Origin of the sequence: Eggerthella sp. 1_3_56FAA, assembly GCF_000185625.1 — a bacterium.
In the GTDB taxonomy this organism is placed as follows: Bacteria; Actinomycetota; Coriobacteriia; order Coriobacteriales; family Eggerthellaceae; genus Eggerthella; species Eggerthella lenta.
Window position 1 is genome coordinate 928,459 of sequence record NZ_GL622579.1, and the last position, 46,801, is coordinate 975,259.

Below are 46,801 nucleotides of genomic sequence, written 5' to 3' on the forward strand. Positions count from 1 at the left end.
CCATGCCGCCGAGCGCGCCGCCGCCGAAGCCGAGCGGATCGCCCGGAAGGCCGAGCGCGCCGCCTACGACGCCAAGCAGGCCCGCAAGCGCGCCGTGTTGAAGGCGCTGCGCGACCAGGAGCGCAGCGAGGGGTAGGCGTGCTTGCATTCTACCGTCGAACCAAGTATACTTCCAAGTATAGTGATAGCCTGTTCGACGGAAGGAGCGACGATGCCCCAGCTTTCCCTGTATTTGGACGATCCCATGATGGAAGGCTTGCGCCAGGACGCCTCGCGCGAGGGGAAGACGCTCTCGAAGTTCGTGGCGGGCGTGCTCAAGGACCACGCTGAGAACAACCGTTGGCCGCACGGGTTCTTCAACCTGTACGGCGCTTGCGAGGACGGCGTGCTGGTCGAGCCGCCAGACGAGCCTTTCGATCTCGATCCCATTCCCGCTCTGGAGCTGGCGTAGCGATGTACCTGCTCGATAGCTGCATCTGCATCGACTTCTTGCGAGGACGGTTGCCTTACGCCTACGATCTTATGCGAAACAGCGACCCGCGCCTGTTCAAAATTCCAGCCATCGTGGAAGGCGAGCTGCTCGTCGGCGTGGAGAAAAGCTCTCGACCGGAGAAGGCGCGCTGGCTCGTCGACGAATTCACGCTCCCCTTCGACGTGCTGCCATTCGACTCCGATTGCGCGCGCGAATACGGCCGGATTCGCGCGCTTCTTGAGCGGAGCGGGAAGAAGATCGGCCACAACGATCTCTTCATCGCCGCAACCGCGCTCGCAAACAACGCCGTCCTCGTAACGAACAACATGGACGAGTTCAAGCGCGTGCCGGGATTGTCCCTGGAATGCTGGTACGAGATGAAGTGGGAAGGATAAGCGCCCATCGGCGGGCAACAAGGCCTATAATAGGCAGTTCGCACCGCCGATCTCACAAAGCACGAAGGAAGCACGCATGAAAACCTCTGATTTCGATTACGACCTGCCCCCTGAGCTCATCGCGCAGGAGCCAGCCGCCGAGCGGGACGGCTGCCGCCTGCTCGTGATGAACCGAGTCACCGGCGAGGTCGAGGATCGCGTCTTCCGCGACATCGTCGACTACCTAACCCCGAACGACCTGCTCGTGGCGAACGAGACGCGCGTCATGCCCGCCCGCCTGCTGGGCGCGAAGCGCGGCACGGGCGGAGCGGCCGAGGTGTTCCTGCTGCGCCAGCACGGCACGCCGACGGAGAACCGAAGCGCGTTGTGGGAAGTGCTCGTGCGTCCCGGCAAGCGCCTGAAGCCGGGCACGGGCGCCGTCGTCGACTTCGTCGACGCCGTAGGCGAGGTGGCGCTGTCGGCCGAGATCGTCGACTGGCTGCCCGACGCCCAGAAAGGCGAGCGCCTCGCGCGCCTGACCACGCCGCTGCCCTCCCTCGACGAAGCGCTGCACGCCGTGGGCCACACGCCGCTGCCGCCCTACATCAAGGACTACGCCGGCGACGAGGAGCTGTACCAGACGGTGTACTCCCGCCGCGAGAGCTCGGCCGCCGCGCCCACTGCGGGCCTGCACTTCACTCCCGCGCTCATCGAGCGTCTGCGCGAGCAGGGCGTGCGCTGGGAGACCGTCGAGCTCGAAGTGGGCCTCGACACGTTCCGCATCGTGGACGAGGACGACCCGACGCAGCACGCCATCCACACCGAGTACTACACGGTGCCCGAGCGCACGGTGGAGGCTATCGCCGAGACGCGCGAGCGCGGCGGGCGCGTCGTCGCCGTAGGCACGACGAGCGTGCGAAGCCTGGAAAGCGCCTGGGACGACGGGACGGGAGCAGTCACGCCGCGTGATCGCGAGACGACGTCGCTCTACCTCTTGCCCGGCTCGCAATTCCACGTGGTGGACGCCCTCATCACGAACTTCCACGTGCCCCGCTCCACGCTCATGATGCTCGTGTCCGCGTTCTCCACGCGCGAGCACATCATGGCCGCCTACCGCCATGCCATCGAGGAGCGCTACCGCATGCTCTCCTTCGGCGACGCCATGTTCATCTGCTAGGTACGGCCCAGCCGCCGTTCCGAAGCTGCGCATTCGCCCGAAACACACGCTCCAGCAGGTTGTAACGTGCGTTTCGAGCGAATGCGCGCAGCTCGAGCAGACATCCCGAGCGCAAAAAAATGGCCCCGCGTTTGCGGGGCCATTTCAGCATTCTATAGTTAGTCTGCTTATGCCTTCGTCACGTTGCTTGCCTGAAGCTTGCCATTCTGACCGGTCGTGACGTCGAACTGCACCGCAGCACCTTCGTCAAGCGTCTTGAAGCCGTCCATCTTGATCTCGGAGAAATGCACGAAGAGATCTTCGCCATCCTTCTGAGAGATGAAGCCGTAGCCCTTTTCCGGGTTGAACCACTTAACAGTACCTTCCGCCATTTTAAATCCTCTTTCCTCTCCTCGTCCCCGAGGAGGTAACACTGTGTGCTGCATGGCCGCAACACTCGCCCTCACCTCGAGGGCACATGCTTACTATACGCTATGCGACACCGAAAAAGCTCGGGATTCTCTTTTTCGTCCTTATTTTACCGATCCGTTGCATGAGGGTTATCGACCGCGCTTATCGGTCGGAGTCGAGAGGCGCTTCTATCACAGCCGACGGGATGACGGGCTCGGTGCCGTAGCCCAGCACGTCCATGGTGGAATCGGCCTCCTGCGCAAGCTCCGCGTCGGCCTCGTCCAGCAGCAGCGCCAGCTCTTCGGGCGTATCGGGCAGGTCGAGGTCGTAGGCGACGGCCAGTGCGCGCGCCTGCTCGGCGCGCAGGGCGGCCAGCTCGTGCTCGCCGGCCTCTCCCAGGTAGCCCGAAGCCAGCAGCAAGCTGCGCGCGATGTACTCGGACACGCGCGGGTCGACCCCCGACACCTGCATGACGCTCGCAATGGACTCCGGCGACAGCGACAACAGCGTGGCACCGTCGATATCGGTGGCGTCGCCCACGGCGCGCTCCAACATGTTGGCGGCGTCGCGCGGGTCGCGATCCTCCACCGCCCGCGACCAGCTGCGACGGATGGCTTCCGCGAACTGCAGCAAGATGCGCATGAGATAATCCTGTTCGAGCATGCGAGCTCCTTTCAAAGGCCCGGGCAAGCCCGGGCACCGAGGTTACGAGGATGACGGGACCTTGATTCCCAAGTGGTCGTAGGCCCGCTCGGTGCAGATGCGGCCCTTCGGCGTGCGCACGAGCAGGCCCTGCTGCATGAGGTAGGGCTCGTACACGTCCTCGAGCGTATCGGTGTCTTCCGACAGCGCCGACGCGAGCGTGGTCAGACCCACGGGCCGCCCGCCGAACTGCACGGCCAAGAGCTCGAGGATGCGATTGTCCACCGCGTCCAAACCGAGCGCGTCCACCTCGAAGAAGCTGAGCGCCTGAGCGGCCACGTCCTCGTCGATGACGCCGTCGCCGCGCACCTGCGCCCAGTCGCGCACGCGCTTGAGCAGCCGGTTCGCCAAGCGCGGCGTGCCGCGGCTGCGGCGTGCGATCTCGAGCGCGCCGTCTTCCTCGATAGCGACGTCCAGGATGGACGCCGAGCGGCGCACGATGGAGGCCAGCTCCTCGGGCGAATAGTACTGCAAGCGGAACGCGATGCCGAAGCGGTCGCGCAAGGGGCCCGTCAACAGCCCGGTGCGCGTCGTGGCGCCGACGAGCGTGAAGCGCGGCAGGTCGAGGCGGATGGAGCGCGCCGCCGGTCCCTTCCCCACCACGATGTCGAGAGCGAAGTCCTCGAGCGCGGGGTAGAGCACCTCCTCCACCATGCGGTTCAAGCGATGGATCTCGTCGATGAACAGCACGTCGCCCTCTTCGAGGTTCGTGAGGATGGCCGCGAGATCGCCCGTGCGCTCGATGGCGGGGCCGCTCGTCGTCTTGATGTTCGCGCCCAGCTCGTTGGCCACGACGGCCGCGAGCGTGGTCTTGCCGAGGCCCGGAGGCCCCGAGAACAGGATGTGGTCCACCACGTCGCCGCGCGCCTGCGCGGCCCCGATGAGAATGGCGAGCGACTCCTTGATCTTCGTCTGGCCCAGGTAGTCGCCCAGGCGCTTGGGGCGCAGGCTGCGGTCGAGCGCGAGGTCGTCCTCGGTGAGCGCAGGCGTCACGGCGCGCGAGCGAGCGTCGACGAGCGAGTCGTCGCTTCGCCCCGCGCCCGCTTCGAACACGAGCCCTTCTATTTCAATGCCGTTGTCAGCCATAGCCGCCTATCCGTCCCGACGGCGCGCGCAGCGCCGCCCGGCTTCGCCTAGTTCGTCCCTAATCGCTTCAGCGCATATTGTAGCAGCACGCTTTCGGCCGCGCCTTCGGGAGCGCCCTTGAGCGCGACGTCGGCCTCCTCGGACGTGAAGCCCATCGACAGCAGCGCCTCCCGCGTGCCCGCGAGGTTCGCCGCCGACGCGACCGCGGGCGCCGCCTCGTCGAACAGGCCCGCCAGGCCTTCGTCGAACGAACCCTTCAGCTCGAGGATGATGCGCGAGGCCGTCTTCTTGCCCACGCCGGGAATGCGCTGCACCGCGGCCACGTCCTGCGCCTGCACGGCGGCCACGAGGCCCGCGGGCGAGAACGCCGACAGCGCGGCGAGCGCCACCTTCGGCCCCACGCCGCCCACGCCGATGAGCCGCTCGAACAGCGCTTTCTCTTCCAGCGTAAGGAAGCCGAACAACGACAGTCCGTCGTCGCGCACCTGGAGGAACGTATGCACCTCCACCGCCGCGCCCGCCTCGGGCAGCTTCGACAGACTGGCCTGGGACATGCCCACGGCGTAGCCCACGCCGTTCACCTCGATGAAGGCGGTCGTGGCCGTCTTGGCCGCCAGCACCCCTTTGAGAAACGCGATCATAGCCTGTCCTTTCCAGCGGAAGCACCGCACGCGAGAATGCCGCGATCGGGAACGTCGTAGGCAGCGCACGCCGCGCCCGTGCGGCGCGCAAAGCCCTCGTGGGTGGTGTAGCAGATGGCGGCCGCCAGCGCGTCGGCGGCGTGGTCGGGCCGCGGGACGTCCTCGAGCGCCAGCAGCTGGCGCACCATGTACTGCACCTGGTCCTTCTCGGCCGAACCCGTGCCCACCACCGCCAGCTTGATCTGGCTGGGCGAGAACTCGAGCACCTCGAGATCGCGCTCGGCGCAGGCCACGAGCGCCGCGCCGCGTGCCTGCCCCGTGGCGAACGCGCTCTGCACGTTCACGCCGAACCACACCGTCTCGATGCCCACGCACGCCGGTTCGAACCGCGCGATCACCGCGGCCATCTGCTCGTGGATCTTCCGCAGGCGCTGGGCCAGCGGCAGGTCCTTCGCTGTGGACACGCAGCCGTACGCCGTGCACGCGAGGCGCGGACCGCACTGCTCGACGATGCCCCAACCCGTGTTGGCCAGGCCGGGATCGATGCCTAGGATGGTTCGTTCGGTGCGCGTCATCGGTTCCTTCTCGTCGTCGCGCGGGGCATGTTGCAGCGGCCGCGTTTCGGTTGCAAACGTTTGTTCGTTCACATCCTAGCACAAAGCCTCGGAGTCAGCCCTCGGAAGACGCGCTTTTTCACAGCCTCGTCAGAGGCCGACGGCGGAAGCGGCGCGGCACGATCAGCCGATGGGCCATTTCACACCGGTTTCGCGCCAATCGTCCCAGTTCATCGCATCGCCCTCGATCTCCCACTGAATGATGGACGTGTACACGTGCTCGGGACCCACCACCGACGAGGCGTTGTAGTAGCGGGTGCGCGGAGCGTCGGGCACGTCAAACACGCTCATCCCGCCGTATGCGGAGGCATCGCCCCCGGCGGCTTCGAGCAGCGTAGCCGCGAGATCGACGTGCCCCGTAGGCACCGAAGAGCGCTTCACGGGCTCGTCCGAGCCGTCCGGCTGCGTCGAAGGCTTCACCAGCATGATGGGGCTTGTCGGACGCACTATGTCTTCAGCGATGTACCACTCGCCATGGTCAGCGGTCACCACGATGGTGGCTTCGTCGTACAAGCCCAGCCGCTTAAGCTCCTCAAGGTACTCGCTCACGATATGGAGGGAGCCGAGCCCTTGCTCGATGGCGCCGGTTCCGCCCTCCACCGTCTCGGCATTGCGGTTCAACGTGTACGGCGGATGGGGACCTGCCAGGTGTATGACGCGGAAGCTCCCCTTCCCATCGAGGTCGGCGGCGCTCAGTCCCTGCTCTTTGAGAGTAGCGTAGTAGCGCGCGTCGTCCATGGTCCACAGCGCGTTCACGGCGCTCTCGGCGCCGCTTCCCAGCGCGGCGCTGTTCACCTCGTCGGTGTAGAACCAGAACGGCGGCTTCAGCGCCCAAGGCAGATCGCGGTACAGCGAACACTTCACCAGCATCGCAACCGCCGACGGATAGTCCAGCCGGTTCTCGCGAAGCTTGATGTTCTCCACCCGATCGGACAGGGAGCCGATGGCATCGTTGATGTCGGTGGCATACAAGCACGTCTCGTATCCCTGCGCGTTGATGTCGTCGATCAGGCCATGCTGCTCGTACCAGTCGATGATCAACGACGTGGAGAAGCCCTTGTCGTCCTCGTCGAGAGCGTGCCCCGTCAGAATCGAGGCCATGGCGTAGCGCGTGGGGATCATCGAGCCTGTGGAGTTGTCGAACCAGGTGAACCCGGTGAACTCGTCGAGGCAGCCGGGCTCTTCCTCCAGGCCCTCCTCCAAAAACAGCGTGTCGTACGTATCAAGTACGAACATGATTATGTTGCCGTTCGACGAAACCTCCGAGACGCCGTCGGTGGTGACGGAGTGCCTCGCCGCGACAGGGGGTAGGCCGTCGGGCGCCGGCGCGGTGAGCAGGACTCCCAGGCTCACCGATTGCGCGACGACGCCCACCAGGCACAGCGCGGCGGCCGTGCCCTTGAACGCCAGCGACTTCCTCAGCGACAGGAACACCGCCGACCCGATGAGGACGATCCACACGACGGCGCTCACCACGGTGGCCGTGGTGTAGTCGTCCCAAACCACCTGCGTGCCGTCGGCTGCGGGAAGCGATCCGTTCAGGAACAGGGCCTGCACAAAGCCGGCCACGCCCACGGCCGCCACAACCGCGAAGCACACGTTGAACGCCCTTCCCCGCAACAGCGACAACGCTAAGGCCAGCACGACAGTGCCCGCGAGCCCGACGACGGCGAAGGGAACCCAGACGTCCGTCACCGTGAAAAGCAGGCTGTTAACGCTGCTGGCGACGATTTCCAGCGGAGCCACCACTGCGAAAGTGTAGACCAGCATCAGCGAAGCCACCAGCGAGAACAGGAAGCGCGCACGCCAGCACAGCGTCTCAGGCTTGTTCGACGCTTGCTTGGCCTTCATCCTGCGCGCTTCCGATTCCGCCCTATCGAGGCGGTCTCGGTAATCGAACGCAAGCGGATCGAGCGCGTGTACCGCGCCTTCAACCTGTTTTCCCTCGTTCTCGTCGATGCGCAGAATATGCAGAAGATGTCTGCGCATGCGGCGCCAAACGACGCCGAGCACAGCCGAAAGCGCCACCGCGACGCCCGCCAGCGCCTGTATGGTGTAGGTCATGACCGAAGGGTCGACGTAGGCGTAGGCCGGCGAGGCGAAACCCAGCGTCAAAACCAGAGCGATGACAAGGGGGAACGCGACGTCGGACGCCACAAGGCCGATGCGCGCAGCGAAGCGCGGCAGGCTGCTATCCCGCATGACGCACCTCCTCGTCGATCCAGCCGGCTACGCCAGCCCTATCCAGCCGGGATGCTCCGGACGCCTCGACGGCCCGGTCGCCCTGCTTCGCCAGCATGCGGTCAAGCAGATATGCGCCGGCGATCTCGCCCCCGCGACCCTTATGGTAGATCATGCGCGAACGCACCTCCTCGATACGGTTCCGCCAGGCTTCGGGGCGGGCAACCATGTCCTCCACGACATCGCCCAACCGCGGCAGCTCCTCCATGGCCAGCGACGCGCCGATTTGATTGCGGATGGCCAGATCGGCGGGCTCGATGCCCAGCTCTTCCCAATCGGGGTTGGTCACCTTCATGGGCGTGTCCACGAACACGCACGGCTTCATCGTGGTGAAGGAGAACTCGCAGGCGATGGAGGACCAGTCGGTGACCAGCACGTCGGCATCGTAGACCGAATCGGACGTGCTGAAGTCCTGCTCGAAGTAGATGTCGTCGCGCGACCACGACGCGTAGCGCTGCTGCAGCGACTCCCACCGGGCGTGATAGCGCTTGGTGTACTCGGGATGCGGACGCACGATCACGCTGAACCCGCGTCCCAGCAAGGGCTCGAGCACCTCGTCGGCGCACAGGTCGAGCAGGCAGTCCTCCTGCCACGACGGAGCGACGAGCACGACGGGACGACGCGACCCGGCGCCCTCGGCAGCTTTCGCGGCCTTGCGCGACTCGTAGGCCGCGATCTGCCGATCGAGCAGGTCGTAGCCGCATTCCACGAGATTGCGACGAGGGATATCCCGCATCTCCCCGGCCCGTTCGAGCTCCGCCTTCTGATGCGGGCCCACGCACAGAACGGTGTCGTAGTGGTCGAAAGCCTCCTTCGTGCACACCAAGTGCGTGGACGTCATATGATGGAACGCGTACACGTACTCGATGTCTTTGCGAATATACGAACGCTTGATGTAGAAATTCTCCAGATCGTCCAGCGTCATCACGGCAACGTCGCAATCGAGTTTCATCATGAGCGTGATCAGGCGCTTGTCGCCGATGTAGTACGGCATGAGGCGGGGATTTGCCTCATGCAGCTTGAACACCTGGTCGTTGGGATCGCTGGTAACGTAGTGAACGCACGCATCGGAGTTCGCCAGCAGCCATTCGACGGCGCCCTGAAAGTACTTGTAGAAGCCGCTGCGCTCGGAGTAGAACACGATATGCTTGCCGACCACGCTCATGAAGCGCCTGTAGTCCTCCTTCTCGCGCTTCGCCAGCGGATCGCGCTTGTACCAAGGCGTTTTACGCGCCGTGAAAGCGTTGAGCTCGTCCAGCTCCACACGACTTGCAGCGAGTTCGGCATAGTCGATATACTTCGCTGGCCGCATGATCAGGTTGCACAGGGCCTGTACAACGATGGCCATCAGGTTCGAGCATATCCAGTAGAAGGCCATGCCGGCGGCCACGTACACGCCCAGGACGAGGGACAACACGATGGACAGCCCGTTGGTGGTGTTCTTCTCCATCTTCGACTGCTCGCGCTGCAGCGGGTTGATCCTGTTCTGCGCGAAGCCCATCACCACCGCGGACAAACCGGCCAGAAGCGGCATGATCCAAGAAAGCCCTCCGTCTTCAATCGGCACCATGCCCAAGAACTCGGTTCCCGGAGCGCCGTGGTCGGTGATGCCGTGAATCACTTCCACCAGCCCGAACAGCACGAGAATCTGCGCCGCCAACGGAATGAGCGACAGCAGAGGATGATAGTGGTGCTTCTTGTTCAGCAAGGTCTGCTTCTCGCCGATGGTTTCGGCGTCGCCGAAGTACTTCACTTTGATGCGGTTGAGCTCCGGCATGATCTTGACCATGACGATGCTGTTCCACTGGCACCAAAGCGACAGCGGCATGAGAACGATCTTGATGATCACGGTGAACAGCAAAATAGCCATCCACCAGCTTCCTGTCAGATCGTAGCAAGGCTGAACGATGTACGAGAAAAGACGAGCGAGTGCTTCTAGCATATCCGTAATCCTGAATCCCCTTCGCGCGAAAAGCGCGGCAATTGATAATCAAGCAAGCAACCAGCTATTATACACAACGGCGGCAGCGAAGAACGGGAGACCGCAGGCTGGGCAGGCGAGACTCGGAGCCCACGGTCGCATGCCGCGCCGTTGTCGCTCGAAAGCCGCGGAATCGAGGCCGAAAACGCGGCTTTCGAGCGACAAGGCGTCGGCGATACCGGACGCTCCGGCGCTTACGCCCTTCGTCCAACCCCGCATGAGAAAGCCGCCGCAAGCTTCGTGCTTGCGGCGGCTTCGCGTTCGCTTGGTTTCGAGAGAGCCTATTCGTCCAGAGCTTCTGCAATCTCGTCAGTGATATCCATGACGTGGTAGACGTTCTGGAGGTCTTCCAGCTCTTCGAGGCGGTCGACAAGGCGCATGACCTTCTTCGCATCGGACACGCTCACCGTCGCGGGCGTAGTGGGCACCATGGTCATTTCGGCGCCCTTCGTGACGACGTCGGCTTCCTCGAGCGCCTTCTTCACGGCCATGAGATCGGTGGGCGACGTGTAGACGATCCACTCGTCCTCGGCGTCCTCGTAATCGTCGCCGCCGGCCTCGGCCACAGCGAGCATGAACTCTTCCTCGTCGGCGGCGGCGCCGTTCGGCTTCACGGGGTTCTTCTTGTCGCCGGTCTCGACCTCTTTGGGAACCATGATCTGGCCTTTGCGCTCGAACTGGAACGCAACGGAGCCGGACGTGCCCAGGTTGCCGCCCGCATGGCTGAAGGCCGCGCGCACGTCGGCGGCGGTGCGGTTGCGGTTGTCGGTCAGAGCCTCGCACAGCACGGCGACGCCGGCCGGACCGTAGCCCTCGTACACGACGGTCTCGTAGTTAGCGGAGTCCTTGCCGGAGCCGAACGCCTTGTCGATGGCGACTTTGATCTTATCTTTCGGCAGGGAGTAGCCCTTGGCCTTTTCGATGGCGGCCGCAAGCGATGCGTTGTTGTCGGGATTCGGGTCGCCGCCTTCTTTCGCAGCCACCGTGATGTTGCGCGACAGCTTGGAGAACAAGGCCGAGCGCTTCGCATCCTGCGCCGCCTTGCGATGTTTCGTTGTAGCCCACTTTGAATGCCCAGACATATACGTCCCTTCCAACATAGCAATACCAGCCGATTATTCTAGCACACCTGTCAAATCCCCGATAACCCTTCGCACGGTCTTCAAAAACCAGAACGACAGGTTTCGAGAAGAACACGGGACGGATGCGAGTCGGTAAGCAAGCGAACAAGCCGGTCCCTTGTCCGTACAATGCTGAGGTCGAGGATCTTACAAAGGGCGGATCCTCCCTATCATCGTGCGTATGGAAGGAGCACTGCCATGAAGGGAAACCAAGAACTTGTCGACGCGCTGAACGGTCTGCTTGCCAGCGAGCTGACCTCCATCAACCAGTACATGGTACATGCCGAGATGGCCGAGGACTGGGGCTACACCCGCCTGAGCGAGAATTTCAAGAAGCGCTCGATCACCGAGATGAAGCATGCCGAGCGCCTCATCGAGCGCATCCTGTTCCTGGAGGGCACGCCCATCGTATCCCACCTCAACGACATGCACATCGGCGCGGAGATCCCCCAGCAGGTGAACAACGACCACGCCTTGGAGCTCGATGCGATCAGGCAGTACAACGAGGCCATCGTGCTGGCCGGCCAGGTGCTGGACTATGCCACGCGCGACATCCTCGAAGCCATCCTTCGCGACGAGGACACGCACCTCGACGAGCTGGAAGAGCTGCAGGATCAGATCGAGCAGATGACGCTGCCCACCTTCCTTTCCACGCAGAACTAGCACCGAACGGCGACGCGAGGACGAAGCGGGTTCGCACTTTACCGAGATAAAGCGCGAACCCGCTGAACGGTGGTTGACAACGGGTTGCGACCTGCGCACTATAGGAGGATGCAGCAAGAAACGGCGACGAGCCGCGCGTCATCGGTGACGTCTGCCATCCTCGAAGGAGACCTCATGCGCAACATCCACTGCCTCAACAACATCTCGGCGTACGGCACCGACCTGCTCACCGACGACTACCAGCTCGTCGACGACCTCACCCAGGCGGAAGGCGTGCTCGTCCGCAGTGCCGCCCTGCACGACACCGCGTTCCCCGAAAGCCTCCAGGCCATTGCCCGCGCGGGCGCCGGCGTGAACAACATCCCGCTCGACCGTTGCGCCGAAGAGGGCATCGTGGTGTTCAACACCCCCGGCGCGAACGCGAACGCCGTGAAGGAGATCGTGGTGTGCGGCCTCATGTTGGGCAGCCGCGACATCGCCGGCGGCATCGCCTGGTGCCGCCACAACGCCGCCGACGAGAACATCGCGAAAGCCGCCGAGAAGGCGAAGAAGGCGTTCGCCGGACGCGAGGTGAAGGGCAAGAAGCTGGGTGTCATAGGCCTGGGCGCCATCGGGGCGGAAGTCGCCAACATCGCCATCGATCTGGGCATGGACGTGTACGGGTACGATCCGTACGTGTCGGTGGGCGCAGCATGGCGCATCTCGAGCGCCGTCCATCACGTGACGAACCTCGACGACATTTTCCGCACCTGCGACTACATGACCATCCACGTGCCGGCCATGGAGGGCACTATCGGCATGATCGACGAACGCGCCTGCTCGCTCATGAAAGACGGCGCCGTGTTCCTGAACTTCTCGCGCGACACGCTCGTGGACAACGCTGCCATGGCCGCCGCGCTGGACTCCGGCAAGGTGCATGCCTACATCACCGACTTCGCCACGCCCGAGGTCATGAAGATGGAGCGCGCCATCGTGCTGCCCCACCTGGGCGCCTCTACCGCCGAGGCCGAGGACAACTGCGCGATGATGGCCGTGCGGGAGCTCATGGACTACCTGGAGAACGGCAATATCGCGAACTCCGTGAACTACCCCGCCTGCGACATGGGTCCCGTGCCCGACGGCCTGCGCCGCGTGGCCGTGCTGCACGCGAACGTCCCGAACGCCATCGCTCGCATCACGAACGTGTTCGGCGATGCCGGCGTGAACATCGAGAACATGATGAACAAGGCCCGCGGCGAGAAAGCCTACACGATGCTCGACCTGGACGCCGGCACTCCGGGGCATCCCGATGACGCCATCGAGCGCCTGAGCGCCATCGAGGGCGTCCGCCGCGTCCGCGTGGTGAAGTAACGACTCCAAGGCGATACGGCACGTCAAAGAAGGCGCCGCAGTTCGCTTTTCGCACCCTCCTCCAACAAAAAAGGCGCCCCCGCGATTGCAGGGGCGCCGAGGCAGCACGTGGAAACGTCGCTTACGCGAACAGCTCGATGGTGTCGCCTTCCTTGAGCGTGACCATGGCCTTCTTCCAGGTGCGGGTCTTGCCCAGCTGGTAGCGAACGCGCTTCGGCTTCGGCTTCACGTTGAGCGTGTTCACCTTGACCACCGTCACATCGAAGATGGCTTCGATGGCCTGGCGGATCTCAACCTTGTTGGCGTCCTTGGCCACCTCGAAGGTAAAGGTGTTGCCCTCCATCTGGTCGTAGCTGTGCTCCGTGATGACGGGGCGGATGATGACCTCGCGGGGATCCTTCATTATGCAAGCACCTCCTCGATGCGCTTCAGGGCGTCGGCCGTGAACACGAGAGCCTTGTTGTCGATCAGCTCGTAGGTGTTCGCCGCGGACACGGGCAGGATGTTCACCGTGGGGATGTTGCGGAACGACAGATAGGTGTTCACGTCCTCGTCGTCGATGACGAGGGTGGTGCGACGCTCCAAGCCGAGGGCCTTGAGCGCGGCCACAGCCGCCTTCGTCGAGGGCTTCTCGAAGTTGAACGCGTCGACCACGAACAGCTCGCCGTCGGCCAGCTTGGCGGACAGCGCGGAGCGCATGGCCAGCTTGACCTCCTTGTTGTTCACGCGGAACGCGTAGGAACGCGGATGCGGGCCGAACACGGTACCGCCGCCGGCCCACTGAGGGGCGCGGATGGTGCCCTGACGGGCACGGCCGGTGCCCTTCTGGCGCCACGGCTTCTTGCCGCCGCCGCGCACCTGGCCGCGCGTCTTCGTGTCATGCGTGCCCTGGCGCCAAGACGCGCGCTGCGCGCGCACGACCTGGTGCATGACGGGCACGTTCGGCTCGATGCCGAACACGGAAGCGGCGAGGTCGGCGGTGCCGGCCTTCTTCCCGCTCGCGTCTTTGATCTCGATAGTCGTCATGATATACAAGCTCCTTATAGGTTACTTCAACTACGCCATGCGGACGCGAACGACGCCGTTCTTGCCGCCGGGGATGGCGCCCTTGACGAGGATGAGGTTCTGCTCCTCGTCGATGCGGACGACTTCCAGGTTCTTCACGGTCACGGTGTCGACGCCCATGTGGCCCGGGAGCTTGAGCCCCTTGAACACGCGGGACGGCGTGGCGCACTGGCCCACCGAACCGGGAGCGCGATGGAAGTGCGCGCCGTGGCCGCCCGGGCCGCCGCGGAAGCCGTAGCGCTTCATGACGCCGGCGAAGCCCTTGCCCTTGGACGTGCCGGTCACGTCGACCTTCTTCGTCTCAGCGAAAGCGGCCACCGTCTGCTGGTCGCCCACCTTGTACTCGCCGGCGTTCTCGACGCGCACCTCGCGCAGGTAGCGCGTAGGAGCCGTGCCCTGCTTGGCGAAGTGACCCGCCATGGGCTTGTTGACCTTCTTCTCCTTGATGGCGCCGAAGCCCAGCTGCACGGCCTCGTAGCCGTCGCTGTCCTTCGTCTTGACCTGACAGATCGTGTTCGGCTCGGCCTGGATCACCGTCACGGGCACGACACGGTCGTCCTCGTTGAAGATCTGGGTCATGCCGATTTTCTTACCATAGATGGCGTTGATCATATCGCACATCCCCCTTTACAGCTTGATCTCGATGTCGACACCGGCAGGGAGATCGAGGCGCATCAGGGAATCGACCGTGTTCGGGGTCGGTTCCAGGATGTCGATGAGGCGCTTGTGCGTGCGCATCTCGAACTGCTCGCGCGAATCCTTGTCGACGTGCGGGCCCTTGACGACGCAGTACAGGTTGCGCTCCGTCGGCAGCGGGATAGGACCGGACACCTTGGCACCCGTCTTCTGCGCGGTATCGACGATGAGCTTCGTGGACTGGTCCACGATCTCATGATCGTACCCCTTCAAGCGGATGCGAATCTTTTGATTAGCCACTTACTTTACCTCCGTTATGCTCGCGCGCACGCCCTAGGCGTTGCCGCCGGCCTTGCTGATAATTTCCTCCGCCACGTTCTTCGGCACTGCCTCGTACGAATCGAACTGCATCGTGTACGAAGCGCGGCCCTGCGTCGTCGAACGCAGGTCGGTGGCGTAACCGAACATCTCGGACAGCGGAACCTTCGCCTTGATGGTCTTGGCGTTGCCGCGATCGCCCATGCCCTGGATCTGGCCGCGACGGCTGGACAGGTTGCCCATGACGTCGCCCATGTACTCCTCGGGCGTCTCGACCTCGACGGCCATCATCGGCTCGAGAATGACCGGAGCGGCCTTCTTGAGCGCAGCCTTGACCGCCATCGAACCGGCGACCTTGAACGCCGCCTCGGAGGAGTCGACGTCGTGGTACGAACCGTCGATGAGCTCGATCTTGATGTCCACGACCGGGTAGCCCGCAAGCACGCCCGAGTTGATGGCTTCCTGGATGCCCTTGTCGATCGGGGTGATGTACTCCTTGGGGATCACGCCGCCCACGATCTTGTTCTCGAACTCGTAGCCCTTGCCGGCTTCCTGCGGGATCAGGTTGATGACCGCATGGCCGTACTGGCCGCGACCGCCGGACTGGCGCACGAACTTGCCCTCGACGTTGCGAGCTTCCTGCGTGGCCGTCTCGCGGTAGGCGACCTGGGGCTTGCCCACGTTCGCCTCGACCTTGAACTCGCGCAGCAGGCGGTCGACGATGATCTCGAGGTGCAGCTCGCCCATGCCGGCGATGATGGTCTGGCCGGTCTCCTGGTTGGTGGACACGCGGAACGTCGGGTCCTCCTCGGCCAGCTTCTGCAGCGCGATGCCCATCTTGTCCTGCTCGGCCTTCGTCTTCGGCTCGACGGCGATGTCGATGACCGGCTCGGCGAACTCCATGGACTCGAGGATGATCGGATGATCAGCGTCGCACAGCGTGTCGCCGGTCGACGTGTCCTTCAAGCCCACGACGGCGACGATGTCGCCCGCGGCGCAGCCGTCGATATCGACGCGCTGGTTCGAGTGCATCTGCAGCAAACGGCCGATGCGCTCCTTCTTGCCCTTCGAGGCGTTGGACACGTAGGAGCCGGAATCGAGCTGGCCCGAGTACACGCGGAGGTAGGTGAGCTTGCCCACGAACGGATCCGTCATGATCTTGAAGGCCAGAGCGGAGAACGGCGCCTTCACGTCGGAGGGACGCTCGTCTTCCTCGCCCGTGTCCGGGTTCGTGCCCTTGATGGCCGGCACGTCGATCGGGGACGGCATGTAGTCGACCACGGCGTCGAGGAGCTCCTGCACGCCCTTGTTCTTGTAGGACGAGCCCACGAACACGGGGTGGATCTGGCAGGCGATGGTGCCCTTGCGGATGGCGGCCTTCAGCTCGTCAACCGTCACCTCTTCCTCCATGAGGACCTTCTCCATGAGAGCGTCGTCGCAGTCGGCGGCGGCTTCCACCAGCTCCTGGTGGCGCAGCTCGGCCTCTTCGGCGAACTCGGCCGGGATGGCGTCCATGGCCTCGGGGTAGGTCATGCCCTTGTCGTCGGCCTTGAAGTCCCACGCGGTCATGGTGACCAGGTCGATGACGCCCCAGAAGTTGTCCTCGGCGCCCATGGGCATCTGCGCGGCGACAGCCGGCGCGCCCAGGCGATCCTTCATGGTCTCGATCGCATGGAAGAAGTCGGCGCCCACGCGGTCGTACTTGTTGATGTAGGCGATGCGGGGCACGCCGTAGCGGCTTGCCTGGCGCCACACCGTCTCGGACTGCGGCTGCACGCCGGCGACGGCGTCGAACACCGCGACAGCGCCGTCGAGCACGCGAAGCGAACGCTCGACCTCGGCCGTGAAGTCCACGTGGCCGGGAGTGTCAATAATCTGGAAACGGTACTCTTTGCCGTTGTCAGCCCCGCCGGGGTACTTCCAGAAGCACGTGGTGGCGGCGGCGGTGATGGTCACGCCGCGCTCCTGCTCCTGCACCATCCAGTCCATCGTCGCGGCGCCGTCGTGTACCTCGCCGATCTTGTGGGTCTTGCCCGTGTAGTAGAGGATGCGCTCGGTGGTCGTCGTCTTGCCCGCGTCGATGTGGGCCATGATGCCGATGTTGCGCGTATCCTTCAGTTCGATTTTCGCCATGAGTCGAATCCTCCCTTAGAAGCGGTAGTGCGAGAACGCACGGTTCGACTCGGCCATCTTGTACAGGTCCTCGCGCTTCTTCACCGACGCGCCGGTGTTCTCGGCGGCATCCATGATCTCGGCGGCGAGGCGCTCCTTCATCGTGTGCTCCTTGCGCTTGCGCGAGAAGTCGACGATCCAGCGAATGGCAAGCGTGGTGGCACGACGGGAGTTGACCTCCATCGGCACCTGGTAGGTGGCGCCGCCGACACGCTTCGGCTTGACTTCGAGCGTGGGGCGGACGTTGTCCATTGCCTTCTTGAAGACGGCCAGCGGATCGCCGCCGGTCTTCTCCTCGACGATGGCGAACGCACCGTAGACGATGTTCTCGGCGGTGGCCTTCTTGCCGTCAAGCAGGATCTTGTTGATCAGCTGCGTGACGAGACGGTTGTTGTACTGGGCGTCCGGCTGTACTTCGCGGCGGACTGCTGCTGCACGACGCGGCATGTGTTCTCCTTCTAGGTCCTGCGCGCTTCGGAACGGCTTTCTCTCCGTTCATTAGGCCGCCCGCCTGCCCCCTTTGGGCTCGGTCGGTTGCTGCGGCCCGCGCGTCTTAGCGGGTGTTACTTCGGGCGCTTGGCACCGTAGCGGCTGCGAGCCTGCTTGCGGTTGTCCACGGCGGCGCAGTCGAGCGCGGCGCGGATGACCTTGTAGCGCACACCGGGGAGGTCCTTCACGCGGCCGCCGCGCAGCAGCACCATGGAGTGCTCCTGGAGGTTATGGCCGACGCCCGGGATGTAGGCGGTCACTTCCATGCCGTTGACGAGGCGCACGCGGCAAACCTTGCGCAGAGCCGAGTTCGGCTTCTTCGGCGTGGTCGTGAACACGCGGGTGCACACGCCGCGCTTCTGCGGGTTGCCCTTCAGGGCAGGCGTCTTGCTCTTGTCGACTGCCTTCTTGCGGCCCTTGCGGACCAGCTGGTTGATGGTAGGCAAAGCTTCTCTCCTTTTACCTCTTGCTTGTCCGAGACGTCTACATACTCTATAGACGCTCGCTTGAACACCGTTTCCAAGTGCGTTCAGCTGATGCGCACACGAAAACGCTCGCCTCCTCGGAGACGCGAAGGTGAACTCTACCATCGCCCCTCAGGGTTGTCAAACGCCACGCATCCGGGAGTATCTATACCTCTTGAGAACCGTTATCGCAGGTGAAACCCACACTGGTGACGAATCCGTGGCGAAAAGTCCACCGTTTCTCAAAAATACTTCGAACCCGTCGGCAGCGTATCGCCGCCATCCCCGTCGACTTTCGCGGCTTGGAGCAGCGCGAGCATGTCCGGAACGTCCAGGCACGCCACCGGTGCGCTCCGGGCAAGCCGTTTGTCGGAGGTGACCAGGTAGTCGGCCTGGATGCGCTGGGCGGCGGCGAACACAGGGCCGTGCAGTACAGCGCCGCATCGAGCGCGGCAGCTTCCTGCACGATCCGAACCGCGTCGCCGCGCGACCGGCGTCGATCGGCGAAGAAGCGCTCCCAGATGCGCGAACCCTCTTCGGCCGCCTTCATCTTGCGGCGGCGCTCGGCTTCCGCGGCATCGCCTTCGGAAGCTCGCATGAGACGCGCCCGTCGCGCGCGGCCTACTGCGCGCCTTCGGCGATGAGAGCCTCCACGAGGCGGGCAGCGCCCTCCAGGTCGTCCACGGCGATGTGCTCGTCGACGGAATGGAAGGCGGCCATGCCCACGCCCAACGTGACGGGACGCACGCCGCGGGCGGCCAGCACGTTGGCATCGGAGCCGCCGCCGGAGCGATGGAACCGCGGCTCGAGGCCGGCCGCTCGGGAGGCACGGACGATGGCCTGCACGAGCTCGTCCTCCTCGTCGAACAGCACGGCGTCGTAGCTCTTCGTCCACTCGATGCTCACCGCGCCTCCGAAGCGCGCGGCGGCGGCCTCCAGCGCCTCGGTCATGGCCTCTTTCTGAGCCTCGGCGCGCTCGGCGTACAGCGAGCGGCACTCCCCCGCCAGCGCGCACGTGTCCGGCACGACGTTCGTCGCGCCGCCGCCCTCGATGAACCCGACGTTCGCCGTGGTGGCCTCGTCGAGCCGGCCGAGCGGCATGGACGAGACGGCCGCGGCGGCCATGGCGATGGCCGACACGCCCTCTTCGGGGCACACGCCCGCATGCGCGGCGCGTCCCGAGAACGTCGCGTTGAGCGACCAATGGCACGGGGCGCCCGTGATGATGGTGCCCGGAGCGCCGTCGGCGTCCAGCACGTAGCAAGGCGCGCCCGCGGGCAGCAGGCCGTCGGCCAGCGCGCTCGAACCCAGCAGATGCTGCTCCTCGCAGGTGGTGAGCAGCACGGTGACGTCGGGTCGAGGCGAGCCGGACTCGACGGCCGAGCGCACGCCCTCGAAGATGGCGGCCACGCCGGCCTTATCGTCGGCCGACAGGATGGTGTCGCCCGCCGAGCGCACGACCCCGTCCACGACGACGGGCTCGATGCCCGCGCACGGCTGCACGGTGTCCATATGCGCCGAGAACACCATATGCCCCGTCCGCGTTCCCGGAAGATGAGCGACAAGGTTGCCGGTATCCGAGCCGACGCGTTCGGCGGAATCGTCGAAGCTCACCTCGAACCCGAGCCTGCGCAGCTCGTCGGCGCATCGGGCCGCCATCGGGGCCTCGTGAAACGACGGGCTCTCGATGCGGACGAGCTCGCAGAACAGATCGAGCAGACGGCTCTCTTGCATGGACGTTCCTTCTTTCTCTCCTTCAGCCGCCAAGCTTGAACGCTCGGCAACGACGATGGGTTCGGTTACGGAAAGCCATTATAATCAGCAACAGCACCGTGCGCGCGAGAACCCGGGCAACGGGGCCGCGCGCTCCGTACCGCGAAATCGAGGGAGGTTCCGAGTGCAGGACATCATCAAAGCCTGTCGAAGCTATCGACGATTCGATGAAAGCGACCGCATCGACCGCAAGCTGCTCACCGCCTGGGTGGACGCCGCGCGACTGGTCGCTTCGAGCGGCAACGCGCAGCCGCTGCGCTACGCCATCGTCAGCGACGAGCGCGCCTGCGAGCGCGTGTTCTCGTGCTGCGCATGGGCGAAGGCCCTGCCCGACTGGCCGGGACCCGTGCCGGGCGAACGCCCGAGCGCCTACGTCGTGGTGTGCCGCGACAACGATCGCACATTGGCCGACACCTTCACCGCATGGGACGAGGGAATAGCCGCGCAAACCATTATGCTGCAGGCCGTCGAAGCCGGGTTCGGGGGCTGCATCATCGCGTCGTTCAAAAAGAGGAGCATGGCCGAAGCGCTGGGCGTCGACGCGGACCGCTTCCAGCCCGACCTCGTGTTGGCGTTAGGCAAACCCGTCGAAGACGTGCGCATCGTCGACCTTCCGGCAGGCGGTGCCACCGAGTATTGGCGCGACGAGGCGGGCGTGCACTACGTGCCCAAACGCGCGCTGTCGAGCGTGCTGCTGTAGCCCGCACCCGGCGCACGCCGCCCGGGCATCGCGCGCCTACGCTTCAGCCGCCTCGTACGCGATCTCGCGCTGCGCGTCGAGGCGGCGGTTGCGAAAGTACACGATCCAGTTGACGCCGATGCAGGCGAGGTTGATCAAGTACACCGCCAAAACCCAGTTCACCGAACCGGATGCGAACTTCGCGGCGATGCCGGCCATGTAGCCTGTCGTGATCAGGGCGATGAACTGCCAGCTGGAGCCAGCCGCCGTTGCCGCTTTGAAATTCTTGTACGCGTTGAGCGGCCACGACAAGCCGAAGCACACGAGCATCGCCGCCTCCAAGAGCTCTGACACGAGCCCACCATCTCCTTACCGCGCCGGATCGTTCTGCGATCGTCGGCCTCGCTTTCCTGCAACAGGCACCACCCTACGCGCTCGCCCCAGCGTTGTCCAATATAAATTTCATCCCCAATGATATGATAGATGTTATAGGATGAGCGGATAACGATCGGAAGGCTCCCGATGGAACTGCAGCAGCTCAGGTACTTCGACGAAGTGGCGCGCACCCAGCATGTGACGAACAGCGCGAAGAAGCTCAACGTGGCTCAGCCCGCCCTCACCCAGTCGATCCGCCGGCTCGAACGCGAGCTGGGCGTGACCCTGTTCGAGCGCGTGGGACGCAACGTGCGGCTGACCGCGTGCGGCGAGGCGCTTCAGAAGCGCATCGCGCCGCTGCTGGCGGCCCTCGACGAGCTGCCCGAGGAGCTTGCCGTGGTAGCCGGGCAACAGCGGGCCGCCGTCCATCTTGCCATCGAATCGGCCTCGGGGCTGGCGGTGGACGCCATCGCGGCCTACCGCTCGGCGCATCCCGACGCACGTTTCGTGGTGACGCAGGAAGCCTCCTCCCGACGTTGGGACCTGCGGGTCCGCACCGTGCGCGCAGAGAGCGCGGACCCCCGCGCTCGCCGTTTCTTCGAACGCATCGGCATCGCCGTGCCCGCCGAGCGCGCCTCGCAGGAACCCCTGCCGCTGTCCGACCTCGCCGACGAGCCGTTCATCTGCCTCGCCGGAAGCCGCACGTTTCGCGCGGTATGCGACGAAGCGTGCGCGCATGCCGGGTTCGTGCCGCGCGTGGCGTTCGAAAGCGACAGCCCCGCCGTGGTGAAGAACATGATCGGCTTGGGGCTGGGCGTGGGCTTTTGGCCCGAACGCAGCTGGGGAGGCCTCGACGATAGTAGCGCGCGCCTGGCGAGCATAGCCGACGCGCCGTTCGCCCGCACCATCGAGATCGCCCCGACAAGCGGCCCCCTTAGCAAAGAAGCCGCGGCGTTCCACGGCTTCCTCGTCTCGTTTTTCGAAGAACGCTGGCGCGAACCCTCGCCCCTATGCTCCTAGGATCTTCGCCGCCACCTGCTTCTTCCTGCTGAGGATGCCGGGCATCCAGGTGCCGCCTTCGCCCGTGCAATGGATGCCGAACACGCGGTTGACGATGCGGCGGTTGCCCTCGCACATGAACTGGCTGCCCTCGGCCACGATATCGGTGACCAGCAGCAGCACGAACTCGTAGCCGTGGTCGTCGCGCAGACGGCGCATATGCTCGCGGATCTCCTCTTCGCGTTTCATGACGGCGGGAAGATCCACCGTCTCGTGCTGCGCGATGAGAACGGTGGCGTCGCCGATCTGGAACTCCTTGGCGTCGGCGCCGACGAGCTTGTCGACGGGCATGTCGTCCTCGCCGCCGCGGCACTTGAACACGGCAAGGCCGAATTCGGTGGGATCGACGCCCGCGATGCCGGCGAGATAGGCTACCTGCTCGTGATCGGTCGGCGTGGCGGTGGGCGACTTGAGGATGACGGTGTCGGTCATCACGGCCGACAGCAGCACGCGCGCGATGGCCGGAGGCATCTCCACGTTGTGGCGGCGGAACTCCATCGTGACGATGGTCGCCGTGGAGCCCACGGGAAGGTTGAGGAACTGGATGGGGTTGGCGGTCATCACGTCGGCGATGCGATGATGGTCGACGATCTCGACGACCTCGGCCTCCTCGATGCCGTTGGCGGCCTGGCGCGTCTCGTTGTGGTCCACGAGCACCACCTTGCGCTTCGGGCGCACGGCCACGTCCGAGCGCGTGACGATGCCGATGGCGAGGCCGTCGTCGTTCAGCACGACGGCCTCGCGCAACGCGCTGGCCATGAGGTCTTCGATAGCCTCCTTGAGCAGGCCCTCCTTGTCGAGGATGAGCACATCGGTCTCGGTGATCTCGTCCACCTTCTGGCCGAGCGAGGCGATGAGGTCGCCGGCGACCGCCATCTCGTTCGCCCCTCCGTCCTCGAGGGCGTCGGTGGCGGCGATGTAGCGCTCGGCGATCATGCGCGTGGTGATGAGTCCACGGTAGGTGCCGTCGTCGTTCGTCACCACGAGCGCGCGCACGTTGTGCTGGCGCAGCAGGCGACCCGCTTCGAGCAGCGTGGCGTTATGGCCGATGGATATGGGGTTCGGCGTCATCACGTCTCCGACGCGCGCATGCACATGACCCACGATCTCGGGCGCGTGGATACCGCTCTCTTCCAGAACCCAGGCGCTCTCCGGAGGCAACGGCCCCAAGCGGGCGGGAACGTACGTCTGGAACGGCTCCCCCTCGCCGGCCGCACGGCGCGCCAGCTCGTTCTTCAGGTAGGCGTAGCCCACTGCCGAGGAGATGGAATCGTTGTCCGGGTTCTTGTGGCCCACGACGATGATCGGTGCCGACATTGCTGTACTCCTTACCCGGGGATGCCGCACGCACGCCGCATCCCGCTCGCTTAGCTTGTCATGAGGGTGTTCGCCGCCGCATACCGAGCCGCGCGGCGCCGAGAGCCACAGTATAGCGGCACCGGCGAAGCGAACGGCGGCCGATCAGCCTTTTCGAGCGCAAACGTCACGAAAGAGCCAGAAAGAGCGCACGAGACGGCTGCGACAGTCCGTGATACCATAGGCGCGCACCATCCCCGCGCCCGCCCCCTTCCCTACCCGTCAATCGAGGAGCATCTATGAAAACTATCGGCCTCTCCGACGTCATCGGCCCCATCATGGTGGGTCCTTCGAGCTCGCACACGGCGGGCGCGCTGCGTATCGCCTACATGGCTCGACGGCTGTGCCTGGCCGAGCCGAAGACGGTGGAGTTCAGGCTGCTGGGGTCGTTCGCGCACACGCTGACCGGGCACGGAACCGACAAGGCGCTCGTGGCGGGCATGCTGGGGCTGGCCGCCGACGACCTGCGCATCCGCGACTCGTTTCAGCTTGCGGGGGATGCGGGACTCGCGTTCTCGTTCGTCACGCTTCCCGACGAGGAATACGACCATCCCAACACCATCGACATGCGCATCGTGGACGCCGCAGGCAACGCGATGAGCGTGCGCGGCGAGAGCATCGGAGGCGGAGCGGCCGTCATCCGCAAGATCGACGACATCGACGTGCGCATCACCGGCGAGAGCACGAGCATCGTCGTGCGCCAGCGCGACGAGACCGGCGTGCTGGCGCACATCGCGCAGAGCATCAGCGACGAAGGCGTGAACATCGCCACCACGCGCATGTACCGCGAGCGCAAAGGCGACATCGCCTACACCGTGCTGGAAACCGACCAAGAGGTGGACGGCGCCGCGAAGGCCGCCATCGAGGACCACCCCGCCATCCTGGACGTGCGCGTCATTCCCGGCGACGCGCGCCCCGGCTGCGGGTCCGTTGACGCGCCCGACGCGGAGGAGGCGCTGCAGCGGTTCGCCGAGGCGGACTTCGGCACCGGAGCCGCGCTTCTGGCATGGTGCGAAAAGCACGGCACGACGCTATCGGAGGCGTTTCTCGCCCGCGAGGCGGCGCTGGCCGAGAGCTTGGGATACGCCGACCGCTCCCTTGCGTATTTGCACGAGACGCTGGACGTGATGAAATGCGCCGCGCAGCGCCCCATCGACGAAGCGCTGCCTTCCATGGGCGGCCTCATAGGCGGCGAAGCGCGCAAGCTGGCCGATCTGCGCGAGCGCGACGGCGAGCTGTGCGACGACCAGCTGTCGTGCGCCATCGCCTACGCGATGGCGGTGCTGGAGACGAACGCGTCGATGGGTCGCATCGTGGCCGCGCCCACGGCTGGATCGTCTGGCGTGCTGCCCGGCGTGCTGCTGGCGCTGCAGCGCACGCGCGGGCTATCGGATGGCGATCTTGCGCGCGGCCTGGCGGCGGCCGCCGCCATCGGGTACCTCATCACGCGCAACGCCACGGTATCGGGCGCGGAGGGCGGCTGCCAGGCCGAGATCGGCTCGGCCGCCGCGATGGCCGCGGCGGCGTCGGTCGAGCTCATGGGCGGCGCTCCCGCCCAATGCCTCGACGCGGCCAGCAACGCGCTGACCAACATGATGGGCCTCGTATGCGACCCCATCGCAGGCCTTGTCGAGGAACCTTGCCAGAAGCGCAACGCTGCCGGCGCCGCCGTCGCGCTGGTCAGCGCGCAGATCGCACTCGCAGGCATCGGCAACCTGGTCGACTTCGACCAGACGGTGGAGGCTATGCGAAAAGTGGGTCGAACCTTGCCGTTCGAACTGCGCGAAAGCGCTCTCGGGGGCATAGCCGCCGCGCCGACGGCCTGCGCCTACTGCCCGGGGTGCAACTAGCGCGCCGGCCGAGACTCGGCGGGCGAACAACCGGAACGGGCATCTGCACCGAGGGGCCCGCATCCCCGCATCCCGGGCCCCTCGGTTAATCCAAATCGAGATCGGGATAAGCTCCCAGGTCGACAGCTTGTATGGCGAGGCAGCCGGGGCCGCCCTGCGTGATGAACGCGGGGCCCAGGTCGAAGACGCCGTGGCGGCATCCCGGAAAGCGCCCGGACAGCATACCGGACGCCTCGTCGGCCCGCACGCGGTTGTCTGCATGGCTCACGCCCAGGAAGAAGCCATCGCCCACGCCCCGAGCCTCCAGGTCGTCGGCGATGGCGTTGACGGCTTTCGCGAACGAGCGCGCCACCTTCATCTTCTCGAGGCGCGTACCGTCGTCGGTCTGCTTCATGACGGGAAACGCCTTCACGAGATGAGCGAACGTCGCCGCGAGCGGCGTGAGGCGCCCGCCGCGGCGCAGGTAGTCGAAATCTTCGGGAATAAGGTAGGAGTGAGCGGTAGCGATCTGGGCATGCAGCGTCTCGAGGACGGCCTTTGCGTCCGTCCCCTGTTCGGCCAGCCGCACCGCCGTGCAGGCCAACACCCGATGGGGCACGCACAGCGTGCGCGTGTTCACCACGTGCACGCGATCGGGACGGCGCGCCTGCTTGACGAGGCCGCACGCCACCTCGTAGGCGCCCGACAGCCCGTCGGCCATGGCGAGGTGGATCACCTCTTCGTCGGTGTCGTAAGCCTTCAGGGTGAGCGCCGGAGGAGGCGATGCGCTCTGCGGCAGCGCGCCCGCGCGTACCTTCGCCAAGAACTCCTCGGCCGACACGTCCTCGTATTCGAGCCAGCTTTGGCCGTCGATGGCCACGACGAGCGGAAGCACGGCCATGCCGCGCCGCGCGCCCTCCTCCATCGAGAACATAACGGAAGAGTCGGTAACGATCTTCATGGTGAACCTCTTTCTCTCGCCAGCCGGACGAAGAGCGCGGGGTTGCAGATCGGTGGCGACCGCACGTCATCGACGCGTCTATCATGCGGTATAGCGCACCGCGTTGCAAGAGCCTGGGCGAAAGAAGAAGCCGAAACGCCTAAAAACGACGAGGCCCGCACCGTTTCCGATGCGGGCCTCGCGCTAGCCGATCTTGACGATGGGCGCGTAGTCTTTGAGGAGCTTCTTGGTCTGACCGGTTTTGGAGAACTTCACGAACAGCGTGTCGCCGTCCACCTTCGTCACCTTTCCGCGGCCGAACGTCTTGTGATCCACGGTGTCGCCCGTGGAGAACGTCATCTTCGCGGCGGCCTTCTTCTCGGCGCCCGGGCGCACGTAGGAACCGCCCACGCGCGCGGCGCGCTCGTCGCTGCGGCCGGACGAACCCGACGCGCTGGAGCGGCCGAACACGCGGCCGCCGCCCGCCTCGGTGCCGCTGCCGGCGATGCCCTTGCGGCTGCCGCGCTTCTCCCAGCCCGTGCCGCTGAAGCCCGCCGAGCCGAGGCCCGTGGTCTGGCGCAGCTCGGAGGGGATCTCCTGGATGAAGCGCGAGATGGGGTTCGACGATGTCTGGCCGAAGATCTGGCGCGCGTAGGCGCAGGTGAGGAACAGCTTCTTGCGGGCGCGCGTGATGGCCACGTACGCGAGACGACGCTCCTCCTCGATGCCGGCCGCATCGCCCACGCTGTTCATGTGGGGGAACAGCGTCTCCTCCATGCCGGCCACGAACACGCAGTCGAACTCGAGGCCTTTCGACGAGTGCACGGTCATCATGGTGACGGCATGGCCGTCCTCGGCCACCGTGTCGAGGTCGGTGCGCAGGCGCACCCACTCGATGAAGTCGGCCAGCGAGTCGCCGCGCAGGACGCGCACGGGGCTCTCCTCGGCCGGAGCCGCAAGCTCGTTCGCGCCCGCGAAGGCGTAGAACGAACCCGCGGGGGCGTCGGCGGACGAGGGGACGGGGGCGAGCGCGGGGGCGTCGGCCGGCTCGGCCGTGGGAGCCTCGTACAGAGCGTCCTCGTCCTCGTGGGTTTCGGTGAACTCGTCGACGACGCCGAGGAACTCCTGGATGTTCTCGATGCGGCCGCGCGCCTCGTCGGTGTTCTCGGCCTGCAGCGCGCCGATGAGGCCGCTCTTGTCGATGATCATCTCGATGACCTTGCGCAAATCGCCGCCGTAGGTGCGCGCCTCGTTGACGAGGCCCACGAACTCCCCGATGGCCTGGCGCGCCGACGCGCGCAGCTCCGGGTCGACGATGGCCAGCTCGGCGCCTTCCATGAACGTCATGCCCATCTCGCGGGCGAACTGCTCGATGCGCTCGATGGTGGTCTTGCCGATGCCGCGCCTCGGCACGTTGATGACGCGCTTCGCCGCGATGTCGTCGGCCGGGTTCACCACGAGCGTGAGGTAGGCCATGACGTCGCGGATCTCGGCGCGGTCGAAGAAGCGCGTGCCGCCGACGATGCGGTACGGCACGCCGGCGCGCAGCAGCATGTCTTCCAGCATGCGGCTCTGCGCGTTCGTGCGGTAGAACACGGCCACCTGGTTGTACGACAGCCCCGCCGCGCGCTGCTTCTCGATCTCGCCGGCGATCCAGCGGCCTTCATCGCGCTCGTCGGCGGCCATGTACACCTGGATCTTGTCGCCGTCCTCGGCGCTGGTGAACAGCTTCTTCGCCTTGCGGTGCTGGTTGTTCGCGATGACCGCGTTCGCGGCCGCCAGAACGTTGCCCACGCTGCGGTAGTTCTGCTCGAGCTTCACGGTGTGCGCCGTCGGGTAGTCCTGCTCGAACTCGAGGATGTTGCGCAGGTCGGCGCCGCGCCACGAGTAGATGGACTGGTCGTCGTCGCCCACCACCATGATGTTCTTGTGCCCCTCGGCCAAAAGCCCCGTGATGGAGTACTGGGCGTGGTTCGTGTCCTGGTACTCGTCCACCATGATGTAGCGGAAGCGCTGCTGGTAGGCCGACCGCACGTCCTCGTGGTTCTTCAGCAGCAGGTAGGCGTACAGCAGAAGGTCGTCGAAGTCGAAGGCGTTCGCGGCCTTGAGGCGCTCCTGCAAGCGGGAGTACACGCGCGAGGCCACCTTCCCCACCGGGTCGCCCGCTTCCTTCTCGAAGGCGCTCGGCACGACGAGCTCGTTCTTCGCCGTGGAGATGCGGTTCATGAGGGCGTTCACAGGGAAGCGCTTTGGGTCGATGTCCAGCTCGGCCATGATCTCCTTGTACAGGCGCTTCTGGTCGTCGGTGTCGTAGATGGTGAAGTTGCGCGTGAATCCCAGCTTCTCGGCGTCGGAGCGCAGCATGCGCACGCACATGCTATGGAACGTCGACACCCACATGCCGCGGCAGCGAGGGCCCACCAGGCCGTTCAGGCGCTCGCGCATCTCGGCGGCCGCCTTGTTCGTGAACGTGATGGCGAGGATCTCCCACGGAGCCACGTCGTGGTTCTCGATGAGGTTCGCGATACGGTACGTGAGCACGCGCGTCTTGCCCGAGCCGGCGCCGGCGAGCACGAGCAGCGGCCCGTCGACGGTGACGACCGCCTCGCGCTGCGGCCCGTTCAAGCTGTCGATATCGATTGACATATGAGCAGTCTCCTGACGGATGGAGGTGAAACAAAGCTTTCGTATTCTACCGCTTTTCCCCTCCGGCAACTGGCAAACGCGCGCAATCTGCGCAAGCGCAGGGGCCGCTACGCAAGCGCCTCCGCCAGCTCGTCGACAGGCGCTTCGGAACGCTTCGCGACCGGCGGCGCTCCCCCGTCATGCGAACCGGGACGGTCGGCGCCCAGCGCGTCGCCCCACATGGACAGCTCGGCGCCGTGCTCCACGAGGTTCGAGCACTCGTTGCCCGCGCGCTCCAGGCACAGCAGCAGCTGGTTGTACACCGCCTTGTTCTCAGGCGCGCACTGCCGGCTGCCCACGCGGCGGAAGTGGGCCTTGCGCGCCCGGCTCTGCCGCTTGACGATCTGGCGGCGACGCTCGTCGAGCACCTGCTCGGAGGCGGTGCCTCCGTCGCTCAGGAACCGCAGCACCGCGTCGTACATGTCCGCCACCATCGCGGCGCTTTCGGCCAGCTCCTCGCGCGCCTCGTCCGAGAAGGGCTTCTTCGACGAGAGGCGCTCGCCGTACAGCGCGGCCGCTTCGCCGCAGCGCGAGCCGATGCGGCCCGCCGCGTCCACGATGAACATGAGGTCGGATATCTCCGCGGCCTGCCGCTCGGACGTCGCGCCGGCGCTCAGCAGCTCCACCGCGTAATTCGCAAGCTCGCCTTCCGCGGCTTCCACCTGCGCGCAATCGGCTTGGAGCGCCTTGAGCGCGGCGGCGTCCCGGTTCGCGATGGCCTCGGGCAGCGCGGCCAGCATGGCGCGCACCTTGTCGCAGTACTTCTGCAGCTCCTCGCCGAACATCCTGATGGCGAACACCGGCTGACCGAGGATCTTGTCGTCGAGGACGACGAGCGCGCCCGGCGCCGCCTCGCCGGCCTTGCCCGGCACGAGAAACGTCACGATCTTCACCATAGCCCCGATGAACGGCAGCCATAGAAGCGTGCAGACGATGTTGAACGTGGTGTGCGCGTTCGCGATCTGGCGCGCGATGACGTCCAGCTCGGGGCCGGGCGTGAGAAGCTGCACGAACTGCGCGATAAGCGGCACAAACCAGATGAACACGAACGCGCCCGTGACGTTGAACACGCTATGCGCCACGGCGGTGCGCTTCGCGTCGCGCGACTGCCCGATGCAGGCCAGAAGCGCCGTGATGGTGGTGCCGATGTTGTCGCCGAGCAGGATGGGGATGGATCCCTGGAGGCCCAGCACGCTGGTCACGCCGTCGGGGCCGGGCTGCGAGGCGAAGCTCTGCAGCACCGCGATGGTGGCGCTGGAGCTTTGCACGACCAGCGTCATCACGGTGCCCGCCGCAACGCCGAGCGCGGGGATATCCTTCACCTGGTCGATCATCGCCAGGAACACCTCGCTTTGCGCGAGCGGCTTCATGACCGCGCCCATGGTGTCGATGCCCACGAACAGCAGGCCGAACGCGAACACGGTCTGGCCGATGTTCTTGACGCGTTCGTCCTTCGCCGCGAACCACACGATGAAGCCGACGAACACGATGAGCCAGATGTAGTCGCTGAGCTTGAACGCCATGAGCTGCGCGGTCATGGTGGTGCCGATGTTGGCGCCGAAGATGACGGCGATGGCCTGGCGCAGCGTCATGAGGCGCGCGCTGACGAAGCCGATGGCCATGACCGTGGTGGCGCTGGAGCTTTGCAGCACAGCGGTGGCCACCGCGCCCGCCAGCACGCCCAGCACCGGGTTCGAGGTGAGCATGGACAGGATCGACTTCATCTTGGCGCCGGCGGCCTTCTGCAGGCCCTCGGACATCATGTTCATGCCGAACAGGAACACGGCCAGTCCGCCGAGCAGGCCGAACACGGTTTCCATCGGAGCGTTCACGCGGGACTCCCCTTCGCATCGTCGGTTGCAAGCGCTCATGCACGCGAGTCGAAAGGATACCGGGCAGACGGTAAGGCCCCGGTCAAGGGAAGGTAAAGTTCGGGTAAAGTTTTTACAAACGGGGCGCGTCCGACGGTTTCCGAGCCGTCGGACGCGCCCGATTCCTTACACGATCTTCTTGCCGAAGACGGCGGCGATCTCGCGCAGCTTCGCCACGAGCACCTCGAACTGGTCCGGCGTCAGCTGCTGCGGGCCGTCGGACAGGGCTGCGGGCGGGTTGGGATGCACCTCGATCATGAGGGAGTCGGCGCCGGCCGCCACGGCGGCGAAGGCGAGCGACGGCACCAGGTCGCGCTGGCCGGCGGGGTGCGACACGTCGATGCACACCGGGCACAGCGACTGCTTGTGGATCACCGGGATGGCGGCGATGTCCAGCGTGAAGCGCGTGGCCGTCTCGAACGTGCGGATGCCGCGCTCGCACAGCACCACGTTGTCGTTGCCTTCCGCCGTGAGGTAGTCGGTGGCGGCCAGCCATTCGGCGATGGTGCCCGCGAAACCACGCTTGTACAGCACCATCTTGTGCGACTCGGCGGTGACCTGGCCGATTTTCTTCAACAGGCTGAAGTTCTGGAAGTTGCGCGCGCCCACCTGCAGGCCGTCCACGTAGGAGTGGACCAGCTCGCAGTGCGCCGAGTCCATGACCTCGGTGAGCGTTTTCAGGCCGTGCTTCTCGCCGGAATCGCGCATGATCTTGAGGGCCTCCTCGCCCAGGCCCTGGAACGAGTGCGGGTTCGTGCGGGGCTTGAACGCGCCGCCGCGAATCCAGGTGAGGCCGAGGCCCGCGACACATTCGGCCACTTCTTCGAACTGCTCGGCCGACTCGACGGAGCACGGGCCGGCGAAAATGGTGATCTCGTCGGTGCGGGTGCCCAAGTCGGGAATGGGGGCTATCTTCGCTTCGCTCATACGGACGGGGTCTCCTTCATGATCTTGAGAATGGTGGCGTAGATCTCGCACAGGTTCTCGTTGTACAAAGGACCCTCGTTGTAGCTGCTCACCTTCGCGAATATCTCCTCTTCGCGCTTGGCGTCGTACAAGCCCAGATGGGCTCCGGGCTTGAGACCGCGGATGACCAGCGAATGACCGGCGCGCTTGTTGAGCAAGGCGACGATCTGCTTGTCGATCTCGTCGATCTTGGCACGATGTTCTTGGATCTCCGCCAGGGAGCTGTCTCTCTCAGACATCGGCTTTTCCTCTCATGACTCTCATGCTTTAACGTGCGGTTCGACCCGCTGCCTCGCGCGAAAGCGGCGATGTTCTCGGGCGACACGTGTGCTGACATGATAGCAAAAGCGGCGCGCCCGATTGCCATGCCGGGCGAATTAGCGAGGAAGTTCATGGGATATCGCGGTCGGCGCATGCCGAAAACCGATGGAAGGGCGAAGCTGCAAGCCGCTCGGCGCCGCGGCTCCCGTTGACGGTGTACACTGGGAACGCGCGCCTCGCTGCTGCGCCGAATCCGAACCTATTGAGAGGGAAGCCTCGTTGATCTCGCAGTTCGCCGACATATTCGTGCAGATGGTCGTCCTGTTCGCCGTGGGCGCGACAGGTTACGCCGCCAAGCGGCTGAACCTCATGGACGAGGACTTCGACAAGAAGTTCTCGAAGCTCATCCTGAATACGGCGCTGCCGGCGCTTATACTGGCCTCCGTGCTGACCGCCGAAACGCTGCCCTCGGCGACGAAGATCCTCTGGACCGCGGGCGTTTCGTGCGCCAGCTACGTGGTGCTCGTCGCAATCGGATTCTCCATCACGGCCGCGCTGCGCGTGCCCGACGGACGCAAAGGCGTCTTCCGGTTCATGATGGTGTTCGGCAACACGGGCTTCATCGGCTTCCCCGTGACGGCGGCTGTTTTCGGCGCGGAGGCGCTCATCTACACGACGGTGTTCAATCTCGCGTTCAATGCGCTCGTCTTCACGCTGGGCGTGTGGATGCTCGCCACGGACAACAAATACGGCGTGAAGATCAAGATGAGCCCGAAGTCGTTCCTCTCGCCGTGCATCGTGGCCAGCGTCGCGTCAATCGCGCTGGCGTTCGCCGGCATCCACGGCGTGCCGGTGCTCGGCGAGGCGCTGGACACCCTGGGCTCGCTCACCACCCCGGCGGCTATGCTCATCATCGGCTCGTCGCTGGCCAACGTGCCGGCGCGCCAGCTGGTGGGCGGGCCGCGCCTCATGGCGGCCGCGCTCGTGCGCCTGTTGGTCGCGCCAGCGCTCGTATGGCTGCCGCTGCATTTCCTCGTGAGCGACCCCGTGCTGCTGGGCGTGATCGTGCTGCTGTCGGCCATGCCGGTGGCCACGAACGGCACCATGCTGTGCTACCAGTACGGCGGCGACAGCAAGACCATGGCGCAGGGCACGTTCGTAACCACGCTGGGCGCCGTGTTCACCATCCCGCTGCTCGCCGTGCTGTTCATGGCGTAGCGGGGCGCAGCGATAGGCGGCTGACGTCCCCGCCCTGCCGTCTATCGCGCGCGGGACGGCAGGGCAGGGACGTCGGGACGCGTTCTCGCCCCAAAGCCTCGGTTTCGGCTGCGAAAACGCGGCTTTCGGGCGACAACGTAAAGCGGCGCGCCCGAAGGCGCGCCGCGAACCGTGCGATATCTGTATGCACGACCTTTACGGCAGCATGCCCATGCTTTCGAAGACGAAGTAGCCCAGCACCAGCACGCCCACGACGATGCGGTACCAGCCGAACGCCGTGAAGTCGTTCTTCTTGATGTAGCCCATGAGGAACTTGATGGCCACCACCGACATGGCGAACGCCGTGATGATTCCCACCGCCAGCACGAGGATCTCGGTGGAGGTCATGGCGATGCCGGCCGCGACGAACTTGATGCACTTCACCAGACCCCAGCCGAACATGATGGGGATGGCCAGGAAGAACGTGAACTCGGCCGCCGCGGTGCGCGAACAGCCGGCCAGCATGCCGCCGATGATGGTGGCGCCGGAGCGGCTGGTGCCGGGGATGATGGCCAATACCTGGAAGCAGCCGATCTTGAGCGCGGTTTTCCAGTCGATCTCGTCCACGTCGGTGATCTTGAACAGCGATGCCTCGGCCTCGTCGGACACATCGCCGTACGACACGCGCGCATGGCGGCCGCGCGGCGCCTCGAGGGCGGCTTCGGCCTCGCGCAGTCGACGGCGGTTGCGGCGCTCGAGCACGATGAACACCACGCCGTACAGGATGAGCATGGCCGCCACGGTCACCTTGTTGTAGAAGTACTCGTTCACCAGATCGTCGAACAAGAGGCCGATGACGGCAGCCGGGATGCAGCCGATGGCCACCATGCCCCACAGACGCCACGTGCTCTTCTTCTCGACGGCGTCCTTCTTCGGCGAGAACGGGTTCAGCTTGTGGAAGTACAGGATGAGCACGGCCATGATGGCGCCCAGCTGGATGACCACGAGGAACAGGGCCAGAAACTCGTCGGACACCTGCAGCTTCACGAACTCGTCCACGAGGATCATGTGGCCGGTCGAGGAGATGGGCAGCCATTCGGTGATGCCTTCCACGATGCCGATGAGGAAGGCCTTCAATGCTTCGATGATCATGCGTGCGTATCCTTGGTTGGGTCGATGCGGTTATCGTTTGCGCTGATGATGGTCTTGCAGCATGGCGATGGCCAAAAGCGCCACCGACAGGCACAGCCCCATGAGGACGAACTGGGGAAGCTCTTGGCCCAGCGCGATGGTGGCAAGGGAGACGAGCGCCACTACGAGCGCCGCCATCTTGCAAAGGTAGGAGATGCGGTCGTTGAACGAGGCGTGCATCTGACGGCGCTCCTCGTCGGTGGGAGCCTCGCGACGAGGACGTTTCGCCGGGCGCGCAGGCGCGGCGACGTCGTCTGACGCGGCAGGAACGGACGCGGGCGCGTCCAGCTCCAGGTCGTCAAGCGCCTCTATGTCGTTTCGCGCGTTCTCCATGCCGGGAATTGTACACGAGGATGAGCGTGGAGCGTCGAGAAACCACAGGGGGCACATCGAGAGGGCATGCGCCTACGGGTTGCACCTGCCGCAGGGGACGTAACCGCGCGCCTCCGCCTCCTCGCGCGAGCCGTCGAAACCTTCCCGGTTGGCTGCCTTCATGTCTTCGACCGAGGGGCAATCGGGCTTGTGGAAGCGTTTCGTCTTGACGTTGAGGACGTAGGCGTACTGCGACGCATCGAAGGCGCCCTGCGATTCTAGCGAGCCGTCCAGCCGGCTCTCGCCGGTGGCGTAATCGATCTCCACCCCCGGTTGCGCGTTGTAGGCGAACACGTTGAACGAAACGCCTGAGCCGCCGTCCTCCACCGACTCGGCTTCGATGTGAACGCCACGCGCCACCAGATCGTCCCCCTCGAACACCGGCGTCGCCCGGTACAGAACGTGGTTCCCCGTCCGATCGACGTACGAAGCGACCCGGTCCTCGAGCGGAACCATGCCTCGAACGTTCATGAAACGCGTGCCCGTGACGAGGTTGCGCTCGTTGGCATTCTCCCCCGCAAGCCGATACGCGATAAGATGGCAGCGATTGTAGAGGTACGCCCCGTCGACGATGTCGTACTTGACCAGATGCCAACCCGACGGCTTCACGCTGCCGATGGAGCCGCGTTCCTCCGTCGGCATGGTCTCGGGGCCGATCAGCGCGAACGCCGTGCCGCAACGGCCGAGCCCGTCGAGGGGAGCATAGGCTTCGAGCGCGGCGAGATCGCGCTCCGCTTCGGAGAAGGAGGGCACGTTGCCGTTCACTTCAACGAACGGGTCGCCCGAGAATTCAGGCAACTCGTCAAGGGAGACGGCTTGCCTCGGGGGCTCGAGCGGCGCCTGCGTTTCGCCGGCGCACCCGGGCAGCAGGACGCCGCTTGCCAGCAGCACGCCGACAAGCAGAAGCTTCGCTAGATTCCGGGCCATCGTCCCCCCTTCGACCGTCGATTGAGTATACGGCATACATCTTACCGCGCGCGCTGCGAAGAGCCCGCCGAAGCGTCGTTTCCGCTACAATACGGGGAAACGATCGGAGGAGGAAGCCATGCCCGAGAGAGAAGAACGACGAGCCCAAGCGGCGAAGCACCTTGCCCTGATGAAGGGGGCGTTCTCGACCGAAACCGAAGCGACTGTCGCTGCCGCACGCGTGTACGAGGACGGCGAAGGACGCGAGCTGCCCATCCCGGAAGCCGTGTTCGAGACCACCGAGACCTCTGTCACCACCGCCTTCGCCCCCGCCGCCCTGCGCGACGCGCGAGGCAAGACCGTCGTGGTGGATCCGGCGTCGTTCACGCGGCCCGGCGGCGGCTACGAGGACGGCTCGTTCGGGCCGGAACAGATCCTGTGCTCGGAAAGCAACCTCTACCCTATTCTTTACGGGCTGAAAAGCGCGTACCATGACGGCAACCGCGGCTGCCAGCGCGGGCAGCTGTTCACGGATCGCGCCCTCTACCTGCCGAACGTGGCGTTTTCGCATGCGGGCGTCATCCGCAAGGCGGACGTCGTCGCGCTGCCCGAGCCGAACCGCGCCCGCGCGCTGGAGAACCATCGCTCGGAGCGCGAATGCGACCAGGTTCTGGCGGAGCGCATCGAAACCTTGCTGCACATCGCCGCCTCCAACGGATGCGAGACGCTCGTGTGCGGCGCGTTCGGCTGCGGGCGCGGAGGGTTCGACACGCAGCAGGTGATCGGCCTGTTCGAGGATTGGATCCGGAAGCATCCGGGCGTCATCGGCCGCATCGTGTTCGCCGTGCCCCGCGCGCATGCCGCCGCGTTCGACGCCGCATTCGGCGAGCCGAAGGTCGAGGAGATCGCTCCGGTTGCCGCCGACGAAGACGAGGAAGACGACTTCGACCTCAGAAATATCGAGCTGCCCGAAGGCGTTACGCTGCGTTAGAGCAGAGGAGCCTCCAAGAAGAATAGCTGCGCGCCGATGCAACCATCTTCAAGATGGCTGCATTGGGTCATGAGTTGCTTTGCCCTGCGCAAGCTCCGGACGAAACGCGGAACGGCGCGACCGATTCCGCCATCCCTTCCCGTCATGCAAAACACGTGCAGGTGGGCCGACAAACGCCGTGCGGGTTTCGTTTTCATGTAAGATGGCAGCGAGATAATTTCAACGGGCGCTTCCAACATGCCACCGCCCGTACGCAAAGGAGCAAACATGACTGCCACCCCGTCCAGCCAGTTGGTCATCGTCGTCGATTTCGGAGCCCAGTACGGGCAGCTGATCGCGCGGCGCGTGCGCGACTTGCGCGTGTACTCGGAAATCGTCCCATGCGACATCACCGCCGACGAGGTGCGCGAGCTTGCGCCCGCGGCCATCATCCTGTCGGGCGGCCCGGCCAGCGTGTACGCCGAGGACGCGCCGTCCATCGACCCGGGCATCTTCGAGCTGGACATCCCCGTGCTGGGCTTCTGCTACGGCCAGCAGATTATGGCCGTCACGCTGGGCGGCACCGTGGGCCACACCGAGAAGGGCGAGTACGGGGCCGCGCCTTTGACGCGGCGCGACGAGGGAGCGTCTTCGCTGTACGGCGAGACGCCCGTCGAGCAGACGGTGTGGATGAGCCACCGCGACGCCGTGTCCGAGGTTCCCGCAGGGTTCGCGGTAACGGCCTCGACCGACGTGTGCCCCGTGGCCTCGATGGAATGCGCCGAGCGCCGTCTGTACGCGACGCAGTTCCACCCCGAGGTGCGCCACACGCCGCACGGCGACCAGCTGCTGAGGAACTTCCTGTTCGGCATCTGCGGCCTTGAGGCCAGTTGGACGATGGACTCCATCATCGACGATGCCGTGGCGGCCATCCGTCAGCAGGTGGGAAGCGATCGCGTGATCCTGGGCCTTTCGGGCGGCGTGGACTCCTCCGTGGTGGCCGCGCTGTGCGCGAAGGCTATCGGTAAGCAGCTGACCTGCGTGTTCATCAACCACGGGCTGCTGCGCAAGAACGAGCCCGAAGAAGTTGAGGACGTGTTCACGAAGCAGTTCGACGTGGACTTCGTGCACGTGCACGCCGAGGACCGCTACGCCGCGCTGCTGGCCGACGTCGTGGAGCCGGAGCAGAAGCGCCGCATCATCGGCTCGCAGTTCTGGAAGGAGTTCTTCGCTGTGGCGGAGGAGCTGGCCGAGAACGGGCGGCCGGTGAAGTACCTGGCCCAGGGCACCATCTACCCCGATATCATCGAGAGCGGCGCGCGCAAGACCGGCGGCAAGGCGAGCACCATCAAGAGCCATCACAACCTGATCCCCTTCCCCGACGGCGTGCATTTCGATTTGATCGAGCCGCTGGACCACTTCTTCAAGGACGAGGTGCGCGCGCTGGGCACGACGCTGGGGCTGCCCGACCACATCGTGCATCGCCAGCCCTTCCCCGGCCCGGGTCTGGCCATCCGCATCATCGGCACGGTGACGCGCGAGAAGCTGTCGATTTTGAAGGAGGCCGACGCTATCGTGCGCGAGGAGCTGGACGCCTACAACGTCCGCGTCTACGAGGAGACCGGCGAGCGCAACAGCGAACGCAGCGTATGGCAGTACTTCGCCGTGCTGCCCGACGTGAAGAGCGTCGGCGTCATGGGCGACGAGCGCACATACGCCTACCCCATCATCCTGCGAGCCGTGGAGAGCTCCGATGCCATGACGGCCGACTGGGCGAAGCTGCCCTACGACGTGCTGGCCCGAGTGTCGGGCCGCATCGTAGCCGAAGTCCCGGGCGTGAACCGGGTAGCGTACGACATCACCAGCAAACCGCCCGCGACGATTGAGTGGGAATAATCCGAGGTCAAAAGCGTAAAGCCACCTGCAATCATTCATGGCGACGCATTGAGGCGCAAGGTGGTTCAATGCGCTCCAAGCCACCTGCAAAACTGATGAATGACAGTTGCGAATCACCCCCGAAATGTTGATGTTTCGGGGGTGATTTTTATGCATATCGCCTGCGATTTTGATTGCGAATCATTCTTCGGGTTTCCCAAAGCTGCATGTCGTTGGACACACTTGCGCCACGATGGCGGTCGTTGGCATTCGGCAAAGCCGCCGGCGTTCACTCCCTTTTGCCGCTCCAATCGTCTCCACCTTGATTCGAATCAAATTCAAGTTCGTTTGCATGCTGGCACTACCCGTATTTTTAGGCGATTGAGAAGCTTATCGCTTCTTCTCCATGAGTTCCCATACGAGGACCGCGCCTTCGGGGAGACTGTAGGATTCGCGGCCAGCAGTAACGTACCCGCGCCTTTCTTAGAAGCGCGTCTCCGGCAGTGAGGAGTCTACCTTCGCGCAGGGGTGCCCCTCGAAGACCCGTTTCTCGAGAATGCCCATGGCGATACACCCGAGACCCTCTCCCCGGCGGTCGTCCTTGACGAAGACCCGCGTGATGTGGTTGCCGTCGACCAGGATGCCCACCCTGCCGCACCCGATGTCTTCGACGATGGCTTCGCAGCTGTGCAGGCTCAGGAAGAAACCCACGACCGCTGCGGGGCAATAGTTCGGATAGACGTGCGAGATGGTACCTTAGACCAGGTCGAACTCCATTTCCGCGTGCCGAGCTTCGGCCTGGATGCAGCGCATGATCAGCACCTCTCGTGTTCTTTCCCTTGCTTTTTGAGCCGTACTCAGATGGTTCATGCAGGAAGCGGTGACGCCATGGAGACAAATGTCACCGGTTTGATTACTAGACGCAAAATGACCGCGTTTCGCGTCTGGGAATCAAATGCTTCCTTCCCGGCTCCTTGAGTGCCGAGATTGGCACGGCTCGTGCGGCGAGGCTCGCATGTTGTCAAAATACCCCCAAATCTGGTACTGATTTGACCCATGTGGTCGCATTGGCACTTGCAACCATGCTAGTCGATTTTCAAATGTCAAAAGTATAGTAAATACGCTATACTTCTGACATGGCAAAAATCGATGACATATACGAGGGAGTCGACGATTTCGGGCTCATCACCTCATCCGAGGCGGCGAAGCTCGGGATGTCCAACGCCGAGCTCGTCCAGCAGGCGAAAGCGGGAAAGCTCGTCCGCGTTGCGCGCGGGGTGTACCGTATGCCCGTCTGGCCATCCCAGCCCCAAGCCCCCTTCGCGATCGCAGTGAAGGCGGCAGGCGTCGGGGCCTTCCTCTACGGAGAGTCCGTCGTCGCCCTACTCCAGCTGGCACCCACGGACCCATCCAAGATGTGGGTCGCCACGCCGAACCGCGTCCGGCGGGACCTAGGGAAAGGCGTCAGGATCGTCAGATCAGATGCCGAGCCGACTTGGATCGACGGCGTTCCCTGCCAGCCGCTTGCTGCCGCGATAGCCTGCGCCGCGCAGACCATGGGCGCCGACAGGGCACTCGAGGCTGCTTCCGAGGCGCTGCGCATGGGATATCTGAACGCAGGCGAGAAGAAGGAAATCGAGGAAAAGATCGAAAGATGACGAAGAAGCCGAACGGCATGCGCCACCTGGACGACGCGATCAGGCGCTCGTGCGGAGGCGCTGCGCAGGATTACATGAGATTGCGCACGCGCATGGCCAACGCCATCGTCGCTCAGATGCTCCCCGACGGCGTGGTGAAGGGCGGAAGCTCGATCAAGATGCGCTACGGCGACGCGGCGACGAGGTTCACTACAGACCTGGACATGGCGACGGCCATGGACGCCGACCTCAACATTGAAAGGCTCAACGACCGCCTCCGCCAAGGCTGGGAGGGCTTCACGGGACGCGTCGTCCGCAAGGATCCGGCCTCGCCGAAGGACGTTCCCGAGGAATATGTCATGCAGCCCTGCGAGGTGAAGCTCTCGTACCTCGGCAAACCGTGGTGCACGGTTCCGCTCGAAGTCGGATTCAACGAGATCGGCGATGCTGACACCATCGAGTGGTCGGACATGCCAGATGTCGCGGAGTTGTTCGAGGGAATTGGATTCCCGCCTCCCGGAAAGGCGCCGCTCATGCCACTAGACCACCAAGTTACCCAAAAGCTGCATGCGGTATCAGGCGCGGGCGACCGAGCCCGCGACCTCGTCGACTTGCAACTCATCATGCACAGGTCGGAAGTCGACCTTGTCGCGACGCGAAGGATCTGCGAGCGGCTCTTCTCTTACAGAAAGGCTCAGGAATGGCCTCCGATCGTGTCGAAGAAAGCTGGCTGGGACGAGCTCTACGCAGAGCAGGCATCCGACCTTCCCGTTCTCGATGACGTCGATTCTGCAATCGATTGGGTCAACGATCTCATCGTTCGCATAGGGAATGCAAAATGATGCACCACAGAAGAACGGGACCGAAGAAAGGGTCATGAATGGACGGCCATAAGGAATATCTGAGCGACATCATCGAGGGCAAGAAAACGCGTTTCGTCATACCCGTTTACCAGCGAAACTACGACTGGAAGCCGGAGCAATGCGGAAGGCTGTTCGACGATCTGGTGGAGGTCTCCAAGACCGGACGCGAGGAGCATTTCTTCGGCAGCATCGTATCCCAGACGCCGCGCGGAGAGCGCGTCGTCATCGACGGCCAGCAGCGTATCACCACGGTATTCCTACTCTTTGCCGCCATCAGGACCCAGGTCGAGAAAGGCGTCGTCAAATCGCAGGAAGAGGATCTCGCCGAAGACATCGCCGAGTATTACCTCATCGACGCGAGGCACAAGAAAGAGCGCAAGCTACGCCTGAAGCTAGTGAAGAACGACAGCGAGGCGTTCGGGGCCATTCTCGATGGCAAGGACGACGCATATATCCAGGGCTCGAACGTGACCCAGAACTACTTGTACTTTCTCGACCGCATCGAAAAGATGGACATCTCCGTCAACGAGCTCTACGAAGCTATCAAGTCCCTTTGCGTTATCGACATCACCCTCGACCCCAAAGACGATGCCCAGCTGATCTTCGAGAGCCTGAACTCGACGGGACTCGACCTTTCCGAGGCCGACAAGATCAGAAACTTCGTCCTCATGAATCTCGACCCAGAACTTCAGGAGATTTACTACGACGATTATTGGAATCCGGTCGAACGCAACACCGACTACAAGGTGAGCGACTACATCCGCTTCTACCTTTCTGCTATGGAGGCGAAGACCCCCGCTATCAAGAAGGTGTATCCGGCGTTTAGGACGTATACAACTAAGAAGTTCCACGATCCCGACGGCGGAGTGCTCAGCCTCGACACGAAGGCCCTGTTCGAAGAGCTTCTGAACTATTCGAAGCATTACAAAACCTGCATTCACCCAAATACAGGCGTGAAGAGCATCGATTCCGCCCTCGAGGCCATCAGGGTCTTCGACGCGTCGGTCACCAGACCCTACCTTCTCAACCTGCTCGAGTACCGAGCCCAAGGCGACATCGACGACGATTCGGTCTCCGCGGTGCTGTGGATGATTGACTCGTACCTGTTCAGGAGATGGGTGTGCGGCGTGCCTGCCAACGCCTTGAACAAGGTGTTCGAGACGCTGCACGGAGACGTGCTGAAGGGCGTTTCCGATGGAGCCGATTACGCCGAGGTGGTCAAATACGTCCTGACCCATAAGAGCGGCACTGGGCGCTTCCCCGACAACGAGGAGTTCCTCTACGCACTCGACACGCGCGACTTCTACCGCATCCAGAACCGCAAGCTCTACCTCTACGACAGGCTCGAGAACGGTTCGAGCGAGGAGCGCGTCTCTGTCGTCAAAGGTCTCGAGGAGGGCAGCTTCTCCGTCGAGCACGTCATGCCCCAGACGCTGAACGCCCAATGGAAGGAGACCCTGGGCGATGACTGGGAGCGCATCCACGAGGAGTGGTGCCACAAGATGGCCAACCTCACCGTCACCGCGTACAACTCAGACTACAGCAACAGGCCTTTTGAGCAGAAGCGAGATATGAGGGACGGCTTCAGGTCCAGCGGATTCAGGATGAACCACTGGATCGGCCAGCAGGAAACCTGGGGCGAAGAGCAGCTCAGAGTGCGCGAGAGGATGCTGGAAGAGCAGTTCCTCGAGACCTGGCCACTGCCTGAGTCCTCGTACGAGCCCTCGAAGGCTCTTCCCGAGGTTGCCGAGCTCGATTCCGACACCGAATTCACCGGCAGGAGGATCGCCGCTTTCAGCTTCATAGGGGTTCGATATATTGCGACGCAGTGGAACGACATGATGGCGAAAGTCCTGCAACTGGTATATGAACTGGAGCCGGCGAAGATACACTCGCTCGTCGACGGATCGAACTATCCTGGAACGGCATTTTGCAGCACAGAATCCGCAGGGCATTCGAAGATCGCGAACGGAGTCTACGCTCGCACCGCATCCAGCACTGCGGCAAAAATCGACTTGCTGAAATGCGTCTTCGATATCTGCGAGATCGATGCCAGCGAGCTCTCCTTCGAGATGCCGCTGGATGCCAGCGAAGAGTAGGAGGAGCATAAATGCGTGATGCTGGCCTTACTATCAATACTTTCAAAAAATGTGATATGCATGTGCATTCAAGCTCGTGCTTTAGCAGGAGATATGACAAAGCTACTTTTTTTCGGGCTGTACTCAAGAGCGAATTAGATGTCCTTGCAATAACGGATCACAACAGCATAGATGTTGAACTGCTGACCGATCTACAGAGCCAAATGAAGGGTAAAGGGAAAGTCCTCTTTGGAGGCGTCGAGATAGACGTCATGCTAAAGGACGAAACGATCAAAGCCTACGGCTTAGAAACCGGTGGGAAAGGTCGCTTCCATGCCATCGTATGGTTTTCGATGAATCATGCCGAAGAGATGGCAGCTATCGTAAGAGAACTTTTCATCTCGGCGATTATCAAGAACGAACTCATTGACAGCGACGATGACGGCAAAGCTGAAAAAATACAAAATCTGGAATTGCTTGATTGTAAATCGTTCTCCAAAGCAGCGGAAGCAACTGCGATCTATCTCGAAGAATTTCAAGAAAGGGCAGCGGCGATACCGCATTTCTTTGTTCCACATGAGAATAAAGACAAGAGTCTGTCAGAGTACCTACCAAATAGGTCGAAAAAGAACCTGGATTATAAAGACAGGCTGTTTTATTACAGCCATGCAATGGCGGTTGAAGGCGGTGAAAAGAGTCGGAAATATATATCGGACGGCCTAGCTTCAGAACTGAATACCACCGTGGCAGCCTTCCTTTTCAGCGATGCGGGGAAAATCGGCGATATCGGGAAAAAGTACACCTGGATAGATTTTGATTGCGATCTCGATTCTCTCCTGTTGGCAATCAGCGATCCAGAAAGTCGCATTCGAACTTCTGACGCATGCTCCATCCTTCCACAATCAAACACTACAAAATTCTTAGAATCAGTCAGCTTTAATGTATGGACAGACGGTGGTAGGCAAAATAGCGAAACAATCACACTGCCTTTCAGCCCTGGGTACAACGGCATAGTTGGGTCAAGAGGAAGCGGAAAGACCCTATTGGCAAGCTTATTGGCAGACAAGGGACTGGATACATATGCGGCATTCGTCGATTCTGATTCCGTCCGATTTTTAACCCATGGCGGCATTCCCACAAAAGACCGTCCACCATGCTTGTACCTTAGCCAAGGCGAGCTCGAAAATATATATGCGGATGGCAGATACGAAGAGATTCCTTTTCTCGGTGAAATAATTTCGCCATTAAAGGAGAACGCAGCAAAGTCAATCGATGCGGCAAAGCAGCGGTATAAAGACGTCCTCAGACTTGAGAAGGACCTACTTGCAGCGTTTGAGAAAAAGTATGATTCCGGCCCAGTTCATATCGACCATCTTGAGGAGGAGATGCCGTCCGGCATAACTCTTACTGCGCCGACAACTCCAGTCAAGGCTTTTCCGCAAGTGGAAAACGCCATCAAGCATCTTAGGGAGATATCTGAAGCGACAGAAGCTCTGGAAGACAAGAGCAAGCTCATCAAATTCAGTGACGATTATCCAGAAGATAGATCTCTTTTTGATGAGTTGGAGAGGGAATCGCGCGCTATTGAGAGCGACATCAAAGTTCTCTCGACAAGAGTCAGTGGATTCATATCGCTTCTTGGCGAAATAGACGAGGCGTGGTTTAGCCAACGTGAGCAAAACGTGACTCTGTTTTTTGAAATGCTCCATGAATGCAACAACTCCAGCGGGTCAACCAAACGCCATCAATACGACGAGAAAACGAAGGCCGCAAATACGTTCTACGATGAACTTTTCGAACTGCGGGAGTCTCTCGAACACCTGAACAACGAAGCTCAAAAAGCATATGAGCAGATGCTCGATCCAATTCAGCCGGTAGAACTGACAAATGACGGTGAGCAGATTGTCGTTAGCTTAGTCCACGATGATTGCGCAGCGTTCAATGATCTCGTTAGAGCGCTTGTTCCCACAGGAATAAACGCTCTTGCTCACGCTTTTCTTGAACGATCAAACAAGACCGATATGCATAAATTGTTTAATGGAACAAAATTTCGGAGTGTAAAAAACCAAGGCTTGCTTTCCTACTACAACCATTACTTCGACTTACTTGAAAAGTTGGCAAGCGATTCGATTGAACTAAAAAGCTGCGTGGTTATTGCTGGTAAGAAGATTGACGACATGTCCCCCGGCATGAAAGCGCAGGCGTTACTAAAGCTATTCCTCAACGATCAAGTGTCAGCAGGAAAATGGGTATACATAGTTTTGGATCAACCTGAGGACAATCTTGATGTCGCAACCATAAAAGAGTTCCTTATCGATAGACTGAAGAAGCTCAAGCTGGATGTTCAGTTTTTCGTCGTGAGCCATTCTGCTCCGATTATCGTCAACGGTGACGCAAGGACTGTAGTTGTATGCAACAACGATGACGACAATATTTCGTATAGATGCGGAGTGTTAAACGATAAGCACACCAAGCAGTCAATCGCCGATGTGCTTGATGGCGGTGAGCGCTATCTGAAGATGAGGCTTAACAAATACAATTTCAAGATCGGAGAACAGAATGGTAACGATTAACAAGGACGGGCATGTAATCATTTCCCTTGATGATCTGTCCTACGACCTGAACGTGTCTAAGGATTACTCAGACTTCTTACTAAAAGTCACTTCTCCCTCGAGCGATGTAAATCTTAATGAAGATTGCTTTACGATCGAAGAGGGATTGGATGACGATAAGAGCGCGAAAGCACGCAGATACGCTGAGTTCTTAATCGATTTCGTTCAACGTCGGGAGAAGCAGCAAGACGAAGCGGGCAAATTATCTACTGCAAAAGAACGCGAGGAGAAAATTAGAGCTTTCATCGATCGCCTGAATAAGACGGAAATTCAAGACTAGTTAATAGCTGATTATCTTGGTTTCTATGTAATATCGGCGCAATCTGCACCGCCCTGCTCCATCGTGCACCGATTCGGAAAAGAGGAACGTTCGCAAAGCCACCCGCAACTACTCCCGCAGGAGAGACAGGGAGTGATTGTACGGGCTTCTCCTTGGCGGGAAATGCGGTATCATCATCCCGACAGAAATGAATCAACGTTTGATTCGCGATTGATTCGGACGTAGTAGCACGAGGTGATACTTGATGACACATACTGATATGCAACGTGCAAATGCATTCATCGAGTGCGAGTGATTCCGTTCAAAAGAGTATTACTTATCAGTAGTGCCTCGTGGCATCAAGAGACACTTTTCTTTTTGTACCATATCGGTTTTCTGCAGCAAGCCGTTTGAGTTTATGGTCGTCATGAACTGGGATTACACCGAATATCAGGATATTTCTTTATCAAGGTGCGTTCTCTATATGCTGCAATTATCGCGTAGCCAGTTTCGATATAGGGTCTTGATTTAGCCAAGGTCGCATTTTGTTTGGCACCCATTTAGTACCCAGCTAAGCTCGTTGGTACCCATAGGGGCATTTGACCTGTTAGTTTCGTTATTCTTGCCGAAGCACTTCCGATGGGTCCCGCTATGAGAAGCGCAGCAAGGGCGAGCCCGTCTGCATCGACGACGAGATCCCGTTCGATATCCCTGAAGGCTGGGAGTGGGCAAGGCTTGGCAATATTGTTTATCAACGTGCGCAGCTTAAGCCAACCTCCGCATTCAGCTATATCGATATTGGATCCATTGACAACGCCCACCAGCGTTTGAGCTCTAAGGAAACTTTGATTGAAGCCGATAAAGCACCTTCGAGGGCACGCAAGCCTGTCAAGTTGGGTGATGTTCTCTATTCAACGGTACGACCCTACTTGCATAACATGTGCATCGTTGACCGCAAATTCTCGCTACCGCCAATCGCAAGCACGGGTTTTGCGGCGATGGTTTGCCTCGATGGTATATCGAATGGGTATTTGCTCAACTATTTGATGTCCCCAGATTTTGATACGTACGCTAATCGCACCGACAATTCA

General features: G+C 62.9%; 45 protein-coding genes. 17 read left to right on the top strand and 28 right to left on the bottom strand.

From position 1 onward, the window contains the following. Positions 1-211: 211 nt before the first annotated feature. The 3 genes from HMPREF1023_RS04060 to queA all read left to right on the top strand — a co-directional run bounded on the left by HMPREF1023_RS04060 (position 212) and on the right by queA (position 2,023). Positions 212-451: a hypothetical protein gene (locus HMPREF1023_RS04060; protein WP_009304883.1), complete on the top strand. Its 240-nt coding sequence runs from the start codon at positions 212-214 to the stop codon at positions 449-451. Positions 452-453: 2 nt separating this feature from the next. After that, on the top strand, positions 454-867 hold the full coding sequence (locus HMPREF1023_RS04065) for a type II toxin-antitoxin system VapC family toxin (protein ID WP_009304884.1): 414 nt from the start codon (positions 454-456) through the stop codon (positions 865-867). A gap of 76 nt (positions 868-943) precedes the next feature. Next, complete coding sequence (gene queA, locus HMPREF1023_RS04070; RefSeq protein ID WP_009304885.1) at positions 944-2,023, top strand: tRNA preQ1(34) S-adenosylmethionine ribosyltransferase-isomerase QueA; 1,080 nt, start codon at positions 944-946, stop codon at positions 2,021-2,023. Positions 2,024-2,190: 167 nt separating this feature from the next. On the opposite strand, the gene HMPREF1023_RS04075 is transcribed toward queA, so the two are convergent. From HMPREF1023_RS04075 to HMPREF1023_RS04110, 8 genes are all read right to left on the bottom strand, one after another. Then, a complete protein-coding gene (locus HMPREF1023_RS04075) occupies positions 2,191-2,394 on the bottom strand; it encodes a cold-shock protein (RefSeq protein WP_009304886.1) in 204 nt (67 codons plus the stop codon). A gap of 181 nt (positions 2,395-2,575) precedes the next feature. Beyond that, a complete protein-coding gene (locus tag HMPREF1023_RS04080; protein ID WP_009304887.1) occupies positions 2,576-3,076 on the bottom strand; it encodes a hypothetical protein in 501 nt (166 codons plus the stop codon). Between the two features lie 42 nt (positions 3,077-3,118). Then, entirely contained in the window at positions 3,119-4,201 is a 1,083-nt protein-coding gene (gene ruvB / locus HMPREF1023_RS04085; RefSeq protein WP_009304888.1) for a Holliday junction branch migration DNA helicase RuvB, read from the bottom strand. A gap of 47 nt (positions 4,202-4,248) precedes the next feature. Next, positions 4,249-4,842 carry a Holliday junction branch migration protein RuvA gene (gene ruvA, locus HMPREF1023_RS04090; protein ID WP_009304889.1) on the bottom strand — a complete coding sequence of 198 codons (594 nt, stop codon included), beginning with the start codon at positions 4,840-4,842 and terminating at the stop codon, positions 4,249-4,251. After that, positions 4,839-5,417 (bottom strand): crossover junction endodeoxyribonuclease RuvC, encoded by a 579-nt coding sequence (gene ruvC, locus HMPREF1023_RS04095; RefSeq protein ID WP_009304890.1) that lies wholly within the window; start codon positions 5,415-5,417, stop codon positions 4,839-4,841. Before ruvC ends, ruvA begins: the two co-directional genes overlap by 4 nt. A 162-nt stretch (positions 5,418-5,579) precedes the next feature. Further along, positions 5,580-7,658 (bottom strand): sulfatase-like hydrolase/transferase, encoded by a 2,079-nt coding sequence (locus tag HMPREF1023_RS04100; RefSeq protein ID WP_009304891.1) that lies wholly within the window; start codon positions 7,656-7,658, stop codon positions 5,580-5,582. Then, positions 7,648-9,567 carry a YidC/Oxa1 family membrane protein insertase gene (locus HMPREF1023_RS04105; protein WP_114513188.1) on the bottom strand — a complete coding sequence of 640 codons (1,920 nt, stop codon included), beginning with the start codon at positions 9,565-9,567 and terminating at the stop codon, positions 7,648-7,650. Before HMPREF1023_RS04105 ends, HMPREF1023_RS04100 begins: the two co-directional genes overlap by 11 nt. Positions 9,568-9,959: 392 nt before the next feature. After that, a complete protein-coding gene (locus tag HMPREF1023_RS04110; protein WP_009304893.1) occupies positions 9,960-10,760 on the bottom strand; it encodes a YebC/PmpR family DNA-binding transcriptional regulator in 801 nt (266 codons plus the stop codon). 237 nt (positions 10,761-10,997) lie between these two features. Here HMPREF1023_RS04110 and bfr point away from each other — a divergent pair, with 237 nt between their 5' ends. Both bfr and HMPREF1023_RS04120 read left to right on the top strand, forming a co-directional pair. Further along, entirely contained in the window at positions 10,998-11,462 is a 465-nt protein-coding gene (bfr, locus tag HMPREF1023_RS04115) for a bacterioferritin (protein ID WP_009304894.1), read from the top strand. Positions 11,463-11,636: 174 nt separating this feature from the next. Next, complete coding sequence (locus HMPREF1023_RS04120; RefSeq protein WP_009304895.1) at positions 11,637-12,812, top strand: phosphoglycerate dehydrogenase; 1,176 nt, start codon at positions 11,637-11,639, stop codon at positions 12,810-12,812. 121 nt (positions 12,813-12,933) lie between these two features. Here HMPREF1023_RS04120 and rplW read toward each other — a convergent pair whose 3' ends face one another. From rplW to HMPREF1023_RS04160, 9 genes are all read right to left on the bottom strand, one after another. Further along, entirely contained in the window at positions 12,934-13,215 is a 282-nt protein-coding gene (rplW, locus tag HMPREF1023_RS04125) for a 50S ribosomal protein L23 (protein WP_009304896.1), read from the bottom strand. Then, positions 13,215-13,838: a 50S ribosomal protein L4 gene (gene rplD, locus HMPREF1023_RS04130; protein ID WP_009304897.1), complete on the bottom strand. Its 624-nt coding sequence runs from the start codon at positions 13,836-13,838 to the stop codon at positions 13,215-13,217. Before rplD ends, rplW begins: the two co-directional genes overlap by 1 nt. Before the next feature lie 30 nt (positions 13,839-13,868). Then, positions 13,869-14,498 carry a 50S ribosomal protein L3 gene (gene rplC, locus HMPREF1023_RS04135; protein WP_369707138.1) on the bottom strand — a complete coding sequence of 210 codons (630 nt, stop codon included), beginning with the start codon at positions 14,496-14,498 and terminating at the stop codon, positions 13,869-13,871. 6 nt (positions 14,499-14,504) lie between these two features. Continuing rightward, positions 14,505-14,813, bottom strand: a complete 309-nt coding sequence (gene rpsJ, locus HMPREF1023_RS04140) for a 30S ribosomal protein S10 (RefSeq protein ID WP_009304899.1) — start codon at positions 14,811-14,813, stop codon at positions 14,505-14,507. Positions 14,814-14,846: 33 nt separating this feature from the next. Next, the gene (fusA, locus tag HMPREF1023_RS04145; RefSeq protein WP_009304900.1) at positions 14,847-16,964 is read right to left on the bottom strand and encodes an elongation factor G; all 2,118 of its coding nucleotides are present in this window, start codon (positions 16,962-16,964) and stop codon (positions 14,847-14,849) included. Between the two features lie 15 nt (positions 16,965-16,979). Beyond that, positions 16,980-17,450: a 30S ribosomal protein S7 gene (gene rpsG / locus HMPREF1023_RS04150; RefSeq protein WP_009304901.1), complete on the bottom strand. Its 471-nt coding sequence runs from the start codon at positions 17,448-17,450 to the stop codon at positions 16,980-16,982. Between the two features lie 116 nt (positions 17,451-17,566). Beyond that, complete coding sequence (gene rpsL / locus HMPREF1023_RS04155) at positions 17,567-17,938, bottom strand: 30S ribosomal protein S12 (protein WP_009304902.1); 372 nt, start codon at positions 17,936-17,938, stop codon at positions 17,567-17,569. Between the two features lie 260 nt (positions 17,939-18,198). Further along, on the bottom strand, positions 18,199-18,375 hold the full coding sequence (locus HMPREF1023_RS15405) for a hypothetical protein (protein WP_156788359.1): 177 nt from the start codon (positions 18,373-18,375) through the stop codon (positions 18,199-18,201). A 202-nt stretch (positions 18,376-18,577) separates the two neighbouring features. Beyond that, a complete protein-coding gene (locus tag HMPREF1023_RS04160) occupies positions 18,578-19,690 on the bottom strand; it encodes a M20/M25/M40 family metallo-hydrolase (RefSeq protein WP_009304903.1) in 1,113 nt (370 codons plus the stop codon). 163 nt (positions 19,691-19,853) lie between these two features. Here HMPREF1023_RS04160 and HMPREF1023_RS04165 point away from each other — a divergent pair, with 163 nt between their 5' ends. Continuing rightward, entirely contained in the window at positions 19,854-20,429 is a 576-nt protein-coding gene (locus tag HMPREF1023_RS04165; protein ID WP_009304904.1) for a nitroreductase family protein, read from the top strand. Between the two features lie 36 nt (positions 20,430-20,465). On the opposite strand, the gene HMPREF1023_RS04170 is transcribed toward HMPREF1023_RS04165, so the two are convergent. Further along, positions 20,466-20,762, bottom strand: coding sequence for a hypothetical protein (locus HMPREF1023_RS04170; protein WP_009304905.1), 297 nt, complete (start codon positions 20,760-20,762; stop codon positions 20,466-20,468). Positions 20,763-20,930: 168 nt separating this feature from the next. On the opposite strand from HMPREF1023_RS04170, the gene HMPREF1023_RS04175 reads away from it, so the two are divergent. Then, positions 20,931-21,803, top strand: coding sequence for a LysR family transcriptional regulator (locus tag HMPREF1023_RS04175; protein WP_009304906.1), 873 nt, complete (start codon positions 20,931-20,933; stop codon positions 21,801-21,803). Here the strand turns inward: HMPREF1023_RS04175 and HMPREF1023_RS04180 are convergent. After that, a complete protein-coding gene (locus tag HMPREF1023_RS04180) occupies positions 21,792-23,159 on the bottom strand; it encodes a putative manganese-dependent inorganic diphosphatase (RefSeq protein ID WP_009304907.1) in 1,368 nt (455 codons plus the stop codon). The genes HMPREF1023_RS04175 and HMPREF1023_RS04180 overlap by 12 nt on opposite strands. Positions 23,160-23,437: 278 nt before the next feature. On the opposite strand from HMPREF1023_RS04180, the gene sdaAA reads away from it, so the two are divergent. After that, the gene (gene sdaAA, locus HMPREF1023_RS04185; RefSeq protein WP_009304908.1) at positions 23,438-25,048 is read left to right on the top strand and encodes an L-serine ammonia-lyase, iron-sulfur-dependent, subunit alpha; all 1,611 of its coding nucleotides are present in this window, start codon (positions 23,438-23,440) and stop codon (positions 25,046-25,048) included. A gap of 85 nt (positions 25,049-25,133) precedes the next feature. On the opposite strand, the gene HMPREF1023_RS04190 is transcribed toward sdaAA, so the two are convergent. From HMPREF1023_RS04190 to HMPREF1023_RS04210, 5 genes are all read right to left on the bottom strand, one after another. Continuing rightward, a complete protein-coding gene (locus HMPREF1023_RS04190; protein WP_009304909.1) occupies positions 25,134-25,988 on the bottom strand; it encodes a DegV family protein in 855 nt (284 codons plus the stop codon). Between the two features lie 183 nt (positions 25,989-26,171). Continuing rightward, positions 26,172-28,613, bottom strand: coding sequence for an ATP-dependent helicase (locus tag HMPREF1023_RS04195; protein ID WP_009304910.1), 2,442 nt, complete (start codon positions 28,611-28,613; stop codon positions 26,172-26,174). Positions 28,614-28,720: 107 nt separating this feature from the next. After that, complete coding sequence (locus HMPREF1023_RS04200) at positions 28,721-30,484, bottom strand: Na/Pi cotransporter family protein (protein WP_009304911.1); 1,764 nt, start codon at positions 30,482-30,484, stop codon at positions 28,721-28,723. Between the two features lie 165 nt (positions 30,485-30,649). Beyond that, on the bottom strand, positions 30,650-31,450 hold the full coding sequence (gene aroF / locus HMPREF1023_RS04205; RefSeq protein ID WP_009608857.1) for a 3-deoxy-7-phosphoheptulonate synthase: 801 nt from the start codon (positions 31,448-31,450) through the stop codon (positions 30,650-30,652). Further along, positions 31,447-31,728, bottom strand: a complete 282-nt coding sequence (locus tag HMPREF1023_RS04210; RefSeq protein ID WP_009304913.1) for a chorismate mutase — start codon at positions 31,726-31,728, stop codon at positions 31,447-31,449. Before HMPREF1023_RS04210 ends, aroF begins: the two co-directional genes overlap by 4 nt. Before the next feature lie 301 nt (positions 31,729-32,029). Here HMPREF1023_RS04210 and HMPREF1023_RS04215 point away from each other — a divergent pair, with 301 nt between their 5' ends. Beyond that, positions 32,030-32,968: an AEC family transporter gene (locus HMPREF1023_RS04215; RefSeq protein ID WP_009304914.1), complete on the top strand. Its 939-nt coding sequence runs from the start codon at positions 32,030-32,032 to the stop codon at positions 32,966-32,968. Positions 32,969-33,163: 195 nt separating this feature from the next. Here HMPREF1023_RS04215 and HMPREF1023_RS04220 read toward each other — a convergent pair whose 3' ends face one another. The 3 genes from HMPREF1023_RS04220 to HMPREF1023_RS04230 form a co-directional block, all read right to left on the bottom strand. Then, positions 33,164-34,099: an undecaprenyl-diphosphate phosphatase gene (locus HMPREF1023_RS04220; protein WP_009304915.1), complete on the bottom strand. Its 936-nt coding sequence runs from the start codon at positions 34,097-34,099 to the stop codon at positions 33,164-33,166. A gap of 30 nt (positions 34,100-34,129) precedes the next feature. Further along, positions 34,130-34,471, bottom strand: a complete 342-nt coding sequence (locus HMPREF1023_RS04225) for a hypothetical protein (protein WP_009304916.1) — start codon at positions 34,469-34,471, stop codon at positions 34,130-34,132. A gap of 72 nt (positions 34,472-34,543) precedes the next feature. Then, on the bottom strand, positions 34,544-35,437 hold the full coding sequence (locus tag HMPREF1023_RS04230) for a DNA/RNA non-specific endonuclease (RefSeq protein ID WP_009304917.1): 894 nt from the start codon (positions 35,435-35,437) through the stop codon (positions 34,544-34,546). Positions 35,438-35,555: 118 nt separating this feature from the next. Here HMPREF1023_RS04230 and HMPREF1023_RS04235 point away from each other — a divergent pair, with 118 nt between their 5' ends. Next, positions 35,556-36,407, top strand: a complete 852-nt coding sequence (locus tag HMPREF1023_RS04235) for a TIGR02452 family protein (RefSeq protein ID WP_009304918.1) — start codon at positions 35,556-35,558, stop codon at positions 36,405-36,407. Positions 36,408-36,674: 267 nt separating this feature from the next. After that, positions 36,675-38,282 (top strand): glutamine-hydrolyzing GMP synthase, encoded by a 1,608-nt coding sequence (gene guaA / locus HMPREF1023_RS04245; protein WP_009304919.1) that lies wholly within the window; start codon positions 36,675-36,677, stop codon positions 38,280-38,282. A 462-nt stretch (positions 38,283-38,744) separates the two neighbouring features. On the opposite strand, the gene HMPREF1023_RS04250 is transcribed toward guaA, so the two are convergent. Further along, a complete protein-coding gene (locus tag HMPREF1023_RS04250; protein WP_009304920.1) occupies positions 38,745-38,972 on the bottom strand; it encodes a hypothetical protein in 228 nt (75 codons plus the stop codon). A 425-nt stretch (positions 38,973-39,397) separates the two neighbouring features. Here HMPREF1023_RS04250 and HMPREF1023_RS04255 point away from each other — a divergent pair, with 425 nt between their 5' ends. From HMPREF1023_RS04255 to HMPREF1023_RS15895, 6 genes are all read left to right on the top strand, one after another. Then, a complete protein-coding gene (locus HMPREF1023_RS04255) occupies positions 39,398-39,919 on the top strand; it encodes a type IV toxin-antitoxin system AbiEi family antitoxin domain-containing protein (RefSeq protein ID WP_009304921.1) in 522 nt (173 codons plus the stop codon). Between the two features lie 92 nt (positions 39,920-40,011). Further along, the gene (locus HMPREF1023_RS04260) at positions 40,012-40,740 is read left to right on the top strand and encodes a nucleotidyl transferase AbiEii/AbiGii toxin family protein (protein WP_232228681.1); all 729 of its coding nucleotides are present in this window, start codon (positions 40,012-40,014) and stop codon (positions 40,738-40,740) included. A 38-nt stretch (positions 40,741-40,778) separates the two neighbouring features. Continuing rightward, entirely contained in the window at positions 40,779-42,860 is a 2,082-nt protein-coding gene (locus HMPREF1023_RS04265; RefSeq protein WP_009304923.1) for a DUF262 domain-containing protein, read from the top strand. An 11-nt stretch (positions 42,861-42,871) separates the two neighbouring features. Then, complete coding sequence (locus HMPREF1023_RS04270; protein ID WP_009304924.1) at positions 42,872-45,412, top strand: PHP domain-containing protein; 2,541 nt, start codon at positions 42,872-42,874, stop codon at positions 45,410-45,412. Next, entirely contained in the window at positions 45,399-45,731 is a 333-nt protein-coding gene (locus HMPREF1023_RS04275) for a hypothetical protein (protein WP_009304925.1), read from the top strand. Before HMPREF1023_RS04270 ends, HMPREF1023_RS04275 begins: the two co-directional genes overlap by 14 nt. Positions 45,732-46,555: 824 nt before the next feature. Further along, positions 46,556-46,801 (top strand): hypothetical protein (locus HMPREF1023_RS15895; protein WP_232228682.1); only part of this gene is annotated, 246 nt, incomplete at its 3' end.

Coding starts and splice junctions, on each gene's coding strand:
- queA (WP_009304885.1), top strand. CDS start 944: ATGAAAACCTCTGATTTCGATTACGACCTGCCCCCTGAGCTCATCGCG.
- HMPREF1023_RS04255 (WP_009304921.1), top strand. CDS start 39,398: ATGGCAAAAATCGATGACATATACGAGGGAGTCGACGATTTCGGGCTC.
- rpsG (WP_009304901.1), bottom strand. CDS start 17,450: ATGCCGCGTCGTGCAGCAGCAGTCCGCCGCGAAGTACAGCCGGACGCC.
- HMPREF1023_RS04065 (WP_009304884.1), top strand. CDS start 454: ATGTACCTGCTCGATAGCTGCATCTGCATCGACTTCTTGCGAGGACGG.
- HMPREF1023_RS04265 (WP_009304923.1), top strand. CDS start 40,779: ATGGACGGCCATAAGGAATATCTGAGCGACATCATCGAGGGCAAGAAA.
- HMPREF1023_RS04075 (WP_009304886.1), bottom strand. CDS start 2,394: ATGGCGGAAGGTACTGTTAAGTGGTTCAACCCGGAAAAGGGCTACGGC.
- HMPREF1023_RS04220 (WP_009304915.1), bottom strand. CDS start 34,099: ATGATCATCGAAGCATTGAAGGCCTTCCTCATCGGCATCGTGGAAGGC.
- aroF (WP_009608857.1), bottom strand. CDS start 31,450: ATGAGCGAAGCGAAGATAGCCCCCATTCCCGACTTGGGCACCCGCACC.
- HMPREF1023_RS04100 (WP_009304891.1), bottom strand. CDS start 7,658: ATGCGGGATAGCAGCCTGCCGCGCTTCGCTGCGCGCATCGGCCTTGTG.
- fusA (WP_009304900.1), bottom strand. CDS start 16,964: ATGGCGAAAATCGAACTGAAGGATACGCGCAACATCGGCATCATGGCC.
- HMPREF1023_RS04105 (WP_114513188.1), bottom strand. CDS start 9,567: ATGGCTATTTTGCTGTTCACCGTGATCATCAAGATCGTTCTCATGCCG.
- ruvC (WP_009304890.1), bottom strand. CDS start 5,417: ATGACGCGCACCGAACGAACCATCCTAGGCATCGATCCCGGCCTGGCC.
- HMPREF1023_RS04195 (WP_009304910.1), bottom strand. CDS start 28,613: ATGTCAATCGATATCGACAGCTTGAACGGGCCGCAGCGCGAGGCGGTC.
- HMPREF1023_RS04110 (WP_009304893.1), bottom strand. CDS start 10,760: ATGTCTGGGCATTCAAAGTGGGCTACAACGAAACATCGCAAGGCGGCG.
- HMPREF1023_RS04175 (WP_009304906.1), top strand. CDS start 20,931: ATGGAACTGCAGCAGCTCAGGTACTTCGACGAAGTGGCGCGCACCCAG.
- rplC (WP_369707138.1), bottom strand. CDS start 14,498: ATGTGCGATATGATCAACGCCATCTATGGTAAGAAAATCGGCATGACC.
- ruvB (WP_009304888.1), bottom strand. CDS start 4,201: ATGGCTGACAACGGCATTGAAATAGAAGGGCTCGTGTTCGAAGCGGGC.
- HMPREF1023_RS04180 (WP_009304907.1), bottom strand. CDS start 23,159: ATGTCGGCACCGATCATCGTCGTGGGCCACAAGAACCCGGACAACGAT.
- HMPREF1023_RS04275 (WP_009304925.1), top strand. CDS start 45,399: ATGGTAACGATTAACAAGGACGGGCATGTAATCATTTCCCTTGATGAT.
- HMPREF1023_RS04120 (WP_009304895.1), top strand. CDS start 11,637: ATGCGCAACATCCACTGCCTCAACAACATCTCGGCGTACGGCACCGAC.
- HMPREF1023_RS04060 (WP_009304883.1), top strand. CDS start 212: ATGCCCCAGCTTTCCCTGTATTTGGACGATCCCATGATGGAAGGCTTG.
- HMPREF1023_RS04230 (WP_009304917.1), bottom strand. CDS start 35,437: ATGGCCCGGAATCTAGCGAAGCTTCTGCTTGTCGGCGTGCTGCTGGCA.
- rplD (WP_009304897.1), bottom strand. CDS start 13,838: ATGACGACTATCGAGATCAAAGACGCGAGCGGGAAGAAGGCCGGCACC.
- sdaAA (WP_009304908.1), top strand. CDS start 23,438: ATGAAAACTATCGGCCTCTCCGACGTCATCGGCCCCATCATGGTGGGT.
- HMPREF1023_RS04260 (WP_232228681.1), top strand. CDS start 40,012: ATGGCCAACGCCATCGTCGCTCAGATGCTCCCCGACGGCGTGGTGAAG.
- bfr (WP_009304894.1), top strand. CDS start 10,998: ATGAAGGGAAACCAAGAACTTGTCGACGCGCTGAACGGTCTGCTTGCC.
- HMPREF1023_RS04210 (WP_009304913.1), bottom strand. CDS start 31,728: ATGTCTGAGAGAGACAGCTCCCTGGCGGAGATCCAAGAACATCGTGCC.
- ruvA (WP_009304889.1), bottom strand. CDS start 4,842: ATGATCGCGTTTCTCAAAGGGGTGCTGGCGGCCAAGACGGCCACGACC.
- HMPREF1023_RS04270 (WP_009304924.1), top strand. CDS start 42,872: ATGCGTGATGCTGGCCTTACTATCAATACTTTCAAAAAATGTGATATG.
- HMPREF1023_RS04225 (WP_009304916.1), bottom strand. CDS start 34,471: ATGGAGAACGCGCGAAACGACATAGAGGCGCTTGACGACCTGGAGCTG.
- guaA (WP_009304919.1), top strand. CDS start 36,675: ATGACTGCCACCCCGTCCAGCCAGTTGGTCATCGTCGTCGATTTCGGA.
- HMPREF1023_RS04160 (WP_009304903.1), bottom strand. CDS start 19,690: ATGCAAGAGAGCCGTCTGCTCGATCTGTTCTGCGAGCTCGTCCGCATC.
- HMPREF1023_RS04235 (WP_009304918.1), top strand. CDS start 35,556: ATGCCCGAGAGAGAAGAACGACGAGCCCAAGCGGCGAAGCACCTTGCC.
- rplW (WP_009304896.1), bottom strand. CDS start 13,215: ATGAAGGATCCCCGCGAGGTCATCATCCGCCCCGTCATCACGGAGCAC.
- HMPREF1023_RS04190 (WP_009304909.1), bottom strand. CDS start 25,988: ATGAAGATCGTTACCGACTCTTCCGTTATGTTCTCGATGGAGGAGGGC.
- HMPREF1023_RS04080 (WP_009304887.1), bottom strand. CDS start 3,076: ATGCTCGAACAGGATTATCTCATGCGCATCTTGCTGCAGTTCGCGGAA.